54 protein-coding genes (1 of these 54 running past the window's edge) are annotated in these 55,294 nt (G+C 68.6%); 28 read left to right on the forward strand and 26 right to left on the reverse strand.

Annotated features, from left to right (window positions below; translation table 11 throughout):
- On the forward strand, positions 1-309 hold the 3' portion of the coding sequence (locus WG902_RS18900; protein ID WP_340061750.1) for a DUF924 family protein. Its footprint begins 240 nt before the window's first position; 309 of the gene's 549 nt are visible here — the last part of the coding sequence; its start codon lies off the left edge, out of view; its stop codon occupies positions 307-309.
- A 23-nt stretch (positions 310-332) separates the two neighbouring features.
- Here the strand turns inward: WG902_RS18900 and WG902_RS18905 are convergent, their stop codons facing one another.
- The 3 genes from WG902_RS18905 to WG902_RS18915 form a co-directional block, all read right to left on the reverse strand.
- Positions 333-800 carry a hypothetical protein gene (locus tag WG902_RS18905; RefSeq protein WP_340061751.1) on the reverse strand — a complete coding sequence of 156 codons (468 nt, stop codon included), beginning with the start codon at positions 798-800 and terminating at the stop codon, positions 333-335.
- 160 nt (positions 801-960) lie between these two features.
- On the reverse strand, positions 961-1,473 hold the full coding sequence (ssb, locus tag WG902_RS18910; protein ID WP_340061752.1) for a single-stranded DNA-binding protein: 513 nt from the start codon (positions 1,471-1,473) through the stop codon (positions 961-963).
- A 23-nt stretch (positions 1,474-1,496) separates the two neighbouring features.
- Entirely contained in the window at positions 1,497-2,702 is a 1,206-nt protein-coding gene (locus WG902_RS18915; protein ID WP_340061753.1) for an MFS transporter, read from the reverse strand.
- A 128-nt stretch (positions 2,703-2,830) separates the two neighbouring features.
- Between WG902_RS18915 and uvrA the strand changes: the two genes are divergently transcribed.
- From uvrA to WG902_RS18930, 3 genes are all read left to right on the forward strand, one after another.
- The gene (uvrA, locus tag WG902_RS18920) at positions 2,831-5,752 is read left to right on the forward strand and encodes an excinuclease ABC subunit UvrA (RefSeq protein WP_340061754.1); all 2,922 of its coding nucleotides are present in this window, start codon (positions 2,831-2,833) and stop codon (positions 5,750-5,752) included.
- Between the two features lie 38 nt (positions 5,753-5,790).
- Positions 5,791-7,785, forward strand: coding sequence for a hybrid sensor histidine kinase/response regulator (locus WG902_RS18925; RefSeq protein ID WP_340061755.1), 1,995 nt, complete (start codon positions 5,791-5,793; stop codon positions 7,783-7,785).
- 110 nt (positions 7,786-7,895) lie between these two features.
- On the forward strand, positions 7,896-8,153 hold the full coding sequence (locus WG902_RS18930; RefSeq protein ID WP_340061756.1) for a GlsB/YeaQ/YmgE family stress response membrane protein: 258 nt from the start codon (positions 7,896-7,898) through the stop codon (positions 8,151-8,153).
- Here WG902_RS18930 and pyrF read toward each other — a convergent pair.
- Entirely contained in the window at positions 8,150-8,989 is an 840-nt protein-coding gene (pyrF, locus tag WG902_RS18935; protein WP_340061757.1) for an orotidine-5'-phosphate decarboxylase, read from the reverse strand. The two genes, WG902_RS18930 and pyrF, sit on opposite strands and share 4 nt — an antisense overlap.
- Before the next feature lie 34 nt (positions 8,990-9,023).
- Here pyrF and WG902_RS18940 point away from each other — a divergent pair, with 34 nt between their 5' ends.
- On the forward strand, positions 9,024-9,920 hold the full coding sequence (locus WG902_RS18940; RefSeq protein ID WP_340061758.1) for a DMT family transporter: 897 nt from the start codon (positions 9,024-9,026) through the stop codon (positions 9,918-9,920).
- A 125-nt stretch (positions 9,921-10,045) separates the two neighbouring features.
- The gene (locus WG902_RS18945) at positions 10,046-11,959 is read left to right on the forward strand and encodes a PAS domain-containing hybrid sensor histidine kinase/response regulator (RefSeq protein ID WP_340061759.1); all 1,914 of its coding nucleotides are present in this window, start codon (positions 10,046-10,048) and stop codon (positions 11,957-11,959) included.
- A 13-nt stretch (positions 11,960-11,972) separates the two neighbouring features.
- Here the strand turns inward: WG902_RS18945 and WG902_RS18950 are convergent, their stop codons facing one another.
- Complete coding sequence (locus tag WG902_RS18950; RefSeq protein WP_340061760.1) at positions 11,973-12,806, reverse strand: M48 family metallopeptidase; 834 nt, start codon at positions 12,804-12,806, stop codon at positions 11,973-11,975.
- Between the two features lie 32 nt (positions 12,807-12,838).
- Here WG902_RS18950 and WG902_RS18955 point away from each other — a divergent pair, with 32 nt between their 5' ends.
- Positions 12,839-14,449, forward strand: coding sequence for an AmpG family muropeptide MFS transporter (locus WG902_RS18955; protein WP_340061761.1), 1,611 nt, complete (start codon positions 12,839-12,841; stop codon positions 14,447-14,449).
- 87 nt (positions 14,450-14,536) lie between these two features.
- Here WG902_RS18955 and WG902_RS18960 read toward each other — a convergent pair whose 3' ends face one another.
- Positions 14,537-15,997 (reverse strand): class I adenylate-forming enzyme family protein, encoded by a 1,461-nt coding sequence (locus WG902_RS18960; protein ID WP_340061762.1) that lies wholly within the window; start codon positions 15,995-15,997, stop codon positions 14,537-14,539.
- A gap of 100 nt (positions 15,998-16,097) precedes the next feature.
- Between WG902_RS18960 and WG902_RS18965 the strand changes: the two genes are divergently transcribed.
- Both WG902_RS18965 and WG902_RS18970 read left to right on the forward strand, forming a co-directional pair.
- Positions 16,098-16,811 (forward strand): response regulator transcription factor, encoded by a 714-nt coding sequence (locus tag WG902_RS18965; RefSeq protein WP_340061763.1) that lies wholly within the window; start codon positions 16,098-16,100, stop codon positions 16,809-16,811.
- A gap of 16 nt (positions 16,812-16,827) precedes the next feature.
- Entirely contained in the window at positions 16,828-18,021 is a 1,194-nt protein-coding gene (locus WG902_RS18970) for a sensor histidine kinase (protein ID WP_340061764.1), read from the forward strand.
- 349 nt (positions 18,022-18,370) lie between these two features.
- Here the strand turns inward: WG902_RS18970 and WG902_RS18975 are convergent, their stop codons facing one another.
- Both WG902_RS18975 and WG902_RS18980 read right to left on the reverse strand, forming a co-directional pair.
- On the reverse strand, positions 18,371-18,976 hold the full coding sequence (locus WG902_RS18975; protein WP_340061765.1) for a carboxymuconolactone decarboxylase family protein: 606 nt from the start codon (positions 18,974-18,976) through the stop codon (positions 18,371-18,373).
- Positions 18,969-20,168: a YbfB/YjiJ family MFS transporter gene (locus WG902_RS18980; RefSeq protein ID WP_340061766.1), complete on the reverse strand. Its 1,200-nt coding sequence runs from the start codon at positions 20,166-20,168 to the stop codon at positions 18,969-18,971. The genes WG902_RS18975 and WG902_RS18980 overlap by 8 nt, the downstream gene beginning before the upstream one ends.
- Before the next feature lie 66 nt (positions 20,169-20,234).
- Between WG902_RS18980 and WG902_RS18985 the strand changes: the two genes are divergently transcribed.
- Positions 20,235-21,092, forward strand: a complete 858-nt coding sequence (locus WG902_RS18985) for a LysR family transcriptional regulator (protein ID WP_340061767.1) — start codon at positions 20,235-20,237, stop codon at positions 21,090-21,092.
- A 216-nt stretch (positions 21,093-21,308) separates the two neighbouring features.
- Here WG902_RS18985 and waaF read toward each other — a convergent pair whose 3' ends face one another.
- From waaF to radA, 5 genes are read right to left on the reverse strand one after another with little or no spacing between them, the layout of a single operon-like run.
- Complete coding sequence (gene waaF, locus WG902_RS18990; RefSeq protein ID WP_340061768.1) at positions 21,309-22,313, reverse strand: lipopolysaccharide heptosyltransferase II; 1,005 nt, start codon at positions 22,311-22,313, stop codon at positions 21,309-21,311.
- Positions 22,288-22,509: a zinc-finger domain-containing protein gene (locus WG902_RS18995; protein ID WP_340061769.1), complete on the reverse strand. Its 222-nt coding sequence runs from the start codon at positions 22,507-22,509 to the stop codon at positions 22,288-22,290. The genes waaF and WG902_RS18995 overlap by 26 nt, the downstream gene beginning before the upstream one ends.
- Positions 22,510-22,511: 2 nt before the next feature.
- Entirely contained in the window at positions 22,512-23,450 is a 939-nt protein-coding gene (locus WG902_RS19000) for a branched-chain amino acid transaminase (protein ID WP_340061770.1), read from the reverse strand.
- 41 nt (positions 23,451-23,491) lie between these two features.
- Entirely contained in the window at positions 23,492-23,914 is a 423-nt protein-coding gene (locus WG902_RS19005) for a glycerate kinase (RefSeq protein ID WP_340061771.1), read from the reverse strand.
- 21 nt (positions 23,915-23,935) lie between these two features.
- The gene (radA, locus tag WG902_RS19010; protein ID WP_340061772.1) at positions 23,936-25,324 is read right to left on the reverse strand and encodes a DNA repair protein RadA; all 1,389 of its coding nucleotides are present in this window, start codon (positions 25,322-25,324) and stop codon (positions 23,936-23,938) included.
- 33 nt (positions 25,325-25,357) lie between these two features.
- Between radA and WG902_RS19015 the strand changes: the two genes are divergently transcribed.
- The 10 genes from WG902_RS19015 to WG902_RS19060 are packed head-to-tail and all read left to right on the forward strand — an operon-like array spanning position 25,358 to position 33,415.
- A complete protein-coding gene (locus WG902_RS19015) occupies positions 25,358-25,642 on the forward strand; it encodes a cupin domain-containing protein (RefSeq protein ID WP_340061773.1) in 285 nt (94 codons plus the stop codon).
- Between the two features lie 52 nt (positions 25,643-25,694).
- Positions 25,695-26,318, forward strand: a complete 624-nt coding sequence (locus WG902_RS19020; protein ID WP_340061774.1) for a fumarylacetoacetate hydrolase family protein — start codon at positions 25,695-25,697, stop codon at positions 26,316-26,318.
- The gene (locus WG902_RS19025) at positions 26,315-27,064 is read left to right on the forward strand and encodes a fumarylacetoacetate hydrolase family protein (protein WP_340061775.1); all 750 of its coding nucleotides are present in this window, start codon (positions 26,315-26,317) and stop codon (positions 27,062-27,064) included. Before WG902_RS19020 ends, WG902_RS19025 begins: the two co-directional genes overlap by 4 nt.
- A gap of 1 nt (position 27,065) precedes the next feature.
- Complete coding sequence (hpaE, locus tag WG902_RS19030; protein ID WP_340061776.1) at positions 27,066-28,523, forward strand: 5-carboxymethyl-2-hydroxymuconate semialdehyde dehydrogenase; 1,458 nt, start codon at positions 27,066-27,068, stop codon at positions 28,521-28,523.
- 2 nt (positions 28,524-28,525) lie between these two features.
- Entirely contained in the window at positions 28,526-29,452 is a 927-nt protein-coding gene (gene hpaD / locus WG902_RS19035) for a 3,4-dihydroxyphenylacetate 2,3-dioxygenase (protein WP_340061777.1), read from the forward strand.
- Positions 29,453-29,483: 31 nt separating this feature from the next.
- Positions 29,484-29,891, forward strand: coding sequence for a 5-carboxymethyl-2-hydroxymuconate isomerase (locus WG902_RS19040; RefSeq protein ID WP_340061778.1), 408 nt, complete (start codon positions 29,484-29,486; stop codon positions 29,889-29,891).
- A gap of 22 nt (positions 29,892-29,913) precedes the next feature.
- The gene (locus WG902_RS19045) at positions 29,914-30,726 is read left to right on the forward strand and encodes an HpcH/HpaI aldolase family protein (RefSeq protein ID WP_340061779.1); all 813 of its coding nucleotides are present in this window, start codon (positions 29,914-29,916) and stop codon (positions 30,724-30,726) included.
- A gap of 10 nt (positions 30,727-30,736) precedes the next feature.
- Entirely contained in the window at positions 30,737-31,519 is a 783-nt protein-coding gene (locus tag WG902_RS19050; protein WP_340061780.1) for a class II aldolase/adducin family protein, read from the forward strand.
- Between the two features lie 7 nt (positions 31,520-31,526).
- Entirely contained in the window at positions 31,527-32,501 is a 975-nt protein-coding gene (locus tag WG902_RS19055) for a 2-dehydropantoate 2-reductase (protein WP_340061781.1), read from the forward strand.
- Positions 32,501-33,415: a DMT family transporter gene (locus tag WG902_RS19060; RefSeq protein WP_340061782.1), complete on the forward strand. Its 915-nt coding sequence runs from the start codon at positions 32,501-32,503 to the stop codon at positions 33,413-33,415. The genes WG902_RS19055 and WG902_RS19060 overlap by 1 nt, the downstream gene beginning before the upstream one ends.
- A gap of 92 nt (positions 33,416-33,507) precedes the next feature.
- On the opposite strand, the gene alr is transcribed toward WG902_RS19060, so the two are convergent.
- Positions 33,508-34,605, reverse strand: coding sequence for an alanine racemase (gene alr, locus WG902_RS19065; protein ID WP_340061783.1), 1,098 nt, complete (start codon positions 34,603-34,605; stop codon positions 33,508-33,510).
- A gap of 119 nt (positions 34,606-34,724) precedes the next feature.
- On the opposite strand from alr, the gene lplT reads away from it, so the two are divergent.
- From lplT to WG902_RS19080, 3 genes are read left to right on the forward strand one after another with little or no spacing between them, the layout of a single operon-like run.
- A complete protein-coding gene (lplT, locus tag WG902_RS19070; protein WP_340061784.1) occupies positions 34,725-36,008 on the forward strand; it encodes a lysophospholipid transporter LplT in 1,284 nt (427 codons plus the stop codon).
- Positions 36,001-36,909, forward strand: a complete 909-nt coding sequence (locus tag WG902_RS19075; RefSeq protein WP_340061785.1) for a DMT family transporter — start codon at positions 36,001-36,003, stop codon at positions 36,907-36,909. The genes lplT and WG902_RS19075 overlap by 8 nt, the downstream gene beginning before the upstream one ends.
- Complete coding sequence (locus WG902_RS19080; protein WP_340061786.1) at positions 36,906-37,391, forward strand: glutathione peroxidase; 486 nt, start codon at positions 36,906-36,908, stop codon at positions 37,389-37,391. The genes WG902_RS19075 and WG902_RS19080 overlap by 4 nt, the downstream gene beginning before the upstream one ends.
- Before the next feature lie 17 nt (positions 37,392-37,408).
- Here WG902_RS19080 and glcF read toward each other — a convergent pair whose 3' ends face one another.
- The 4 genes from glcF to WG902_RS19100 form a co-directional block, all read right to left on the reverse strand.
- Entirely contained in the window at positions 37,409-38,638 is a 1,230-nt protein-coding gene (glcF, locus tag WG902_RS19085) for a glycolate oxidase subunit GlcF (protein ID WP_340061787.1), read from the reverse strand.
- Positions 38,638-39,717: a glycolate oxidase subunit GlcE gene (gene glcE, locus WG902_RS19090; protein ID WP_340061788.1), complete on the reverse strand. Its 1,080-nt coding sequence runs from the start codon at positions 39,715-39,717 to the stop codon at positions 38,638-38,640. Before glcE ends, glcF begins: the two co-directional genes overlap by 1 nt.
- Positions 39,714-40,568 (reverse strand): aldose 1-epimerase, encoded by an 855-nt coding sequence (locus tag WG902_RS19095; RefSeq protein WP_340061789.1) that lies wholly within the window; start codon positions 40,566-40,568, stop codon positions 39,714-39,716. Before WG902_RS19095 ends, glcE begins: the two co-directional genes overlap by 4 nt.
- A gap of 67 nt (positions 40,569-40,635) precedes the next feature.
- The gene (locus WG902_RS19100) at positions 40,636-41,118 is read right to left on the reverse strand and encodes a hypothetical protein (RefSeq protein ID WP_340061790.1); all 483 of its coding nucleotides are present in this window, start codon (positions 41,116-41,118) and stop codon (positions 40,636-40,638) included.
- 226 nt (positions 41,119-41,344) lie between these two features.
- Here WG902_RS19100 and WG902_RS19105 point away from each other — a divergent pair, with 226 nt between their 5' ends.
- The 4 genes from WG902_RS19105 to WG902_RS19120 all read left to right on the forward strand — a co-directional run bounded on the left by WG902_RS19105 (position 41,345) and on the right by WG902_RS19120 (position 48,033).
- Entirely contained in the window at positions 41,345-42,184 is an 840-nt protein-coding gene (locus tag WG902_RS19105) for a PA4780 family RIO1-like protein kinase (protein WP_340061791.1), read from the forward strand.
- Positions 42,185-42,278: 94 nt separating this feature from the next.
- Positions 42,279-44,087, forward strand: a complete 1,809-nt coding sequence (locus WG902_RS19110; RefSeq protein WP_340061792.1) for an adenylate/guanylate cyclase domain-containing protein — start codon at positions 42,279-42,281, stop codon at positions 44,085-44,087.
- A gap of 251 nt (positions 44,088-44,338) precedes the next feature.
- A complete protein-coding gene (locus WG902_RS19115) occupies positions 44,339-45,394 on the forward strand; it encodes a phosphatase PAP2 family protein (RefSeq protein WP_340061793.1) in 1,056 nt (351 codons plus the stop codon).
- A 14-nt stretch (positions 45,395-45,408) separates the two neighbouring features.
- Positions 45,409-48,033, forward strand: a complete 2,625-nt coding sequence (locus WG902_RS19120) for a hypothetical protein (protein WP_340061794.1) — start codon at positions 45,409-45,411, stop codon at positions 48,031-48,033.
- Positions 48,034-48,040: 7 nt separating this feature from the next.
- Here the strand turns inward: WG902_RS19120 and WG902_RS19125 are convergent, their stop codons facing one another.
- Both WG902_RS19125 and WG902_RS19130 read right to left on the reverse strand, forming a co-directional pair.
- Positions 48,041-48,274, reverse strand: a complete 234-nt coding sequence (locus tag WG902_RS19125; protein ID WP_340061795.1) for an HNH endonuclease — start codon at positions 48,272-48,274, stop codon at positions 48,041-48,043.
- 59 nt (positions 48,275-48,333) lie between these two features.
- Complete coding sequence (locus WG902_RS19130; protein ID WP_340061796.1) at positions 48,334-49,293, reverse strand: Bug family tripartite tricarboxylate transporter substrate binding protein; 960 nt, start codon at positions 49,291-49,293, stop codon at positions 48,334-48,336.
- Between the two features lie 94 nt (positions 49,294-49,387).
- On the opposite strand from WG902_RS19130, the gene WG902_RS19135 reads away from it, so the two are divergent.
- Entirely contained in the window at positions 49,388-49,678 is a 291-nt protein-coding gene (locus WG902_RS19135; RefSeq protein WP_340061797.1) for a hypothetical protein, read from the forward strand.
- Between the two features lie 32 nt (positions 49,679-49,710).
- Here WG902_RS19135 and WG902_RS19140 read toward each other — a convergent pair whose 3' ends face one another.
- The 6 genes from WG902_RS19140 to WG902_RS19165 form a co-directional block, all read right to left on the reverse strand.
- Positions 49,711-50,106, reverse strand: coding sequence for a hypothetical protein (locus WG902_RS19140; RefSeq protein WP_340061798.1), 396 nt, complete (start codon positions 50,104-50,106; stop codon positions 49,711-49,713).
- 74 nt (positions 50,107-50,180) lie between these two features.
- Positions 50,181-51,377: a pyridoxal phosphate-dependent aminotransferase gene (locus tag WG902_RS19145; protein ID WP_340061799.1), complete on the reverse strand. Its 1,197-nt coding sequence runs from the start codon at positions 51,375-51,377 to the stop codon at positions 50,181-50,183.
- Positions 51,378-51,422: 45 nt separating this feature from the next.
- Positions 51,423-52,397, reverse strand: a complete 975-nt coding sequence (locus WG902_RS19150; protein WP_340061800.1) for a Bug family tripartite tricarboxylate transporter substrate binding protein — start codon at positions 52,395-52,397, stop codon at positions 51,423-51,425.
- Positions 52,398-52,638: 241 nt separating this feature from the next.
- A complete protein-coding gene (locus WG902_RS19155; protein ID WP_445263709.1) occupies positions 52,639-54,147 on the reverse strand; it encodes an ammonium transporter in 1,509 nt (502 codons plus the stop codon).
- Between the two features lie 32 nt (positions 54,148-54,179).
- On the reverse strand, positions 54,180-54,518 hold the full coding sequence (gene glnK, locus WG902_RS19160) for a P-II family nitrogen regulator (protein ID WP_340061801.1): 339 nt from the start codon (positions 54,516-54,518) through the stop codon (positions 54,180-54,182).
- A gap of 18 nt (positions 54,519-54,536) precedes the next feature.
- The gene (locus WG902_RS19165) at positions 54,537-55,274 is read right to left on the reverse strand and encodes a TorF family putative porin (protein ID WP_340061802.1); all 738 of its coding nucleotides are present in this window, start codon (positions 55,272-55,274) and stop codon (positions 54,537-54,539) included.
- Positions 55,275-55,294 lie beyond the last annotated feature (20 nt).

A 55,294-nucleotide genomic window follows, 5' to 3' on the forward strand; every position in this document is an offset into this window, starting at 1 on the left:
ATGTTCGCCACGGACGCCAAGGCGCGGGAGGTCGCGCGCAGCGCGCTGGGCAGCCAGTTCGACCAGCAGGTCGATGGCGAACTCCGGCAGTTCTTCATCATGCCGGCCATGCATTCGGAGGACCGCGCCGACCAGGAGCTCTGCGTCAGCCTGGCGAGCGCGCTCCCCACCGATACGCTGCGCTGGGCGGTGCTGCACCAGGACATCATCGAGCGCTTCGGACGGTTTCCGCACCGCAATGGGCTGCTCGGGCGGGCGAGCACGGAGGAAGAGCGGCGCTTCCTGGACGAGGGCGGGTTCAGCGGGTAGGGGGCAGCGGGCAGCGCCCCGGCTCAACTGCCTCGACCGAGCCTGCGATAGATGCGCACGACCAGTTCCTCGGCCGCCAGCATCACGATGATCACCACGATCAGCGTGATCACGCCGTGCCAGATGCCGTGGAACTGCACGTTGTCCCCGAAAGCGAAGCTGAGCGCCTCGAGGATCAGGAACTTCGACCCGAACAGCACGAGCCAGGCGCAGAAGTACTTGAGGAACTTCATCATCGCGCCCGGCTTCGTACTGAAATAAGCCATGACGCGGTGCTCGAACGCTATCGTCAGCTGCAGCAGCAGTTGCAGCAGCACCGCCGCCAGCAACGAGGTGGTGAACGTGTCGACGACGACCTTCTCCGAGTATTCGGCGAAGAGGTTCAGCACCACCAGGTCGATCAGGAAGCCGACGAAGTAGCGGACGAACAGGCGTTGCCGGTCGAGTGGTGCTTCGACAATGGCCGGTGCAAACGCTTCTTCCTTCGACATCGAGGCCTCCTGAGGCCGCCTACTTTGCGGCAAGAAGGCTCCGCCGCGGATGGGACCAAGGTCCAATGGTCGCGCTCCAGGCAGCACCGGCTTTTGCGCGACCTGTGCGCGCAGCAGCGGCCACCACCGCTGAAGCCGGGGGGGCCTGCCGCGGTTCTATCTAGAACGGAATATCGTCGTCCATGTCGTCGAAGCCGCTCGCCGGCTTGTTCGCGGCCGGGCGCTGCCCCGCCGGGGCGCCAGCAGGCGGGCGGCTCGGCGGCGCGGAGCGACGCGGTGCACCACCGCCCCCGCCCATGTCTTCGTCACCGCCGCCGCCGGCCGGAGCACCCATGCCCTGGCGGCTGCCAAGCAGCTGCATCTCGGAGGCGACGATGTCGGTGGCGTTCTGTTCCACGCCCTCCTTGTTGGTGAACTTGCGGTAGACGATGCGGCCCTCGACGTAGATCGGGCTGCCCTTCTTGACGTACTCGCCGACGATCTCGGCCAGCCGGTCGAAGAAGGAGACGCGGTGCCACTGCGTTTCCTCGACCATCTCGCCGCTGGTCTTGTCCTTGCGTTTGCTCGTGGTGGCAACGCTCACGTTGGCGACGGCCTGGCCGGACGGCAGGTAGCGCACTTCCGGGTCGCGCCCGCAGTTGCCGACCAGAATGACTTTGTTGACGGATGCCATGTTTCCTCCGGATTGGGTGGCAATTATGTCGCCTGGGCTTCGTCGGCCAGCACTTCTTCGGCGGACTGGCGCGCGGGCGGCGCACGCATGGGCCACGCGACGGCCAGCCACACCAGCATCAACGTGGCGCAGGCACCGAACAGCCCTTGCCAACCAACGTTCTTGGCCAGCCAGCCGCCGACCGCTCCCCCCACGAAGAAGCCCAGCGATTGGAGGGTGTTGTACACGCCCAGGGCGGCGCCGCGCGACTGCGGCGGGGCCAGCCGCGAGGCCAGGCTGGGCTGCGTGGCCTCCAGGATGTTGAAGCCGCAGAAGAACAGGAACAGCAATCCCGCGAGCAGCGCCAGGCCGGGGCTCGCCGCGGCCACGGCCAATCCGACCTGCACCAGCAGCACCACCGCGATGGCAGCCAGGAACACGGCGCGCAGGTAGCCGCGCCGCTCCAGCGGGAACAGGGCGCCCATCACGAGGAACGACGCCACCACGGCGGGCAGGTAGACCTGCCAGTGCGCCTCCTTGGCGAGGCCGGCTTCGACCAGCAGGGCCGGGATGGCCACCCACATGGCCAGTTGCACCGCATGCAGGATGAACACGCCGACGTCCAGGCGCAGCAGCGCCGGGAGCGTGATCACATCGGCCAGCCGCCCCCGCGGAACGCTGGCGTGCTCGCGCGGAGCCGGCGGCGTCCACCAGAGGACCACCGCGATGCAGCCCAGCGCCAGCAAGCCGGTGATCACGAACAGGCCATGCAGGCCGATCCGCGCGGCGAGCAGCGGGGCGGCCACCAGCGACAACGCGAACATCAGGCCGATGCTCGCGCCGACCATCGCCATGGCCTTGGTCCGCACGATGTCGCGCGTCTGGTCGGCCAGCAGCGCCGTCACCGCGGCGGACACGGCGCCCGCCCCCTGCAGCGACCGCCCGGCAATCAGCCAGCCCAGGGTGGGTGCGGCGGCGGCGACGAAGCTGCCGATGCCGAAGACCAGCAGCCCGAGCACGATCACCCGCTTGCGGCCGAACCGGTCGGACGCCAGGCCGAAGGGGATCTGCAGCAGTCCCTGCGTCAGGCCATAGATGCCCATCGCCAGCCCTACGAGCGCGGGATCGTCGCCGCCGGGATAGCGGGCCGCCTCCAGCGCGAACACGGGCAGCACGAGGAACAGCCCCAGCATGCGGGCGGCAAAGATGGTGGCCAGCGAGCCGCTGGCGCGGCGCTCGGCCGGCGTCATGCGGGCGGAAAGGTCGGAAGGGGAGGCGGTCACGAAGGCAAAAAGCGGCGCAAAAAGCGCGCCAAACCCCGCATTCTGGGACATATCGCCAACCGCCCGGCTTGGGCGGGATGCGCCGGCACCCTATCATGTCGGGTTCCCCTCAGCGCGCCAGCACCTTGAACCACAGCACCGACGGCAAGTACCTGCACGCCGCCCTCGGCCAGCGGATCAGCATCCGCGGCGCGCGCACGCACAACCTCAAGAACATCGACCTCGACCTGCCGCGCTACCAGCTGGTCGTGATCACCGGGCTGTCTGGTTCCGGCAAGTCGTCGCTCGCCTTCGACACCCTCTATGCCGAGGGGCAGCGCCGCTACGTCGAAAGCCTGTCGGCATACGCCCGGCAATTCCTGCAGCTGATGGACAAGCCGGACGTCGACGTGATCGAGGGCCTGTCGCCCGCGATCGCGATCGAGCAGAAGGCCACCAGCCACAATCCGCGCTCCACGGTGGGCACGGTCACCGAGATCCACGACTACCTGCGGCTGCTGTTCGCCCGCGCGGGCACGCCCTACTGCCCGATCCACGAGGTCCCGCTGCAGTCGCAGACCGTCTCGCAGATGGTCGATGCCGTGCTGGCGCTGCCCGAGGACACGCGGCTGATGATCCTGGCGCCGGTGGCGCGCGAGCGCAAGGGCGAGTTCGCCGACCTGTTCGCCGAGATGCAGGGCCAGGGCTACGTCCGTTTTCGGGTCGGCGGCGAGGTGTACGAGTACGACGCCCTTCCCAAGCTGAAGAAGGTGGAGAAGCACGACATCGACGTGGTGGTGGACCGCCTGAAGGTGCGCGCGGACATGCAGCAGCGCCTGGCGGAAAGCTTCGAGGCGTCGCTGCGGCTGGCCGACGGCCGCGCGATCGCCATGGAGATGGAGGGCGGCAAGGAGCACCTGTTCAACGCCAAGTTCGCGTGCCCGGTGTGCCACTACTCGATCGCCGAACTCGAGCCGCGCCTGTTCTCCTTCAATTCGCCGGTGGGCGCCTGTCCCAGCTGCGACGGCATCGGCACGCGGGAGTTCTTCGACCCGTCGCGCGTGGTCGCCTTCCCGGAGCTCTCGCTGGCCGGCGGCGCCATCAAGGGCTGGGATCGCCGCAACGCGTACTACTTCGCGATGATCGACAGCCTCGCGCGGCACTACAAGTTCGACGTCGACGTGCCGTTCCAGGACCTGCCGGCGCACATCCGCAAGGTGCTGCTGCAAGGCTCGGGCGAGGACGAGATCCGCTTTTCCTACTCCATGGAGTCGGGCGCCTCGGCCGGCCGCAAGGTGACCAGGAAGCACGCCTTCGAAGGCATCCTGCCCAACATGGAGCGGCGCTACCGCGAGACCGATTCGCCCGCGGTGCGCGAAGAGCTGGCGCGCTACCGCAGCCTGCAGCCCTGCCCGGAATGCGACGGCACCCGGCTGCGCAGCGAGGCGCGCCACGTGCGGCTGGGGGAAGGCGCGCAGGGCCAGGCGATCTTCGAGATCGGCCACATGACGCTGCGCGAAAGCCATGCCTACTTCGAGCACCTGAAGCTGCAGGGGGCCAAGGCCGAGATCGCCGACAAGGTGGTGCGCGAGATCGGCAACCGGCTGAAATTCCTGAACGATGTCGGCCTCGGTTACCTCAGCCTCGACCGCAGCGCCGAAACGCTGTCGGGGGGCGAAGCGCAGCGCATCCGGCTGGCGTCGCAGATCGGCAGCGGCCTCACCGGCGTGATGTACGTGCTCGACGAGCCGAGCATCGGCCTGCACCAGCGCGACAACGACCGCCTCATCGGCACGCTGCAGCACCTGCGCGATCTCGGCAACTCGGTTCTCGTGGTCGAGCACGACGAGGACATGATCCGCGCCGCCGACTACGTGGTGGACATGGGCCCGGGCGCCGGCATCCACGGCGGACGCGTGGTGGCGCAGGGCACGCCCGACGAAGTGCTGGCCAACCCGGCGTCGCTGACCGGCCGCTACATGGTCGGCACCATGAAGATCCCCGTGCCCGCCAGGCGGCATCGCCTGGGCGAGCAGCCCGACCCGCAGGTGATCCGCATCGAGGGCGCCAGCGGCAACAACCTCAAGGGCGTGACCGTGGACATCCCGGTCGGCCTGTTCACCTGCGTGACCGGCGTGTCGGGCTCGGGCAAGTCCACGCTGGTCAACGACACGCTCTACACCGCGGTCGCGCGCGAGCTCTATCGCGCCCACGACGAGCCCGCGCCGCATGACGCCATCGAGGGCATCGAGCACTTCGACAAGGTGATCAACGTCGACCAGTCGCCGATCGGCCGCACGCCGCGCAGCAATCCGGCCACGTACACAGGCCTGTTCACGCCGATCCGCGACCTGATGGCGGAAACCGCCACGGCCAAGGAGCGCGGCTACGGCCCCGGACGCTTTTCCTTCAACGTGGCCGGCGGCCGCTGCGAGGCCTGCCAGGGCGACGGCGTGGTGAAGGTGGAGATGCACTTCCTGCCCGACGTGTACGTGCCGTGCGACGTCTGCCGCGGCCAGCGCTACAACCGCGAGACGCTGGAAGTGCAATGGAAGGGCCGCAACATCGCGCAGATCCTCGACATGACGGTCGAGGACGCGCACGATTTCCTGAAGCCGGTGCCGGCCATCGCGCGCAAGCTGCAGACGCTGCTGGACGTCGGCCTCTCGTACATCAAGCTGGGGCAGGCCGCCACCACGTTGTCGGGCGGCGAGGCGCAACGCGTGAAGCTGGCGCTGGAGCTGTCCAAGCGCGACACCGGCCGCACGCTCTACATCCTGGACGAGCCCACGACCGGGCTGCACTTCGCCGACATCGACCTGTTGCTCAAGGTGCTGCACCAGCTGCGCGACGCCGGCAACACCATCGTCGTGATCGAGCACAACCTGGACGTCATCAAGACCGCCGACTGGGTGATCGACATGGGCCCGGAAGGCGGCGATGGCGGCGGCACCGTGGTGATGTCGGGCACGCCGGAGGAAGTGGCAGCCCATCCGCAGAGCCATACCGGTCATTACCTCAGCCGTTTGCTGGGTTGACTTGCATCGGGCATGCGCGGCTTTAGACTGCGTTGGCGATGCACCTCGATCCCCGTTTAAGTTTTCTCTCCGGCCCTTCAGTGATGGCGCAGCTGATGCGCGACAAGGACTGGTCCGATTCAGCGGTGGGCCCGCCGCAGGAATGGCCGCAGGCACTGCGCTCGGTGGTGAACCTGCTGCTGGGATCGGCGTTCCCGATGTTCGTGGCCTGGGGCCCGCAGCTCGCCCAGCTCTACAACGACGCCTACCTGGAAATCATGGGCGCCAAGCACCCGGGCGGGCTGGGCCGGCCGCTGCTGGAGAACTGGGCCGAGATCCGGCAGGACGTCGGCCCGCTGGCGGAGCAGGCCATGCAGGGGCACTCGCGCTATCTCGAGAACCTGCCGCTGCGCATGCGCCGCGGCCGCGGCGAAGGCGAAGAGGACACCTGGTTCACCTTCTCCTACTCGCCGGTGCAGGACGAGAGCGGCGCGGTGGCCGGAATGTTCTGTGCCTGCATAGAGACCACCCGTACCGTGTTGGCCGAGCGTGACCTGCGCGCGCGCAGCGAGTGGCTGCAGACACTGTTCGACCAGGCGCCGGGGTTTGCGGCGGTGCTGCGCGGACCGGAGCACGTGTTCGCCCAGGTCAACGAGGCCTATCGCAACCTGGTGGGTGGACGCGACTTGATCGGACGCTCGGTCGCCGACGCACTGCCGGAGGTCGTCAACCAGGGATTCGTGGGATGGCTGGACGCCGTGTACCGGACTGGCGAGCCCTTCATCGGGCGCGCGGTGCCGGCGGTGATCAGCCGCAGCACGGGCGAGCCGCCCTACGAAGCCTTCATCGACTTCATGTACCAGCCCCTGCGCGACGCCGCCGGGCGCGTCGACGGTATCTTCGTGCAGGGCCATGACGTCACCGAGCAGCACCGTTCCCGCGAGGCGCTGCGCCAGGCCGACCGGCAGAAGGACGAGTTCCTGGCGACGCTGGCGCACGAACTGCGCAACCCCCTGGCGCCGATCCGCAGCGCGACCTACCTGCTGCGGTCGCCGGCCGCTCCGGCGGAAGCGCGCAACCGCGCCACCGAGATCCTGGCGCGCCAGGTCGACCACATGGCACGCCTGCTCGATGACCTGATGGACATCTCGCGCATCACGCAACGGCGGCTGGTGCTCAAGCGCGAGCGCCTCACCGTGGCTGCCGCCGTCGAGTCCGCACTGGAAGCGGGCCGGCCGCTGCTCGAAGCCAAGCGGCATCGCCTGCAGACCAACGTGGTCGACCCGGACGCCTGCCTCGATGCCGACCCGCTGCGCCTGACCCAGGTGCTGTCCAACCTCCTGAACAACGCGTCCAAGTACACGGACCCCGGTGGCCGGATCGCCGTGGACGCCCGGCAGTCCGGCGACTCCATCGTGTTCACGGTGAGCGACACGGGCATCGGGCTGAGCGAATCGGCCATCCGCACCATGTTCACGATGTTTGCCCAGGAGCAGACGGCGCTGGAGCGCTCGGAAGGCGGCCTTGGCATCGGGCTGGCGCTGGCCAAGGGCCTGGTCGAGTTGCACGGCGGTCGCATTTCAGCCTCCAGCGAAGGCCCGGGCCTTGGCAGCCGCTTCGTGGTCGAACTGCCCGCCGCCCCGGCACCGGTGGCGGCGACGGCAGCCTCGCCGGCCGCCGCGAGCGCCGCTGCGCGCCCCCGAACTGTCTTGCTCGCCGACGACAACAGCGACGCGGCGGAAGCGTTGGCCGAGTTGTTGCGGCTGGAGGGTCACGTGGTCCACACCGCCGCCCACGGCCTGCAGGCGGCCGAGATGGCGGTGGCGCTGCGCCCCGACGTCATCGTGCTCGACATCGGCATGCCGGGCCTGAACGGCTACGAGGTCGCGCAGCGCATCCGCGCGCAGGCCTGGGGCGCCAAGCCACTGCTCGTGGCGGCCACCGGCTGGGGCCAGGAAGGCGACCGGCAGAAGGCGACCGCCGCAGGCTTCGATCGGCACCTCACCAAGCCCTTCGATCCGCAGCGCCTGGTCGACCTGGTGGGGGAAAGCTGACCCCGCCGCGTTCGCATTGTCGGACCCTTCCATGACGATTCCGCCTACAGGGCCCATGCGGGCGGCCTCCTAACATCCCTGCATCAACAACGGGAAATCGGGAGCCAGGAATGGAAATCATCGGAACGATCGTCGTCGGCTTCATCGTGGGCCTGATCGCGCGCGCCATCAAGCCGGGCAACGACCGGATGGGCATCATCATGACCACGCTGGTCGGTATCGCCGGCGCCTTCCTGGCCCGCTATGCCGGCCAGGCGATGAACCTCTACACGGCCAACGAGCCGGCTGGCTGGATCGCCTCCGTGATCGGCGCCGTGGTGCTGCTGTTCATCGTGGCGATGGTGCGCGGCCGCTCGCGCGTGCGCTAGACCGGTTCGGCCAGCGGCTTCGCCGCTTCGAGCAGGTCCCGCGTCCTCGCCGCCTCGCGCCGCGCCGCCTCCGCGAAATCGGCGCCCTGCGAGGCGTAGAGGATCGCCCGCGAGGAATTCACCACGATCGGCGCGTCGCTGCGCCAGCCGGCGCGCACGGTGGCGACGGGGTCGCCGCCCTGCGCGCCGACGCCCGGGATCAGCAGCGGCAGGGTCGGCGCGATGCTGCGCACCTGTTCGATCTCGGCCGGATAAGTCGCCCCCACCACCAGCCCCAGCTGGCCATTCAGGTTCCAGGGCCCCTGTGCGAGCCGGGCCACGTGCTCGTACAGCAAGGGCTGGCCTGCCACCGAGGCCAGTCGCTGGTTCTGCAGGTCGTCGCCTCCCGGGTTCGAGGTGCGGCAGAGCAGGAAGGCGCCCCGTTCCGGGCCCTTCAGGTAAGGCTGCACCGAGTCGAAGCCCATGAACGGCGATAGCGTCACCGCATCGGCGCCGTAGCGCTCGAAAGCTTCGCGCGCGTACTGCTCGGCGGTCGAGCCGATGTCACCGCGCTTGGCATCCAGGATCACCGGCACGTACGGGAAGCTGGCGCGCAAGTGCCGCATCAGCCGCTCCAGCTGGTCCTCCGCACGGTGCGCGGCGAAGTAGGCGATCTGCGGCTTGAACGCGATGGCCAGGTCTCCGGTGGCGTCGACGATCCGGGCGCAGAAGTCGAAGATGCGCCCGGCGTCGTTGGCCAGGCCGGCGGGAAAGCGCGTCGGCTCCGGGTCCAGTCCCACGCACAGCATGGAGCCGTTGCGCTGCTGGGCGCCCTGCAGCTTCTCGATGAAGGTCATGGGCGAATTTTAGGTGCAGCGACAATGCGGGCCGATGCCAGCCCTCTCCCGCACGCAACTCGCCCTGGTGGTGATCCTCACCCTGGCCTGGGGCTTGAACTGGCCGGTCATGAAACTGGGCGTCACCGAGTTCCCGCCCCTGACCTTTCGCGCGCTGTCGATGTGGCTCGGGCTGCCCGTGCTGGGCGCGGCGCTCCTGCTGATGAAAGTGCCATTCCGCATTCCGCGCAAGGACTGGCGCGAGCTGCTCTGGCTGGCCGCCACCAACATGTTCGTCTGGCACGTGTGCATCATCCTGGCCATCCGCACGCTCTCCAGCGGGCGCGCCGCCATCCTGGGCTACACCATGCCGATCTTCTCGGCGCTGATCGGCGCGCTGTTCTTCGCGACGCCGCTCGCCCGGCGCGGCTGGCTGGGCGTCGGCGCCGCCTCTGTCGGCGTGGTGCTGCTGCTCTGGCACGAGCTCACCCACCTGGCGGGCCGTCCCTGGGGCGTCGGGCTGGCGCTCGTGGCCGCGGCCTTCTGGGCGCTGGGCACGCAGAACCTGCGGCGCACCCGGCTCGCCGCCCCGGCGCTGGCGCTGTCGTTCTGGATGACGGTGATGACGGCCGTCCTGATGGCCGTGCTGGCCTTCATCTTTGAGGCGGAGCAGTGGCGGCTGCCGGAAAGCACCGTCACCTGGGCGATCCTCTACAACGCGGTCCTGATCTTCGGTTTCGCCCACGCGGCCTGGACGGTGCTGGCCAAGGGCCTGCCGCCGGTGGCTTCGAGCCTCAGCGTGATGATGATCCCGGTGCTGGGTGTGTTCAGCGGCGCGGTCTGGCTGCGGGAGCCGGTGCACTGGCAGGACTGGACGGCCGTGGTGCTGATGATGGTGGCCATCGGGTCCGTGTTGTGGCCGGCGCGCCCGCTACGCGACACATCCATGTAGCATGGACAAAGCAATCCGGGTTAGAACGAAATGCAGACAAGGGTTAGCCGGGCTGTAGGACACCGCCGCGTTCCTCCGCAGCCTGCGGCAGCGTCAAGCACGCATCTGCTGATAATCGGCTGCCAATGCCCAAGCTGAACGACCCCGCGACCGACCAGCGCCTGCACTTGCTGGTGGAGGCCGTCGTCGATTACGGCATCTTCCTGCTGGATCCGGACGGGCGCATCGTTTCGTGGAACACCGGTGCCGAAAAGCTCAAGGGCTGGCGGCCCGACGAAATCATCGGCCAGCATTTCTCCGTCTTCTACCCCCGCGCGGCGGTCGAGACCGGCTGGCCGGAGGAGGAACTGCGGCTGGCCAAGGCCCGCGGGCGGTTCGAAGACGAAGGCTGGCGCATCCGCAAGGACGGCAGCCGCTTCTGGGCCAACGTGATCATCACGGCGCTGTACGCCCCCGACGGCGAGCTGACCGGCTTTGCGAAGATCACGCGTGACCTCACGGAGCGCCGCCAGCATGAAGAGGACTTGCGCGCCAGCGAGGAGCGCTTCCGCCTGCTGGTGGACAGCGTGCGCGACTATGCGATCTTCATGCTCGACACGGTGGGCATCGTGCGCAGCTGGAACGCCGGCGCCCGTGCCATCAAGGGCTACACCGCCAGCGAAATCATCGGCCAGCATTTCAGCCGGTTCTACACGCCCGAGGGCAAGGCCGCCGGCAAGCCGGAGCAGGAGCTGGCGGCGGCGCGCGAGCACGGCCGGATCGAGGACGAAGGCTGGCGCGTGCGCAAGGATGGCACGCTGTTCTGGGCCAACGTGGTCGTCACGGCCATCAAGGGGCCCGGCGGCGAGCTGCGCGGCTTTGCCAAGATCACGCGCGACATGAGCGACCGCCGCCGGCTGGAAGAGCTGGAGAGCTCCAGCCGTCGCATGAACGAATTCCTGGCGATGCTGGCGCACGAGCTGCGCAACCCGCTGGCGCCGATCCGCAATGCGGTCACCATCATGCAGCTCGAAACGCTGGCCAGCCCTGTGCTGCGCAACTGCCGCGACGTGATCGACCGGCAGTTGACGCACGTGACGCGGCTGGTGGACGACCTGCTGGACGTGGGGCGGCTGACCACCGGCAAGATCAAGCTGCGCAAGGAACTGCTGCGGCTGTCCGACGTGGTCGCGCGCAGCGTCGAGACGGCCCGTCCGCTGATCGCCGGGCATAAACACACGCTGCAGGTGGACCAGCCCGCCGAGCCCCTGTACGTGAATGGCGACTCCACGCGCCTGTCGCAAGTGCTGCAGAACCTGCTGGTGAACGCAGCCAAGTACACGCCGGAAGGCGGACGCATCCACCTGGACGTCAATGCGTCGGCCGACTTCGTGAACATCCATGTGCAGGACAACGGCCGCGGCATCGCCCCCGAGAACCTGGACACCATCTTCCAGCTGTTCATGCAGGCCGATACCGGCACCTCCGTGGCCGCCGAGAGCGGACTGGGCATCGGCCTGACACTCGCGCGTTCGCTGGTCGAAATGCACGGCGGCACGGTCGAAGCGCGCAGCCCCGGGCTCGGGCAAGGCAGCACTTTCACCGTACGCCTGCCGCGGTCCGCGCAGGCCGCCGTGGCGGTGGACGCGCAGGAACGCGAGGAGACCGGCGGCGGCCTGCGGGTGATGGTGATCGACGACAACCGCGATTCCGCCGACAGCGCGTCCGACGTGCTGCGCTTGCTGGGCCACCGGGTGGAATGCGCCTACGACGGCGCCTCGGGCGTGGCGGCCGCCGCGCGATTCAAGCCGCACATGATCCTGCTGGACCTGGCGATGCCGGGCATGGACGGCTACGAGACGCGGCGCCAGTTGCGGGCCCAGCCTTCGGCGACTCCCGCGTTCCTCGTCGCGATGACCGGCTTCGGCAACGAGGACGACAAGAAGCGCACCCGCGAGGCCGGCTTCGACGCGCACCTGACCAAGCCGGTCGAACTCGACGCCCTGATGTCGCTGCTGAGCGCGGTGCGTGGCCGCGAAGGCATGAACCCGGCCCTGTGACGGCCGGCGCGTCTCAGCGCCGCGCCACGGCCTGCTGGTAGAGCCCCTCGACGCGCGGGATGTTGGCCTGCAACCGCTTGATGCGGTCGGGGCCGCTCGGGTGGGTGGACAGGAAAGCCGGCCCCCCCTTGCCGCCCGCCGCCTTGGCCATCTTCTGCCAGAGCGTGACCGACGACTTCGGGTCGAACCCGGTACGGGCGCCGAGGTCCAGGCCGATCAGGTCGGCTTCGATCTCGTCGTCGCGCCCGAACTTCAAGGTCAGCAGCTGGGTGCCTACGCTTGCCGCGGCATGCCCGAGTTCGCCCAGGCCGAACAGCGACGCGCCGAGGGACAACAAGGCGCCCGTGCCCTGGCTCTTGGCAATGCGCTCGCGGGCGTGTTCGCGCAGTGCGTGGGCCATCTCGTGCCCGAGCACCATCGCCACCTCGTCGTCGCTGAGCTTGAGCTTTTCCAGGATGCCGGCGAACACCGCGATCTTGCCGCCCGGCATGCAGAAGGCGTTGATGGAAGGGGTGTTGATGAGGTTGAACTCCCACTTCCACTGGCGGGCGCGGTCGTTCCAGCGCCCCGCATCGGCAATGAGGCGCGCCGAGATGGCCCGCAGCCGCTGGACCTGGGCGTGGCTCTCCGGCACCAGTGCGTCCTTGGCCTTGGCCTGCTCGATCAATTGCGCATACTGCGCCGTCGCCATCTGCTCCAGCTTTTCCGCCGGAACCAGGGTGCGCAGGCGCGACGCTTCCCCCACCTGGACCTGGCCGAGGACCGAACCGGCCGCGAGGGCTCCGCCGGCAAGAAGGAAGGCGCGGCGCCCGGACCAGGGCGACTTGGCGGCACAGAGTTCACACATGCGCAAATAATGCAGCAAGCTCCAGCACTGCCATGTCAGACCCCACCGCTACCACTGCCCAGACCCCACCGCCCAAACCCACCTGGGGCGAAACGCTCAAGGTGTACACCGAGCCCGCCACGCTGCGCATGCTGTTCCTCGGGTTCTCGGCGGGGCTGCCCTTGCTGCTGGTGCTGGGGACCTTGAGCTTTCGCTTGCGCGAAGCGGGCATCGACCGCACCACCATCGGCTTCCTGTCCTGGGTCGGCCTGGCCTACGGCGTCAAGTGGATCTGGGCGCCGCTGGTGGACCGCGTGCGGCTGCCGTTGCTGACACGCTGGCTCGGGCAGCGGCGCAGCTGGCTGCTGATGGCGCAGCTGGCGATCATGGCCGGCCTGTGCGGCATGGCCATGGTGGACCCGAAGGCGTCGCTGGAACCGATCGTCTGGTGCGCGGTGGTGGTTGCCTTCGCGTCGGCGACCCAGGACATCGCGCTGGACGCCTTTCGCATCGAGTCCTCCGGCACCGAACGCCAGGGCGCCCTCGCGGCGGCCTACCAGACGGGCTACCGGCTGGCGATGATCTGGGCCGGCGCCGGCGTACTGTGGATCGCGGCGCGCGCCGAGATCTCCTCCGCCGACCTGTACGAACACGCCGCCTGGCGCACCGCTTATTTCGTCATGGCGGCGTCGATGCTGGTCGGCGTGGCCACCGTCCTGCTCTCGCGGGAGCCGAGACCGCGCGACGCGCAGGCGGACCGCAACGACCGCGCCGCGGTGGCAGCCGCGTTCGCGCGCGACGGGCTGCGCTTCGCCTGGCCGCAGGCGCTGCTGTTCTTCGTGCTGATCGCGCTGCTGGCCGCGATGGTGCGCGCGTCGTTCGGCGCCATGGGCTTGCCGGAGCTGGGCCTGTACCTGGCGCTGGGCGCCCTGGCCATCACGGGGCTGCGCAACGGCTGGGGCGAGGCGCGGCCGCTGCACATGCCGGTGGCTCCCGCCGCCGCGCCCGCCGTCGCCTGGCTGGACGTGGTGATCGTCGAACCTTTCGCCGACTTCTTTCGCCGCTACCACTGGCACGCCGCACTGATCCTCTGCCTGATCGCCGTGTACCGGATCAGCGACGTGGTGATGGGCATCATGGCCAACCCCTTCTACGTGGACATGGGTTTCACCAAGGACGAAGTGGCCGCCGTGAGCAAGGTGTTCGGCGTGATCATGACGCTGGTGGGCGCCTTCCTCGGCGGCGTGCTGACGCTGCGCATCGGCGTGATGCGCACGCTGATGCTCGGTGCGGTGCTGAGCGCGGCGAGCAACCTGCTGTTCGCGTGGCTGGCCGGCATCGGCCACAACGTGCAGTTCCTGGTGTTCGTCGTGTCGGCCGACAACCTGTCCAGCGGCATCGCGTCCGCGGCCTTCGTCGCCTACCTGTCGAGCCTGACCAACCTGCAGTACTCCGCCACGCAGTACGCCTTGTTCAGCTCACTGATGCTGCTGCTGCCGAAGTGGCTGGCCGGCTTCTCCGGCAAGTTCGTGGACGCCTACGGCTACGGCAACTTCTTCGTGGGCACCGCCATCCTGGGCCTGCCGGTGCTGGTGCTGGTGTGGCTGGCCACGCGCAATGTCCGTACGCAGCCGGGCGAGCGACCGGCTGTTCCGGTCGACTGAGCCTTCCTCCCTCGCTCCCTGACTGGGCGCCGTGCCCTCCTCCCTCTCCCCCTGGGAGAGGGCCGGGGTGAGGGCCCGCGCGGCACTTCACACGTCCTGCGCCAGCAGCCCCCGCTGCACCTTCCCCAGCGCCGTCTTCGGCAAGCCCTGGCGAAACACCCAGCGCCGCGGCACCTTGAAGCGCGCCACGCGCTGCTGCAGGTGTTCCGCCAGTTCCTGCGCCGTCGCGCTCGCGCCGGCCTGCAACACCACTGCCATGGCCACCACCTCTCCCCACCGCGCGTCCGGCAATGCGAAGGCCGCGCACTCGGCCACGGCCGGGTGGTCTGCCAGGGCCAGCTCGATTTCCGCCGGATGGATGTTTTCGCCCCCGGAGATGATCAGGTCGCGCGCCCGGCCGACGATGCGCCAGCTGCCGTCCTTCGCTTGCTCGCCCAGGTCACCGGTGGCAAACCAGCCTTGCGCATCGCAGGCCGGCAGGTCGGGCCAATAGCGGCTCACCACGTTCGGGCCCCGCACCAACAGCTCCGCGGCGTCACCGTGCGCCGTGCCAGCGCGCACCTCGACGCGCGGCGCCGGCCAGCCGCAGGAGCCGACATGGTCCATCGCCTGCGCCGGCGGCAGCGCGATCGAGAACGGGCCGGTTTCGGTCGCGCCATACACGTTGCACACCGGCACGCCACGCGCGTGGAAGCGATCGATCAGCGCGGCCGGCAGCAGGCTGGAGCCCGCCCACACCGCGCGCAGCGACGACAGGTCGGTCGCCGCCCATTGCGGGTGGTCGACCAGCGCCTTCATCGTGGCCGGCACCTGTAGCGTCAGCGTGGGCCGCTCCGCTGCGATGCAGGCGAGCGTGTCGCCAGGATGGAAGCGCCCGTGCAGGATCACTTTCGCTCCCGCCCACAAGGCCGGCAGCGTCTGGATGCACAGGCCGCCGACGTGGAACAGCGGCAGCACCGTGAGCACCGTGTCGCCCGGGCCCATTTCCTGCACGCCGGCGGCGATGGCCATGTTGGCCAGCAGGTTGCGCTGCGTGTGCACGGCCGCTTTCGGCCCGCCGGTGGTTCCGGAGGTGCAAACGAGCAGCACAGCAGCATCCGGCGCCGCGTGGTCCGGCGCGCCGGGCAGTCCAGGCTGTGACAGCGCCTCCAGCGGGTGTACGGCGATGCCGCCCCCTCCCGCAATCTTCACCGCAGTGTCCGCCCACTCCGCGTCATGCACCAACAGCCGCGGCGCGCAGTCCGCCAGGACCCGCTGCAACTCCGCCGGCGCCAGCCGGAAGTTGAGCGGCAGCAGCATGGCGCCGATGCCTGCCAGCCCGAACAGCAAGGCCAGTTGCGCCGGATGGTTGGCGCCGAGCCAGGCCACGCGATCGCCGGGGCGCACGCCCCAGGCGAGCCAGGCGACGGCAGCCGCGGTGCCGGCTGCCGCCTGCAGGTCGGCGAAGCTGACCCCTCGGCCGTTAAAGACCAATGCAGTGCTCGCGCCGGGTGGACGATGAAGCACTTGCGGCAATAAGGCAGCTTCTTGCGGTTTGGAGACGGCCATTTACCTAACTTTACGGGTCCTTCAAGACCCCGCGTTGGCCGCACCGGACCATCTCGACAACCTGGCCCCGCTTTGGTGGCCCCAACAGTACTATCCCTCAATGCAGCAACTCCTGATGATCGAAGACGACGCCCGCCTGGCACAGATGGTGGGCGAGTACCTGGAGCGCTCCGGCTTCGGCGTGACCCATGCCCTCGACGCCAAGGCCGGCCTGCACTTGCTGGAAGAGCCGCCAACCGGCACCGGGCCCGACCTGGTGGTGCTCGACCTCATGCTGCCCGACATCGACGGGCTCGAGGTCTGCCGCCGCGTGCGCGCCCTGCCCGGCGAGACCGGCAAGGTCCCGGTGTTGATGCTCACCGCCAAGGGCGACCCCATGGACCGCATCGTCGGCCTGGAACTCGGCGCCGACGACTACCTGCCCAAGCCCTTCGAGCCGCGTGAACTGCTGGCGCGCATCCGCGCCATCCTGCGCCGCCGCACCGACGGCGCCCCGGCGCCCGTCAAGACCATGCGGTTCGGATCGATGGAGATCGACCGCGACGCCCGCACCGTGACCGTGGGCGGCAAGGCGTGCGAATTGACGTCCTACCAGTTCGACCTGCTGGTGGTGCTGGCAGAACGCGCGGGCCGGGTGCTGACCCGGGACCAGATCATGGAAGCCGTGCGGGGCCGCGAGCTGGAAGCCTTCGACCGCTCCATCGACGTCCACATGGGCCGCATCCGCGCCGCCATCGAGGCCGACCCCAAGGTGCCCAAGCGCATCCTCACGGTGCGCGGCGTGGGCTACGTGTTCGCGAAGCAGCAGGACTGAGCTTGGCGGTTTCGGCATGACGGCCTGGAACGCGCGCTTGCGCTTTCCCCTCTACCTGCGCATCTGGATCGCCGTGATCCTGGCGGTCGGGCTCCTGACGGTGGCATTCGGGTGGTTGTGGCGCGTCAATACCGAACAGGCGCCCACGCGCGAAATCATCTTGCGCGACGACAGCGGCAAGGTGATCGGCCAAAGCCGGGTGCGGGTCGTTCGCAGCCCCGGGCAAGGGCTCGAGTTCCCGGTGACGATGGCCGATGGCCGGGAGATCACCGTGCAATTGCCGCCGCGGCAGCGGACCGTCGGCGAAGGTCCCGCCGGGGCCCGCCCGTGGCTGCCGCGGGGTCCCACCGGCTTCCTCTGGCTGCTCGGCATCGTCGCGCTCGCAGTGGCGATCGGCAGCTATCCCATCGTCCGGCGGCTCACGCAGCGCCTGGAAGACCTGCGCGGCGGGGTCGAGCGCTGGGGCGAGGGCGACCTGAGCGTGCGCATGCCCGAGGAAGGCAACGATGAGGTCGCCTTCCTGGCGCGCCGCTTCAACCATGCGGCCGAACGGGTGGAAGTGCTGGTGAAGTCGCACAAGTCGCTGCTGGCGAATGCGTCGCACGAGCTGCGCTCGCCGCTGGCACGCATCCGCATGGGGCTGGAGCTGATGGTGCCGGAACCGTCGCCGCGCGCCCGTGACGAAATCACCCGCAACATCGCCGAGCTGGACCAGCTGATCGACGAGATCCTGCTGGCCAGCCGGCTGGACTCGCGCGACTCGGACATGGGCACCGTCGAATCCGTCGACCTGACCGGCCTGGCCGCCGAAGAGAGCTCCCGGGCCGGCGCCGAACTGGACCCGGGGGATGCGAGCCAGACGGTGATGGTGCTCGGCGTCGCCAAGCTGCTGCGCCGGGCCTTGCGCAACCTGCTGGAGAACGCCCGCCGCTACAGCGACGGGCCGGTGCTGGTGACCATCGGGTGCGACGGCAAGCAGGCGACGGTGCGTGTCAGCGACCGCGGCCCGGGCGTGCCGCCGGCCGAACGGGAGCGCATCTTCGAGCCGTTCTACCGGCTGCGCGGCGCCAGCGAACGCGAGGGCGGGGTCGGGTTGGGCCTGGCACTGGTCCGGTCGATCGCCGAGCGGCACCAGGGCAGTGCGTACTGCGAGGACAATCCCGGCGGCGGCGCCCGCTTCGTCCTGACACTGCCCCGTGAGCAAATGTAAAGCGGCGTAAAAAACGGCGACGGTGCTCGCCAACGCCGGAAGAAATCACGAAGATATTTTTGTCCCGCCCGACTCGCTGTCCCAGGTATCCCCCGAAAGGTGGATGGACGATGCGGCAGGGCTGGCTAGAGTGGAACCCACTGTCACGCATCGCGGACGAACCAGCTTCAAGTCTCCCAACGACGTCCTTCCAAGGACTTGATACAGCCACCGCAAGGTGGCTGTTTTTTTTGGGGGGCGCTCAGAAATCGCTGAAGCGATTTCTGAGTGGTTGATCAGTGTGGAAAGGCCGGCGGAGCCGGACCTTTCCACAAGGGGGAGCGGACTGCGCGTTGCTCCGCTCGCTCCTCTAGGCCGGGAACGGATCCAATCCCTCGACTGATGTTGCCTGCGTCGGCGTGCGAGCGACGTTCATGAGCCAGGAGACCATGGCGAAGTAGCCGACCAGGGTTGCCAGTTCGACCACGCCCTGCTCGCCGAACGCCGCCAGTGCAGCGGCATAGGTGGGGTCGCTGGTGCCATGGGTACGCAGCAGCTCGTGGGTGAAGTCCAGCGCGGCTTCCTCGTCCGGCTTCATCGACTTGGGACGCGCGCCCAGGCGCAAAGCCTCGATGGCTTCGGCGGCGACGCCGGCTTTCACGGCCAGCGGCGCGTGCATCGTCCATTCGAACTGGTTGCCGACATGGCGGGCGACGGCGCAGGTCGCGAGCTCACGAACGCGGGCATCCAGCACGCTTTCGAACCGCAGATACTCGCCGGTCTTCGCTATGCGATCGAGCAGCACGGGGCTGCGCAGCAAGGGCAGGAACGGGCCGTACACGCCCTTGCGGGGACCGTCGATCAAGGCCTGCGCGGCCTCGCGCTGGGCGGGCGTCATCGCGCCTTGTGCGGGCAGTGGCAGCCGCTCCGCGCCTTCGCGCGCGTGGCCTTGCGGCAGGGGTTTGGCATCAGGCATGGACAGTTTCCTCGCTGGGATGTGGATGGAAGGCACGGCGCCAGAGCCAGGCGCCGCTGGCCAGCAGCCCCAACGCACCGAGCTGCAAGGCGATGGGCAAGCCGCGCTCCCGCAGCGCCGGCCATTGAAGCAGGAGCGCCGACACGACCGGCCCGGCGATCTGGCCCAGCGCGAAGGCCGCGGTGATGCGCGCCACCAGGCCGGCGGCCGCCGCCGGTGCGCGCGCCCGCATCTCCTGCACGCCTGCCAGCGTGATCACCATGAAGGTGCCACCCACCAGCAGCGCCGAGAGGGCGATCGTTGCGCCGTGCAGCCAGAGGCTCGGCAGCAGCACGCCGACGCCCATCAGCAACTGGCTCACCGCCCAGACCTGCAGGCGGCTGGCCCGCCGCAGCAACCAGCCGGCGAGCACGGTGGACAGCGCCGCCGTGGCGCCGAACACCGGCCACGCCAGGCCGAACAGGCGCGGGTCATCGACGACCGAGCGTGCGAGGGCCGGCAGGAAAGTGGCAGGCAGGATGTAGCCGAACCCCATCAGGCCGTAACTCACGATCAGGCCCCGGCTGCCGGTTCCGCGTGCGCGCCCAACCGCAGCAGCCGCAACCGGGGCTGTTGCCGGCGCCCGCGGAACGCGTGTCGCAACCCACGCCACCGGGACCATCAGCAGCGCGGCCAGCGCGCCCAGGTGCACCCAGAGCCGGTCCGCGGGCAACCCCGCGACGCCGGCACCGAGGCAATAAAGACCGGTGAGCGCGATTCCGATGCCGACCCCCGCATAGACCCAGCCGCCGGCGTCCGCGCGGCCGGCCTGCGCCAGTGCGCCGAGGCACCACACGCTGGTGGCGACGAACACCCACGCGGACGCCACGCCGGCGGCGAAGCGAAGCAGGAGCCACAGCGCGGGCGCGTGCACCGCCATCGCCGCCGTCAGCATCGCCGTCGCGGCCAACGCGAGCAGCGCCGTTGCCTGCGCGCGCAGCGGCAGCCGCGCCGCCGTCAGCGCGCCGGCCAGGTAACCCGCGTAGTTGGCAGCGGCGACCCAGCCGGCGAATGCCAGGTCGAGTCCGTTCTCGCGCACCATCAGCGGCAGCAGCGGCGTGAAGGCGAAGCGACCGATCCCCATGGCCGCCGCCAGCGAGAGCAGCCCCGCCAGGACGATGGCGACGGTGCCGGGAGCTTGCGTGTTTGTCATCGCCGCCGATTACATCCAGAATGCCCGCTCGGCGCAAATGAATAATTCTGGAGCATCGTTCTCGCCATGAGAAGCATCGACCTGGACAGCCTGGACATCTTCCGCACCGTCGTGCAGGAGGGCGGGGTGCTGCGCGCGGCCACCAAGCTGAACCGCGTGCAGTCCAATGTCACCACGCGCATCAAGCAACTGGAGCAGCGGCTGGGCCGGCCGCTGTTCCGCAAGCAGGGCCGCGGGCTCGTGCTGCTGCCCGAGGGCGAGTTGCTGCTGTCGTATGCGCAGCGGCTGTTCCGCCTGGCCGACGAAGCCGAGAGCGAGGTGAAGAGCGGACGGGCGATTGGCGTGTTCCGCATCGGGTCGCTGGAAAGCACGGCGGGCAGCCGGCTGGCGCCGATCCTGTCCCGCTTCCATCGCCTGCATCCCGGCGTAGTGGTCGAACTGGTGACGGGCACGACCGGCGCGCTGATCCAGCGCGTGGCGAACTTCGAGATCGAGGCGGCCTTCGTGTCGGAACCCTTCACGCCCGGGGCGCTGGCGTCGCGCAAGGTCTTCGACGAAGAACTGGTGCTGATCACGGGCAAGGACGTCGAGTCGATTCGGCGCGCCGGCGACCTGGGCGGGATGACGCTGATCGCTTTTGCCAGCGGCTGCTCGTACCGCAAACGGGTGGAGGACTGGCTGGGCGGGTCGGCCGTGCTGCCGGCGCGCACCCTCGAATTCGCGTCCTACCAGGCGATGATCGCCTGCGTCGCCGCGGGCACCGGTTTCGCCGTGGTGCCGCGGTCCCTGCTCTCCACGCTGAAGGCCGCGCAGGACGTGCGGCAGCACGAGTTGCCGGCGCGGGTGCGCAAGAACCGCACGCACCTGGTGTGGAACGGGGCGGCGTCGGGAAGTTTGCAGCGGTTGATGGAGTTGCTTGCGTAATGCGTGTCGGGGTGGCTTCGCCAACCCGACCTACAGGGAGACAGGCTCCGCAGGTCGGGTTCGCGCAGCGACCCCGATGATCACAGCAACGGACGGTGGACACAACGCACCGGGTTCGTAGGTCGGGTTCGCGCAGCGACACCGACGTTCACAGCAACGGACGGCGGGCACAACGCACCAGGCTCGTAGGTGGGGTTCGCGCAGCGACCCCGACGTTCACAGCAACGCGTTCACCCGCTCCGGAGTCACATCGTTCAAGCACCGGAAATGCCCCAGCGGACACTCCCGCGCGAAGCACGGCGAGCAATCCAGCGGCGGCACATAAGCCGGATCCTGCTTCAGCCACACGACCTGCGCCCGCGCATTCAGCGGCGGCGTGTGCAGCGGACTCGACGAACCGAACAGCGCCACCTGCGGCACGCCGAATGCGGCGGCGACGTGCATCAACCCCGAATCGTTGCTCACCACGTGACCCGCACCGGCGATCAGGGCGAACGCGTCCAGCAAAGAAGTCTTGCCGGCCAGGTTGCGGCACTGCGCGGGCGCCTGCGCGGCGATCTGCCCGCATAGCTCCGCCTCCTTGCCGGAACCGAGCAGCAGCACCGGTCGATCCAGCAAGCGCGCCAGTTCACCGAAGTGCGGCCAGCGTTTGGCCGGTCCGTATTCCGCGCCCGGCGCCATGACCACGTAGCCGCCGCGTTCCAGGCCATGCTCGCGCAGCACGGCGTCGACCTGCTCCGCAGGCAAGGACAAACGCGGCTGGTCCTGCGCGATGCCGGGCTCGCCGCTCAGGGCGGAATAGAACGCCACCATCGGCGGCCGGTCACCCTTTGGATTCTTCAGGCGATGCGTCAGCAGGCCGACCCGCGCTTCGCCGAGGTAGCCGACGCGGCGCGGGATGCTGGCGAGAAACGGCAGCAAGGCGCTCTTGAGCGAGTTCGGCAGCACGTACGCCGCGTCGAACTGCCCGTGCAGCTGCTTGCCCAGTGCGCGGCGCGCGCGCAATTGCAGGCCGCCGTGGCGGAACGGGAACTCGATGACCGCGTCCACCTGCGGCATGGCGCGGTAGACCGGCGCCACCCAGGGCAGCGCCCCCACCGTCAGCCGCTCGCCGCGCGCCCGCAGGCGGCGCAGCAGCGGCTCGGTCATCACCGCGTCACCGATCCATTGCGGCGCGATGACGAGGGAACGGCTGTCAGTGGTGGCCGCCGAAATGCTCACCCTCGCGCAGCTTGTAGACGGTGCCGCAGTACGGGCACTTGGCGGCGCCGCTCTGCGCGATGTCCAGGTACACCCGCGGGTGGTTGTTCCACAGCTTCATGTCGGCCTTGGCGCTGGGGCAGAAGATGCCGCCGTTGGCGTTGAGGTCCTTCGCCACCAGTTCGATGACGGTTTCCTTGCGGGGCTGGGTCGCCATGGTCAGACGCGGGTGAGCCAGTGGGCGTACTTGGGGTTGCGGCCGTTGACGATGTCGAAGAAGGCCGACTGGATCTTCTCGGTCAGCGGGCCGCGCTTGCCGGCACCGATCTCCACGCGGTCGAGTTCGCGGATGGGCGTCACTTCCGCGGCGGTGCCGGTGAAGAAGGCCTCGTCGGCGATGTAGATCTCGTCGCGGGTGATGCGCTTTTGCACGACCTCGATGCCGAGGTCCTTGCAGATGTGCATGGTGGTGTTGCGGGTGATGCCGTTCAATGCGCCGGCCGACAGGTCGGGGGTGTAGACCACGCCGTCCTTGATGACGAAGATGTTCTCGCCCGCGCCTTCCGAGACGAAGCCGGAGGCGTCCAGCAGCAGCGCCTCGTCGTAGCCGTCGTCCACGGCTTCCATGTTGGCCAGGATCGAGTTGCTGTAGTTGCTGACGGCCTTGGCCTGCGTCATCGTGATGTTGACGTGGTGGCGGGTGTAGCTGGAGGTCTTGACGCGGATGCCGCGCTGCATGCCCTCCTCGCCCAGGTAAGCGCCCCAGGCCCAGGCGGCGACCATCGCATGGATGGTGTTGCCCCGCGGGCTGACGCCCAGCTTCTGCGAGCCGATCCAGACCAGCGGCCGGATATAGCAGGAGTCCAGCTTGTTGGCCTTCACCACCTGCTTTTGCGCCTCGTTGAACTGCTCTTTGGAGAAAGGCAGCTGCATGCGCAGGATCTTGGCGCTGTTGAACAGGCGATCGGTGTGGTCCTGCAGGCGGAAGATGGCGGTGCCGTTGACCGTGTTGTACGCACGGACGCCCTCGAACGCGCCGCAGCCGTAGTGCAGCGTGTGGGTGAGCACGTGGATCTTGGCGTCACGCCATTCGACCAGCTCCCCGTCCATCCATATCTTGCCGTCACGGTCGGCCATCGAGGGTGCTACCGGGCTCATCAGGGTGTCCTTATCGGGTGGGATTCGCGGAACCGGCCATTTTACGGCGTGGGCTGTGGGGACTCTGCGGCAGCGGGCTGCGGGCGGACCAGCTCCCACTTCACCAGCTTGCCTTGCATGAAAGTGCAGGTGACGTGCGAGGCGCTGCCGTCGGTCCAGCGATAGATCTCGGGCTGTTCGTCCTTCGGGCTCAGCAGTTCACCCAGCGCCCGCGTCATGGCCACCACGTGCAGCAGGTTCACCTTGGGCCGCAGCTTGGCATTGAGCATCACCGCACTGTCGCAGTAACCCACGGGCCGGTTCGAGGCGCGCTGCAGCACCTTCATCATGCGGGTGAAGTGCAGCAGCATCCACATCACGATGCCGCCGCCGGCCATCGCCACGCCGGGCCAGCCGGCCGATTGCCAGGCCGCGACGACCACGACGGCGCCCAGGACGGGCAGGAAGATTCTCTGCAGGTTCATGCGCCCGATTGTCCCAGACACTCAGGCGAGGCCGCGCACCACTTCCAGCGCTTCCTCGATGCGCTCCACGGCGTGGATGGTGAGGCCCTCCAGGTCGCGCGCCACGCCGCGGCCACCGCTCTTGGGCGCATTGGCCTTGGGCACGATGGCGATCGAAAAGCCCAGCTTGGCGGCCTCGCGCAATCGCTCCTGTCCACGCGGCGCTGGCCGCACCTCGCCGGCCAGTCCGACCTCGCCGAAGGCGATGAAGCCCTTGGGCAACGCGCGGCCCCGCAGCGACGAGGTGATGGCCAGCATCACCGCCAGGTCCGCCGCCGGTTCGCTGATGCGCACGCCGCCCACGGCGTTGACGAAGACGTCCTGGTCCATGCATGCGACGCCGGCGTGTCGGTGCAGCACGGCCAGCAGCATCGCCAGGCGGTCGCGGTCCAGGCCGACCGACAACCGCCGGGGACTCGGCCCGCCGCTGTCCACCAGCGCCTGGATTTCCACCAGCATCGGCCGCGTGCCTTCCAGCGTCACCAGCACGCAGCTGCCAGGCACCGGCTCGCTGTGCTGCGACAGGAAGATGGCGCTGGGGTTGGCAACCCCCTTGAGGCCTTTCTCCGTCATCGCGAAGACGCCGATCTCGTTGACGGCGCCGAAGCGGTTCTTGATCGCCCGCACCAGCCGGAAGGCGGAATGCGTGTCGCCTTCGAAGTAAAGGACCGTGTCGACCATGTGTTCCAGCACGCGCGGCCCGGCCAGCGCGCCCTCCTTCGTGACGTGGCCGACCAGCACGATGGTGGTGCCGCTCGCCTTGGCCAGCCGCGTGAGGTGGGCCGCGCATTCCCGCACCTGCGCCACCGAGCCGGGCGCGGAGGTGAGCTGGTCCGAATACACCGTCTGGATCGAATCGATCACGGCCACGGCCGGCTGCTGCGCCTGGATGGTCGCCTGGATCTTTTCCAGCTGGATCTCGGCCAGCACCTTCACCTGCGATGCGTCGAGCCCGAGGCGGCGCGAGCGCAGCGCCACCTGGGCACCGCTTTCCTCGCCGGTCACGTACAGCGTGGGCACGCCGCCGCGCTGCAGGCCGTCGAGCGCCTGCAGCAGCAGGGTGGACTTGCCGATGCCGGGGTCGCCGCCGATCAGGATCACGCCGCCCGCGACGATGCCGCCGCCCAGCACGCGGTCGAGCTCATCGATACCGGTCGGGGTGCGCGGGACTTCGGCCGCCTCGATGTCGGCCAGCACGGCAACCTCCGAGGCGGGCGCCAGCGACGCGAAGCGGTGGCGCTGGCTGCCGGCCGCATCGGCCACGCCTTCGATCAGGGTATTCCATGCATCGCAGTTCGGGCACTTGCCCTGCCATTTGGGCGTGCTCCCCCCGCACTCCGTGCAGGTGTAGATCGTCTTGTCTTTCGCCATGCAGCAAGTGTAGAGGGCCGCTATCATGTGCCGATGGACACACTCTTGCGATTCGAGGAGTTCGAGGCGGCGGAGCGCTCCGTCGGTTGCAGCGAGGTGCTGGCACGTTCCTGGGAACCGAATGTCGAGATCGCGGAGCACTCGCACCCGTTCCGCGCCCGCGCGCTGGTCGTGCAGGGGGAGATGTGGCTGATCGTCGACGGCGAGTCGCGCCACCTTGGCCCTGGAGACCGCTTCGACTTGCCGCCCGGCAAGCTCCATGCGGAACGCTACGGCCCGCAAGGCGCCGTCTATTGGGTGGCGCGCACCAACCCCTGAGCCGCGCGCCGCTTTCCGAGGTGCCGGACTCACTGATCAGACTGGAACAGCCATGAGCCTGGTGAAGCGCGGCACGGTCTACGGCACGCGGATGAACTTCCGCGGCGAACTCGAGGCCCTTGGTGCGCAAATGAACGAGTCCCCGTACAAGGCGCCGCCACTTGCGCCGGTGCTCTACGTGAAACCGGCGAACACGTGGACGGAAAACGGCGGCACCATCGCCATCCCTTCGAACGTGGCGGAAGTGGAGATCGGTGCGACGGTGGCGATGGTGATGCGCTCGCCGCGCGAGATCGAGGGTTTCGTGTTGATGAGCGACGTCTCGATCCCGCACGACAGCTTTTATCGGCCGCCCGTGAAGTACAACGCCCTCGATGGCTTCCTCGGCATCGGCGACCGCATCCGCGCGCGCAATGAAGCGGGCGATCCGGCGGTGTTCAAGCTGGAAGTGCGCGTCAACGGCGAGCTCAAGCAGACGGTGCGCTTCTCGCAACTGGTGCGGCCTGCCGACAAGCTGCTGGCCGACGTCAGCGAATTCATGACCCTGGGCCCCGGCGACATGCTGATGCTGGGCACCGACGCCGGCCGGCCGCGCGTGCGCGTGGGCGATCGGGTGGAGATCAAGATGCCTGCGCTGGGCACGCTGACCAACCTGTTCGTGGCGGAGGCGGCATGAAGCGCGCACGCGTCGTCCACAACGGCATCGTCCACAGCGCGACCGACCGGGACGGACAGCTCCTGCTGGAGGACGGCACCCGCGTCTGGCCCGACCAGGTGACCTGGCTGCCGCCGCTGATGCCGGTGGACCGGCCGCGAACCATCCTGGCGCTGGGCCTGAACTATGCCGACCATGCCAAGGAACTGGCGTTCAAGCCGCCGGAGGAGCCGCTGGTGTTCCTGAAGGGCGAGCACACGCTGGCGGGCCACCGCCAGGTGACGCGGCGCCCGGCGGGCGTGAAATTCATGCATTACGAATGCGAGCTGGCGGTGGTGATCGGGCGCAAGGCCAGGAAGGTCCAGCGCGGCGACGCGCTGGACTTCGTGGGCGGCTACACGGTGGCCAACGACTACGTGGTGCGGGACTACCTGGAGAACTGGTACCGGCCGAACCTGCGCGCCAAGAACCGCGACGGCGCCACGCCGCTCGGTCCGTGGTTCGTGGAGGCCGCCGATGTGCCCGACCCGCAGGCCCTGGCGCTCAAGACGACCGTCAACGACAAGGTCACGCAGCAGGGCAACACGAAAGACATGGTGTTCGACATCCCGTTCCTCATCGAGTACTTCTCCGCCTTCATGACGCTGAGCCCCGGCGACCTGATCCTCACCGGCACGCCGGACGGGGTGGTGGATTGCCAGCCCGGCGACGTGGTGGTGACGGAGATCCAGGGCATCGGCGCGCTCATGAACACCATCGGCTCCTGAGATGCGCATTGACCATCTCATCGACGGCAAGGCGGTGGCGGGTCGCGAGTATTTCGAGACGGTGAATCCCGCCACGCAGGAGGTGCTGGCGGAGGTGGCCTCCGGCGGCGAAGTTGAAGTGAACGCCGCGGTCGCGGCAGCCAAGGCAGCATTTCCGAAGTGGTCGGCGCTGGCGGCAACCGAGCGGGCGAAGCTGGTGCGCAAGCTCGGCGACCTGATCGCAAAGAACGTGCCGGAGATCGCCCGGACGGAGACCGACGACACCGGCCAGGTGATCGCGCAGACCGGCAAGCAGCTGGTGCCGCGCGCCGCCGACAACTTCTACTACTTCGCGGAAATGTGCACCCGCGTCGACGGCCACACGTACCCGACGCCGACGCACCTGAACTACACGTTGTTCCACCCGGTCGGCGTGTGCGCGCTGGTGTCGCCGTGGAACGTGCCCTTCATGACGGCGACGTGGAAGGTGGCGCCCTGCATCGCCTTCGGCAACACCGCGGTGCTGAAGATGAGCGAGCTGTCGCCCCTCACTGCCTCTCGGCTTGGGCAGCTCGCGCTGGAAGCGGGCATCCCGCCCGGCGTGCTGAACATCGTGCACGGCTTCGGCAAGGAGGCCGGCGAGCCGCTGGTGCGGCATCCGGACGTGCGGGCGATCTCTTTCACCGGCTCCACCGCCACCGGCAACCGCATCGTCAAGGAAGCGGGACTGAAGAAGTTCAGCATGGAGCTGGGCGGCAAGTCCCCCTTCGTCGTCTTCGACGACGCGGACCTGGACCGCGCGCTGGACGCCGCCGTGTTCATGATCTTCTCCAACAACGGCGAGCGCTGCACGGCGGGCAGCCGCATCCTGGTGCAGAAGTCGATCTACGCCACCTTCGTCGACCGCTTCGTGGAGCGCGCCCGGCGCATCACGGTCGGCGATCCCCTGGACGAAAAGACGATCGTCGGGCCGATGATCTCGCCGGGCCACCTGGCCAAGGTGCGCGGCTACATCGAGCTCGGGTCCCGGGAAGGCGCCACGCTGCTGTGCGGCGGTCTCGACGCGCCGGCGCTGCCGAACCGGGTGAAGCAGGGCAACTACGTCATGCCGACGGTGTTCGCCTACGTCGACAACAACATGAAGATCGCGCAGGACGAGATCTTCGGGCCGGTGGCGTGCCTGATCCCGTTCAAGGACGAGGCCGACGCGATCCGCATCGCCAACGACATTCCCTACGGCCTTTCGAGCTACGTGTTCACGGAGAATATCGGCCGCGCGCACCGGGTCGCGGCTTCGATCGAAGCCGGCATGTGCTTCGTCAACAGCCAGAACGTGCGCGACCTGCGGCAGCCGTTCGGCGGCACCAAGGCGTCCGGCACCGGCCGCGAAGGCGGGACGTGGAGCTACGAGGTGTTCCTGGAGCCGAAGAACGTGGCGGTGTCGCTCGGTTCGCACCACATCCCGCATTGGGGAGCGTGACCATGGGCAAGCTCGCGCTGGCGGCAAAGATCACGCACGTACCGTCGATGTACCTGAGCGAGCTGCCGGGGGACCGGCACGGCTCCCGGCAGGACGCGATCGACGGACACATCGAAATCGGCCGGCGCTGCCGCGCGCTGGGCGTGGACACGATCGTGGTGTTCGACACGCACTGGCTGGTCAACGCCAATTACCACGTCAACGCCGGATCGCACTTCAAGGGGCTGTACACCAGCAACGAACTGCCGCACTTCATCAGCAACATGGCGTACGAATTTCCGGGCAATCCGGGGCTCGGCAAGCTGCTTGCGGAGGTCTGCAACGACTACGGCGTGGAGACGCTGGCGCACGAGCGCACGACGCTGGCCCCGGAGTACGGCACGCTGGTGCCCATGCGCTACATGAACGCCGACCAGCACTTCAAGGTGGTGTCGGTGTCGGCGCTGTGCCAGGCGCACTACCTGAACGACAGCGCCCGCCTCGGCTGGGCGATGCGCTGCGCGGTGGAAGACCACTACGACGGCACGGCGGCGTTCTTCGCCAGCGGCTCGCTGTCGCATCGCTTCGCGCAGAACGGGCTGGCGCCGGAATACGCGTTCAAGATCTGGAGCCCCTTCCTCGAGGCACTGGACCACGAGGTGGTGCGCATGTGGGAGCGTGGCGAGTGGAAGCAGTTCTGCGGCATGCTGCCGGAGTACGCGGCCAAGGGACATGGCGAAGGCTTCATGCACGACACGGCGATGCTGCTGGGTGCGTTGGGCTGGTCGGAATACGACGGCTGCGCGGAAGTCATCACGCCGTATTTCGGCGCGTCGGGCACCGGGCAGATCAATGCCGTGTTCCCGGTGACCGCGGTGGATGGCGATGCGATCCCGAAGGCACAGGCGTCGTCGGCCGGGGGGTACACCCACATCGGCCAGCGGCTTTGACGATTTAATTGGAATCTGACCCCAATTTGTAATGCCCCACTGCGTCATCCTCTACACCGGCAACGTCGAAACCAAGACGAACATGGGTGCGCTGTGCCGCAAGCTGGCGGACCGCATGATCGGCATCCTGGATGAAGAGGGCAAGCAGGTGTTCCCCACCGGCGGCACGCGCGTGCTGGCGTATCCTGCGGCCTACTACGCCGTGGCTGACAACGACGACGAGGACTACGCCTTCGTCTACATCAACGTGCGGATGGGCGCGGGGCGCAGCGCCGAGGTGAAGCAGCGCGCAGGCGACAGCCTGCTGGAAGTGGTCAAGGACCACTTCGCGCACGTGTTCGCCACCGAGCTCATCGGCATCACGCTGCAGATCGACGAAAGCCCCGGCCAGGTGTACGACGCCAAGCACAGCACGCTGCACCCGCTGTTCAACAAATGAACCTGCCAGAGGAGACAAGGACATGAAGACACCGATCAACGCCTTCAAGAAGGCCATCGCCGAGAAGCGCACGCAGTACGGCCTGTGGGTCAGCCTGATGGGGCCGCTGAACACGGAGATCTGCGCGGCGGCCGGCTTCGACTGGCTGCTGCTCGACGCCGAGCACACGCCCAACGATCCGTCCAACGTGCTGCAGCAGGCGCAGGTGATCGCCGCCTACCCCGGCGTGAGCACGGTCGCGCGCATCCCCATGGGACACGGCTATATCGGCCAGGCGCTGATCAAGCAGTACCTCGACACCGGCGTGCAGTCCCTGCTGGTGCCGATGGTGGATACGCCGGAGCAGGCGCGCGAGCTGGTGCGCTGCATGCGCTACCCGCCGGACGGCATCCGCGGCATGGCGGCCACGCGTGCTTCCGGCTGGGGCCGCAATGCGAGTTACGCCAGGGAGGCCAACGACCAGGTGTGCCTGCTGGTGCAGGCCGAAACGCGCGAGGCCATCAGGAACCTCGACAAGATCGCGGCCACCGAGGGCGTCGACGGCGTGTTCATCGGGCCTTCCGACTTGTCGGCCGCCTTCGGCCACGTCGGCGACCCGTGGCATCCGGAAATGCAGGACATCATCGCCGACGCCTTCCGCCGCATCCAGGCCGCGGGCAAGGCGATCGGCATCCTGACGCTGGACGAAACGCTGGCGCGCAAGCACGTGGAGATGGGCGCCACCTTCATCGCGGTGGGCACCGACAGCAACCTGATGCTGAAGTCCAGCACCGCGCTGGCCGCCAAGTTCAAGGGCGCGGCACAACCGCAAGCCGCCGCCAAGGGCAACTACTGAGGAGCGCGCGATGAACGCCGTCCTGCAACCGCGCGCGCCCGACATGCACCCCGAGGAGTGGCAGGCGCGCGTGCAACTGGCCGCCGCCTACCGCATCTTCGACATGCTCGGCTGGGTGGAGATGATCTACAACCACATCACCGTGCGGCTGCCGGACAGCGTGGCGCGCGGCGAAAAGCAGTTCCTGATCAACCCCTTCGGCCTGCACTATTCCGAGGTGACGGCCAGCAACCTGCTGAAGATCGACGTGCACGGCAACAAGCTGGATGCGCACAACCCATGGCCGGTCAACCCGGCGGGCTTCACGATCCATGCGGCGATCCACGAGGCGGTGCCCGAAGCGCACTGCGTGATGCACACGCACACCACCAACGGCCTGGCGGTGGCCTGCACCGAAGGCGGCCTGGCGCAGAACAATTTCTATTCGGCGCAGCTGCACGGCATGGTGGCGTACCACGACTTCGAGGGCATCACCGTGCATGCCGAGGAGGCGCCGCGGCTGCTGGCCAGCATGGGCCGCCGGCCGCTGCTGATCCTGCGCAACCACGGCCTGCTCGCCGCGGCCGCCACGCTGCCGCTGGCCTTCGTGCACCTGTGGACGCTGCAGCGCGCTTGCGACGTGCAGGTCACGCAGGCGGCCCTCGGCCGGGCCATCCCGATCTCCGAAGCGGTGGCGCGCAAGACCACGCACGACTCCTTCCAGTTCGACCAGCGCTTCGGCGCCGGCCAGGACGTGTTCGATGCGATGACGCGCCTGATGGAAAAACGCTACGGCACCGACTACAGGAACTGAAGGCAGCATGAACGTTTGCATCTACGGCGCCGGCGCCATCGGCGGCTGGATCGGCGCGAAGCTCGCGTGGGCGGGCTGCCGGGTCAGCGTCGTTGCGCGCGGCGCCACGCTGCAGGCATTGCAGGAGCACGGCATCCGGCTGCAGGAAGGCAGCGAGACCCTCGTGGCGCCGGTCCAGGCCGGCGCGTCGCCGGCGCAGCTGGGCGTGCAGGACCTCGTCGTCGTTGCCGTCAAGGCGCCGGCCATGGCCGAGGTCGCGAAGGCCATCGGCCCGCTGCTGGGACCGCAGACCATCGTGCTCACCGCCATGAACGGCGTGCCATGGTGGTTCTTCCAGGGCTTCGGCCACCGATATGCCGGCGCGCGGCTGAAGGCGGTGGATCCGGACGGGACGATCGCCGAGGCCATCCCGGCGCCGCACATCGTCGGTTGCGTGGTGCACGCCAGCTGCGCGCTGCGCGAGCCCGGCTTCGTGCAGCACCACTTCGGCAACAAGCTGATCATCGGCGAGCCTTCCGGCGAGCAGACCCCGCGCGTGAAGCAACTCGCCGCGCTGCTGGAGAAGGCGGGCTTCGAGGCGGTGCTGTCCGAGCAGATCCAGAAGGACGCCTGGTACAAGCTGTGGGGCAACATGACGGTCAACCCGATCAGCGCCATGACTGGCGCCACCACCGACCTGATCCTCAACGACGACCTCGTGCGCGGCTTCGTCTCCGCCGTGATGCTGGAGGCGCGCGAGATCGGCGCGCGCGTCGGCATCCCGATCGCGCAGCAGCCGGAAGACCGGCACCAGGTGACGCGCAAGCTCGGCGCGTTCAAGACGTCGATGCTGCAGGACGTCGAGGCCGGCAAGCCGGTGGAGATCGATGCGCTGGTCACGGTGGTCAAGGAGATGGGGGCGATGACGGGCGTGCCGACGCCGTTCACCGACGCGCTGCTGGGCCTGTCCCGCCTGCACGCCCGCGTGCACGGGCTGTATTGATGGCGGCCATTCCCGCGCCGGCGCGCGCGATCACCGGCGCCGCCTTCGCCACCCTGCTGCTGATCGCGCTGATGATGGGCGCCAACCACGTGGCCGCGCGGGTCGCGTTCAACCATGGGCTGGACGTCGCCACGGCCGTGGTGTTCCGCAGCACGGTGACGGCGATCGTCATCGCGGTGATCCTCATCGTGCAGGGCGTGAAGCTGAAGTTCACCGCGCGCCACAAGCAGATGCTGCCCGCCATCGGGCTGCTGATCGGCGTCCAGAGCCTGTGCCTCTATTCGTCCGTGGCACGCCTGCCGGTCGCACTGGCCCTGCTGGCCTTCAACACCTATCCGATCTGGACGGCGCTGTGGTCCGCCCTCCTCTATCGCAAGCGGCCGGAGAAGGCCATGCTGGTGGCGATGCCGGTCATCCTGGTCGGCCTGGCGCTGGCGCTCGACGTGTTCGGCGCTGCGTCCGGCCTCGGCGCTTCGGGCCAATGGGCACGCATCGGCGCCGGCGTGGCGTTCGCGCTGGCCGCGGCGGGCACGTTCGGACTGGCGCTGGTGCTGACGCAGCACGAGGCCGGGGATGTGGACGGCCGCGTCCGCACCCTGACCACCATGACGATCGCCGGCATCGTCGCACTGGCCACCGTGGGGCTGCAGGGCGGCTTCCACCTGCCAACGGCGCCGGCGGGCTGGGGCGGCCTGGCCGCCCTCACCTTCCTTTATGGCACCGCCTTCACCATCATGTTCACCGTGCTGCCGCGCCTGGGCGTGGTGGGCAACTCCGCGATCATGAACGTGGAGCCGGTGTTCGCGCTGGTACTGGCGTGGATGATCCTCGGGCAGTCGATCGCGCCGGTGCAGGTGGCCGGCGCGTTGTTGGTCGTGGGCGCGGTAATGGCGTTGGGGTTGCGGAAGAAGTAAGGTCGATGGCGGGGTCGCTTCGCGAACCCGCCCTACGCCGTCGCCGCCATCGTAGGTCGGGTTGCCGAAGGCACCCCGACATCACCTCGCAATCACCCCTCGACCACCACCGGCACCCGCGGCGCCAACGCGCACATCAACTCATAACTGAGGGTGCCGCCGGCCGCCGCAACCTCGTCGATCGGCAGCACGGTGCCGTCGCCCGCCCGGCCCCATAGGGTGACGGCGCTGCCGAAACCGGCCTGCGGCACCGGCGTCAGGTCCACTGCGACCATGTCCATGCTGACGCGGCCCACCAGGCGGGTGCGCACGCCGTCCACCAGCACCGGCGTGCCGGTCGTGCAATGCCGGGGATATCCGTCGGCGTAGCCGCACGCCACCACGCCGATGCGCAGGGGCGCGTCGGCCGTGAAGCTGGAGCCATAGCCGACGGTGTCGCCCGGCTGCAATTGCTGCACTGCGAGAACCCGGCTCGACAAGGTCATGGTGGGCTGCAGGTCCCAGTGGCGGATGTCGTGCTCCGGGAAGTCCGGTGCGCTGCCGTAGACCGCGATGCCCGGCCGGATCCAGTCGCCGCGCACCTGTGCGTCGGCCGCATGGCGCAACGCTGCCGCGCTGTTGGACAGCGAGCGTTCGCCCGGCAGGTCGCGGGTCGTCTCGGCGAACGCCCGCACCTGGTGGGCGATGCCGCGCGGGGCGTCGGCGTCGCTGAAATGCGTCATGAGGGAAATCTCTTCCACCTGCGGCAGGGCATCCAGGCGCGCCCAGGCGGAGCGAAAGCGCTGCGGCGAAAACCCCAGGCGATTCATGCCGGAGTTCATCTTCAGGAACACGCGGTGCGGCACCTGCGTCTTGTGCGCGGCCAGCCAGTCGATCTGCTCGTCGCAGTGGACCGCGTGCCACAGGCCCAGGCGCGAACACAGCTCCAGGTCCCGTGGCTCGAACACGCCTTCCAGCAGCAGGATCGGCCCGCGCCAGCCGAGGGCCCGCACCCGCTCGGCCTCCAGCAGGTCGAGCAGGGCGAAGCCATCGGCCCCGCGCAGGGCGTCGAACACCCGCTCGATGCCGTGGCCATACGCGTTGGCCTTGACGATGGCCCAGATCCTGGCGTCGGGCGTGGCCGCCCGCAGGCGGGCCAGGTTGTGGCGCAGCGCCTCAGGATGGATCGTGGCGAGGATGGGACGTGGCATGGCAGGCGCTCTCCGACGGCGATTCTGTCATTACCCACCGTGATATAACCCGCTGTCGCTTGGAGACATCAGAAATTTGAAGGGCCAGTGCTGCCTGGCTCCGCCCCTAACACGCACGGATGAAGCGCGGTTTCTACACCATCATGGCGGCGCAGTTCTTCTCGTCGCTCGCCGACAACGCGCTGTTCATTGCCGCGGTCGAACTGTTGAAGTCCGAACGGGCCCCGACATGGCAGGCTGCCGCCTTGGTGCCCATGTTCGCGCTGTTCTACGTCGTGCTCGCCCCGTTCGTGGGCGCATTTGCCGACGCCTTGCCCAAGGGCAAGGTCATGTTCGTCAGCAACGCCATCAAGGTCGTCGGGTGCGTGATGATGCTGTTCGGCGTGCATCCGCTCATTGCCTACGCGATCGTCGGCCTTGGCGCCGCAGCTTACTCGCCGGCCAAGTACGGCATCCTCACCGAGCTGCTGCCGGCGTCGCAGCTGGTCAAGGCCAACGGCTGGATCGAAGGCCTCACCATCGCCTCGATCATCCTGGGCATCCTGCTCGGTGGCCAGCTGGTGGGCAACGCGATCGCCTCCCGGATGCTGGCGATGGACTTCCCGATCCTGGACAGCGGCATCGACACTCCGCCCGAAGCCGCGATCTTCGTGCTGATCTTCATCTACGCGATCGCGGCCTGGTTCAACACGCGAATTCCCCACACGGGGGTGGAGATGCGGGCGATCCCCCGCAATGCGCTGGAACTGGTGCCCGATTTCTGGAGCTGCAACTCGCGGCTGTGGCGCGACAAGCTGGGGCAGATCTCGCTGGCCTCCACCACGCTGATCTGGGGCGTGAGTGGCAACCTGCGCTACATCATCCTGGCGTGGAGCGCGGCGGCGCTGGGCTACTCCACGACGCAGGCTTCCTCGCTTTCGGGGGTGGTGGCGCTGGGCACGGCCATCGGCGCGGTCGTCGCGTCGATGTACACCCGGCTGGACAAGGCCACCGGCGTCATCCCCATGGGCATCGTGCTCGGGGTGCTGGTGATCGCGATGAACTTCATCGACAACGTGTGGGTGGCCGCACCCTTCCTGGTGGTGCTGGGCGCCCTGGCCGGCTACATGGTGGTGCCGATGAACGCGCTGCTGCAGCACCGCGGCCACAACCTGATGGGCGCCGGGCGCTCCATCGCGGTGCAGAACTTCAATGAACAGGCCTGCATCCTGGGCCTGGGCGCGTTCTACAGCCTGTCGGCGGGCATGGGCATGTCGGCCTTCGGCGCCATCACCGCGTTCGGCATCGTGGTGGCCGGGGTGATGTGGATCATCATGCGCTGGCACGCCCGCAACACCGTCGTCCACAAGGACGAAGTCGACCACCTGCTGGAAATCGCGCGGCACGACAACGTGCATGGTTGACGCGCGGATGCAGGCCGGGGCCGTCGCGGCCCTGGTGGTCAACGCCTTCGTGTGGGGCATCTCCTGGTGGCCGTTCCGTGCCCTGCACGACCAGGGCATGCACCCGCTGTGGTCCACCGCGCTGGTCTACCTGGCCGCCTTCACCGGCTTCCTGCTGCTGCGGCCGCGCGCCCTGCCCGAGCTGCTGCGAACGCCGGCGCTGTGGCTGCTGGCCGTGGCCGCCGGCATGACCAACGTCGGCTTCAATTGGGCGGTGACCATCGGCGACGTCGTGCGCGTGGTGCTGCTGTTCTACCTGATGCCGGCCTGGTCGCTGCTGATCGCCTGGCCGGTGCTGGGCGAGCGGCCCACTTCCGGCGGGCTGCTGCGGCTGCTGCTGGCGCTGGCCGGCGTGGCGATCGTGCTGGACCCTGCCGGCAGCGGGTTGCCGTGGCCGCGCACGCTGGCGGAGTGGCTGGCGCTGGCCGGCGGCTTCAGCTTCGCCTTGACCAACGTACTGCTGCGGCGGCTGGACACCGTGACGTCGGGTTCACGCGTGCTGGCCATGTTCGGCGGCGGCATGCTGATGGCCGGCGCCGTGGCGGCGGTGGGGGGCCTCTACGGCACGGTGCCTCGCGCACCGATGCTCGGGGCGGGCGGCGCCATGCTCGCGCTGGTGCTGGCGGCAGGCTTCCTGGCGGCCAACCTGGCGCTGCAATACGGCGCGTCGCGCCTGCCGGCCCACGTCACCGCGCTGGTCATGCTGTCGGAAGTGCTGTTCGCCAGCCTCTCGTCGGTGGCGCTGGGCGCGGCGGAGCTGGGCGGACGCACGCTGGCCGGCGGCGCGCTCATCGTTGCCGCTGCCGCCTGGTCGGCGTGGCCCCGCAAGGCCGACCGAAGCGCGGCACAATCCGGCGCATGAGCAGTGTCTACGACTTCGAAGCCCAACAGATCGACGGCAGCACCGTCCCGCTCGACAAGTACCGCGGCAAGCTCCTGCTGATCGTCAACACGGCCAGCGCCTGCGGCTTCACGCCGCAGTTCGGCGGGCTGGAGCAACTGCACAAGGCCTATGGGGCGCGCGGCCTCGTGGTGCTGGGCTTTCCGTGCAACCAGTTCGGCGCGCAGGACCCGGGCAGCAACGACGAGATCAATAGCTTTTGCCAGCTGAATTACGGCGTGAGCTTCCCGATGATGGCCAAGATCGACGTCAACGGGTCGCAGGCGCATCCGCTGTACCAGTGGCTGGTGAAGGAGGCGCCGGGGCTGCTCGGCACCAAGGCGATCAAGTGGAACTTCACCAAGTTCCTGGTCGGCCGCGACGGCCAGGTGCTCAAGCGCTATCCCCCGCAGGAGTCACCGGGGAAGCTGGCGCGGGACATCGAGGACGCGCTGGATTCGTAGGCGTTTGCGGGCGCACCCTACCCCGCCACCAGCGCCTCGTCCAGCACCTCCACCCAATGCCGCACCGGCGTGCGCGTCCCGCCTTGCAGGTGCTGGATGCAGCCGATGTTGGCCGAAAGAATGGCCTTCGGCTCCAGCGCCTTCAGGTGGCCGAGCTTGCGGTCGCGCAGCGTGTGCGCCATCTCGGGATGCAACACGGAATAGGTGCCGGCCGAGCCGCAGCACAGGTGCGACTCGTTCATGGACACGCGCACCTCGAATCCCAGCGCTGCCATCGTCTGCTCGACGCCGCCGCGCAGCTTCTGGCCGTGCTGCAAGGTGCAGGGCGGATGGAACGCGAACAGGCCGGCGCGCGGGCGCACCTTGCCTTGCAGCCGCGGCACGAGCCCGGCGACGATCTCGCTCAGGTCGCGCGTGAGCTCGCCGATCCGCCGGGCCTTCTCGGCGTACTGCGCATCGTGCTGCAGGAAGTGCCCGTACTCGCGCACCGTCACGCCGCAGCCGGAAGCGTTCATGACGATCGCCTCGACTTCGCCGCGCTCGACATACGGCCACCACGCGTCGATGTTGGCGCGCATGTGGTCGCGGCCGCCTTCCTGGTCGTTCAGGTGGAATTTCACGGCGCCGCAGCACCCCGCTTCGCTGGCGACGACGGTCTGGATGCCGGCGGCATCGAGCACGCGCGCCGTGGCGCTGTTGATGTTGGGCATCATCGAGGGCTGCACGCAGCCGGCCAGCATCAACACCTTGCGCGGGTGCGTGGCGGTCGGCCACGCACCCGCGTCCTGGCGCGCCGGCACCTTCTCGCGCAACCGCTGCGGCAAGACTGCGCGCACGGCCTGCCCCACCTTCATCGCCGGCCCGAACAGCGGCGACGTCAGCCCTTCCTTCAGCGCCCACCGCAGCGCCTTGGAGCCGGTGCCGCGGGGCACCTTGCGCTCGACGATGGCGCGGCCGATGTCGACCAGCCGCCCATAGTCGACGCCGCTCGGGCACGTCGTTTCGCAGTTGCGGCAGGTGAGGCACCGGTCCAGGTGCAACTGCGTCTTGCGCGTGGGCTCCTCGCCCTCCAGCACCAGCTTCATCAGGTAGATGCGCCCGCGCGGGCCATCGAGCTCGTCGCCCAGGATCTGGTAGGTGGGGCACGTGGCAGTGCAAAAGCCGCAATGCACGCACTTGCGCAGGATGGCTTCGGCCTCCGCGCCTTCGGACGTGCCCTGGAATTCCGGGGAAAGGTGGGTCTGCATCAGGGGTGCGCGTAAAGGCGGCCGCGGTTGAAGATGGCGGCCGGGTCGAACTGCTGCTTCAGCCGCTCGTGGATGGAGGCGATGGCCGGGGCCAGCGGTGTCATGCGGCCGGTGGCATCCGTGCGCGCGGTTCGAAACAAGGTGGCATGTCCGCCCGCGGCCAGCGCGGTGTCGCGCACCCGCGCCGCGTCGGCCGGTGCGACGCGCACCCAGCGCTGCCCGCCGTGCCACTCGACGAAAGGGACGTCGGGAAGGTCCAGCACCGGCGCGGTCTGCGGCACGGACAAGCGCCACAGGTCGCGATCGGCCCGGGCCACGAACCAGGGCAGCTGCTGCTCGCGGCAGGCGATCCATTCCTGCGCCGCCTGCGCGTCGTCGATGCGCTGGCCGCCGAGCGACCGGCAAGCCGCCTGCACGGCCGCGGCGGCGCCGCGCAGCCGCAGGAACAGCGTGCCGGTGCCCGCATCGTTGTGCCAACGGCTGGCGTTCAGCGGCAGCGGCTGGCCGCCCCATGCATGGAGCTGTTGCAGCGCACGCGCCTGCGGCAACTCGAAGCGCAATGTCGCCTCCGCCGGCGCGACGGGCAGCACCTTCAGGCTGACCTCGGTGATCAGGCCCAGCGTGCCCATGGCGCCGACCATCAGGCGCGAGACGTCGTAACCCGCGACGTTCTTCATCACCTGGCCGCCGAACACCAGCTCCTCGCCGCGACCGTTGACGAGATTCAAGCCCAGCACGTAGTCGCGCGCGGAGCCGACGCTGGCGCGCGCCGGACCGGACAGTCCCGCCGCGACCATGCCGCCGACGGTGGCGCCCGCGCCGAAATGCGGTGGCTCGAACGGCAGGCCCTGCCCGCTTTGCATCAGGGCGCTTTCCAGCTCGGCCAGCGGCGTGCCGGCGCGCACCGTCACCACCAGCTCGCTCGGCTCGTAGTTGACGATGCCGCGCAGGCTGCCGGTTTCCAGCAACTCGCCCTCGGTGCGCTCGCCGTAGAAATCCTTGGTGCCGCCGCCGCGGATGCGCAGCGCCGTGCCCTGCGCAGCGGCGTTGCGGACACGGTCGACCAGGGCTTCGATCACCGCACGGCCTCCACCTCGATCGACATCTGCGCCATCATCGTCTCGCCCGGTTGCAGGGTCGCCAGGCCCAGGTCGGCGGCGGCCGAACCCGATGCGACCAGCTGCACGGCGTTGTTGACATGGCTGACCGGCTCGACGGCGACGAACTCGCGCGACGGGTTGGTGAACACCACCAGCCGCGTGAGCCCCGACCGCACGTTCACATGCAACACGTCGTCGCGCAGCCGCACGATGCCGTCCCAGCCGTCGTAGCAATGGTCCACGTCCACACCAGCGCAGTCGGCATCGATGCCCTGCGAGGCCGAGCGGCCGACCGGCAGCTTGTCGGCCCCCATCTCCCAGCGGCCGGTCGCATGGAAGGCGATGTGGCTGCCGGGCCGCTTGACGAAGAAGGGATGCCAGCCCAGGCCGGCCGGCGCGGGCTGGTGGGACTGGTTGGTGAGGGCCAGCGTCAACTCCAGGGCGCCGGGCTGGAGCCGCAAGGTGTGCGAGCAATCGAACGCGAAAGGCCACGACGCATCGGCGCGATGCTCATAGGCCAGCATCACGGACGCGGCGTCTTCGTCGAGCACCGACCAGGGCCGCTGCCAGCCGACGCCGTGGATGGCATGCGGCTCGTCGCCGTTGTTGCGCACCAGCGGATGCTGGGTGCCCTGCCACACCAGGCTGGCGTGTCCGATGCGATTGGAAAACGGCACCAGCGCGTAGCACGCGGACAGGCGCGCGGTGGTCAGCTGCGCTGTCGGCGTGGCCCGCAGCACCGGCTCGTCGCCCAGCCACAGCCCCGTGATGCAGCCGCCGAGCTCCGGCTCCACTGCGCAGCGCAAACCGCCCGCCTGCAATTCGATCATCGCGCGTGTCTCCTTGGCCTTTCGGACATTCTGCCCGACGGCCCGGAGAGCCTGCCTGGAACGCCTCTCAGGCTTGCGCGGCGACCAGGCGGGGAAGTCCGCCGGCGGTCACCAGGCCTTGCAGCACCCGCTCGCACGCAGCGACCAGGGCTGGGTACTTGTCCTGGTCGGGATACGTGCACTCATGGACCACCAGGTTGCGATACCGGTGAGCGAGTTCGAACAACTGCCAGGTTTCCTGGCCGAACAGATCGACTGCGGGGTCCGCCCCGTACAGCCGCAGCGCACCTTCGACCAGGTCCAGCGGCGCCTGCATGCAAACCTGCTCGTACCGGAAATGCGAACTCGAAGCCGGCCGACCGGGAGCGTGGACGACGAGGGACCGCGCCAGTGCCTCCACCGCCGACACCACCGTCACCAGGCGGGTGGGTCCGAACTCGGCCTGCGCCCGTGCCAGCCGCTGCCGGATGACACCGAGCCGCGCCGCCGGCCGGGAGGTCGCGTAGGTCAGCCGCAGCTGTTCCAGTTCCTCTTGAAGCTCATCAACCATGCACGCAGTGTAGGAGCCGGACCGTCGGTTGTGATGTCCCTTGGCGTGCAGGTGCGCATCCGTGTCGTTCATCGGAGACATGGGTCGCGTTCGTCGGCTCTACGATGCCGCATGCGCCCATATCTTGCGACGGCGCGGCCAGCGGTGCGCGCTGGTTTTGCACGTGCTGGGAGAGCCTTGAGCGTGGCGCCGTCGGTGCCGCGCGCGTTGCCCTGACAATCGGGGGGTGAAGACACCTCCCCGCCTGCAGACTCTCCTGGCCGAAGGCCTCATCGACAGCGTCGTCCGCCAGCTCAAGAGCGGCAAGGAAGCGGACGTGTACGTCGTGCGCTGCGGCGACGAAACCTGCGCGGCCAAGATCTACAAGGAAGCGCACAAGCGCAGCTTTCGCCAGGCCGTCGACTACACGGAGAACCGCACCGTCCGCAACAGCCGCCAGGCGCGTGCCATGTCCAAGCGCACCACCTATGGCCGCAAGCAGCTGGAAGCCGCGTGGCAGAGCGCGGAGGTCGATGCGTTGTACCGGCTGGCCGCAGCCGGGGTGCGCGTGCCGAGGCCCATCAACTTCCATGACGGCGTGCTGCTGATGGAACTGGTGGCCGACGCGCACGGGGACGCCGCGCCCCGGCTGAACGACCTCGGCTTCACCGAGGCCGAAGCGCTGCAGCACCATGCGACGCTGATCGGCGAAGTGGTGCGCATGCTGTGCGCCGGCGTGATCCATGGCGACCTGTCGGAGTTCAACGTGCTGCTGGCGGGCGATGGACCGGTGATCATCGACCTGCCGCAGGCGGTGGATGCGGCGGGCAACAACCACGCCCCGCGCATGCTGCTGCGCGACGTCGACAACCTGCGCGCCTTCTTCGGCCAGTATGCGCCCGCCCTGCTGGCCACGCGGTACGGTCCCGAGATCTGGTCGCTCTACGCCGCCGGCCTGCTGGTGCCGGACATGTCCCTGACGGGCCGCTACGAGCGCGCGCCCGGCGCCGTGGACCTGACCGCGGTGCTGCGCGAGATCGAGGATGCGCGCATGGAAGAAGCGGCACGCCTGGTTCGCATGGGCTGAGATCGGGCCAGGGCGCCACCAGCCCTTGTGCGCCACACGGTCAGTGACCATACTGTCGGAAAGCGTCGCGCCCTTGCTCGACAGCATTCGCACAATGAACGACACGGCCGCCAACCCTGCAGACGCCGCCGAGGTGACGCCGTCGATCCGGCGCCGTCTCGCCGCGGTGGCCTTCGCGGACGTCGCCGGCTATTCGCGCCTCATTGCCGTGAACGACGCCGAGACGGTGCGGCGCTGGAAGAACCTGCGCACGCAGGTGATGGAACCCTTGATCCTGCAACACGGGGGCCGCGTTGCCGAGATCGCGGGTGACGCGGTGCTGATCGAATTCGGCAGCGCCGTGAACGCGGTGCAGTGGGCCACGCAGATCCAGCGGGTGCAGCACGCGCTGCAGGACAAGGCGGACCCGTTCGCGCTGCACCTGCGGGTGGGCATCAACGTCGACGACCTGATCGACGACGACGGCATCCTCCAGGGCGACGGCGTCAACATCGCGGCGCGCATCCACCAGGCCGGCGCGCCCGGGCAGATCGTCATCACCGCGAGCGTGCGCGAGTTCGTCACCAACCGCCTGCCGCTGAAGTTCCGCGACCTGGGCACGCCGCCCATGAAGAACATCGCCAAGCCGGTGCGGGTGTTCGAGATCCAGTGGCTCGACAGCGGCGTGGTGCAACTGATGCCGCAGCCGCACCTGCAGTGGACGTCGCGGCCGACGCTGGCCGTGCTGCCGTTTCGCAACGGCAGCGGCGACCTCGGCGACGCGTACTTCGGCGAGGGCATCACCGACCAGATCATCACGGGGCTGTCCTGCAGCCGGTCGATGTACGTCATCGCCCGCAACTCCACGCTGCGCTATGCCACCCGGGCGAACGACACCGACCTGCGCCAGATCGCCGCGGAACTGGACGTGCGCTTCGTGCTGGACGGCAGCGTCTGGCGCCACCAGGACCACCTTCGCATCAAGGTCGATCTGCTGGACATGACCGAGAACCGCTCGCTGTGGTCGCAACGGTTCGACGGCAGCGGCGGGGACGTCTTCGACTTCCAGGACCGCATCGCGGCCAGCGTCATCGGCGCGCTGGAGCCGCGGCTGCGCGCGGTGGAAGCGGCGCGCGCCGGCGAGCGGCCCACGGAGAGCCTGGACGCCTTCGACTCCGTGCTCAAGGCGATGTCGCGGCTGTATCGCTTCACCGACGACAGCTTCCGTGAGACCGAGGAACTGCTCGAACGCGCGATCGCGCTGGACCCGGGCTACGCCCAGGCCCACGCGTACATGGCCTGGCGCCTGATCTTCGTCTTCGGGGAAAACCGCTCCACGGATCCGGCGCGCGACCGCGCACGCGCATTCGCCGCGGCCGAGCGAGCGCTCGAACTCGACCCGGAAGATCCGTTCGTCCTCTGCGTCGCGGCCCATGTGCAGGCCTTCGTCGGCGGCAACCTGGAGCTGGCCAACGACCTGTACGACCGCGCCTTGTCGCTGAACGAGAATTCGGCGTTCGCCTGGGGCATGAGCGCACTGACGCGCGCCTACCTGGGCGAAACCGACGATGCGGTCTCCCGCCTGCAGAACGTCTGGCGCCTCAATCCTTACGATCCGATGAACTTCTACTTCTGGATCGTCGCCGGCATCGCCGAATTCGGCGCGGGCCGCTATGGTGAATGCATCGCGTGGTGCCGCAAGTCGCACCGGGCCAACCCTCGCTTCCTGCCTGCCATGCGCACTCTGGCCGCCGCGTTGGCGCTGTCCGGCGACGAGGAAGGCGCGAGGGCGGTGGGCCGGCAGTTGCTGGCGACCGAGCCCCACTTTCGCGTGAGCACATTCGTTCAGTGGTACCCGCTGCGTCGCCCGGACGACCTCGCCCGATTAGGGGAGGGGTTGCGCGCCGCCGGATTGCCCGACTGATCGCTGAGCTGTACACAGGATTTCTGCAGAAAGACTGGAGGGTTGCCATGGCTCAAGGTGCAGGAGCGGGTGCGGGGGCCGGCGCGGGCGCCGGCGCGGGAGCAGGGGCCGGTGCGGGCGCAGGAGCGGGTGCAGGCGCCGGTGCTGGCGCAGGTGCTGGCGCGGGTGCCGGTGCCGGTGCGGGAGCCGGTGCTGGCGCTGGTGCAGGCGCAGGAGCTGGCGCAGGCGCAGGCGCCGGTGCCGGTGCCGCCGTGGGGTATCCGCGCAGTTACTACGCCACGCCGGGCGAACTCCGTTACCGACCCTGGGCACTGGACATCACGCCCGACGACGCCGGGAATCCGCCCTTCCTGTTCGATGTCTTCATCGACCCCTATGCGGGCCCCGCAGCCATGGAGTGGCAAACGGGCGACTGGGACCCGGCGCTGCGCTTCTGGAGCCTGAACAATTTCGATCCGCAGCTGGGCGAGTGGCTGAAGGGGATGGACACGTCACGGCCTTCCATCATGGCCGCACGCGAGATGGCAGTGCAGTCCCAGCGCTGGGGAGCGGACAGCACGACCTTCCTGGAGACGAAGGCGGCGGCGCCGTCCATGTACTGGATCGAACCCGGAGACCTGGCCTGGCGTCCGGCCACGGCCGCGGGCACTGCCGCGATCAAGGCGGAGATCGTGCAGCTGCAGCAGTTGATGACGGACGACCGGGAGCGCTACCTCGCGGAGATCGAGGCGCAGGCCGACGGCCTTGCCGACTACATGACCGCCTTCATCGGCGCGGACGGCGTGCGTCATCCCTGGACCATCGAGTTGATCAACTGCGGCCTCGCGATGACCAACGTTGCCTACATGCGGTGGAAGAGCCTCTACAAGCGCGTGCGCCCCTCCGTGCTTTGCCCGGCGCTGGCGCTGCCGTTCGGCCCGCCGGCGCATCCCGCTTTCCCCAGCGGCCATTCCACTGCGGGGCATTTCATCGCGCTCTTGCTGCTGGAGATTCCGGGCTTGCTCAAACGGTTCGGAAAGTCCGTGACCGATCCGGTAACGCTGCAGACCCAGACGGGGATGGCGGTGGTCAGGAAAGACCTGGACGGCACCCAGCCGATCAACGCGCCTCTGCTGTGGCTTGCAGCGCGCCTGGCCAAGAACCGCGAGCGCCTGGGCGCTCACTACGCGTCCGACTCCTTTGCAGGGCGGCACCTGGCCGCGACACTGTGGCATACGCTCCTTCACGAAACACGCGCCAACAAGAAGATCGACTGCCCGAGCCTGGATGCCGTGATTGTCCGTGCCCAGGCCGAGTGGCCGGTCTGAGCGGGAGCGCCACCATGGCCTGGCGACCCTTACGCGATGCCACGCACATCGAAGTGGTGGAGTCCGAAGCGAGTGCGCGATCGGTGCTGGTCGAGCACTTCAACGATCCCTTCGAAGTCATGGTCGCCGATGACACCGACACCGAGCTGCGCCAGGCGGCCCACGCCTACGTGGAAGCGCTGTGTGCGCAGTCGTTCATCGCGGACGAGCTGCAGCTGCCACCGCATTGGCGGGAAGCGATGGACCCGGCAAGCGGCGCGCATCCCCTCTTCGGCTGGTTGCCGTTCGACGATCCGGCGACGCACCAGTCCGCGAGTGGTCCCCGGGGATCGCTCCGCTCCACGCCTGCCTGGGACCAGGTCGCCGTGCTCTTCGCCTGCGACCGGTTCGGCAAGGACAACTATCTTGGATCCGGTTTCGGCCTCGCGCTGGCAACGCGTCTGCGCCAGGACGGCAACAAGCGCAAAGCCAGCTTCCTCGGTGTGTCCGCGGCGCTGCCTTACGGCGTCTGGAAGTCGGTCCCTTCCGGGCCCCGCCTGGCTGTCCTGAACAGCATGTTCGACGTCGACAGCCTGTTCCGGAATCCCGCTTCGCTCGCCACCATCGCACGCGCAGCCACGCTGGACGACGTAGCGATCCGGGGCGTGCGCTTCGCTGCGTCACCGGACCAGTGGTGGATCGAAAGGCGTGGCATCGGCCTGCGCCGCATCGACGGCCTGGAGGTGCCGCACGCGGTGACGATGCTGACTTCGGGCGGCACCGCCTTGCCGACGACGGAAAGCATCACCCATGTCGCAGCCCTGGTCGCCGACGCCGTGGGCGACACGCAGGTCTTCGACGCCGACCCGAGCTCCGCCACCGGGCAGCTGGTGAGGCCGACCCGCAACGACCTCGCCACGCGCCGCACCCCCGAACCGATCCTGCCGGGCGTCCCCCAGGGACCGCTGGAATACCGCCATCCACCCGGGGCCGCCAAGCCGCTGGTGCAGGTCCTGTGCTGCCCTCGCTTCGTGAAGGCCGACGGGAAGGTGCAGAACCCGCCCCTGGTGAGGAAGGTCTCCCTGAACGCGGGAGCGCCGGCCGTCATCAGCGACGATGCATCGGCGATCCAGGCGTTCCGTCATACCCGCGAACTGGTGCGACGCCTGCAGGCCTATGGCTGGTCGCCGGCCAACTACTTTCGCCTCACCGCGCCGGAGATCAGGATCTTCTACCGATCGGGCATCTCGCCCGGGCCGGGCAAGGACGGTCGAACGGTGAACGCGCGGGTGATCCCGGACGGCTGGCCGGCCGACGCCATCCGCTGGAACAACCCTGGTCCGGCCATCAACATCCACCTCGCCGGGGGCGACCTGCGGGTTCGGAACCGGGCACGCTGGGCTGCCGGAGGTCCGGCGAGCCCGGCCATACCCATGGGCATCGGCATCGACAAGCGCTGGATGTGGCACGAGTTCGGCCACGTGCTGCTGGTGGCGAGCACCGGCGAGCTCGAGTTCCGCTTCGCCCACAGTCCCGGCGATGCGATGGCGGCGATTGCCAGCGATCCCGACTCGCTGTTGCAGGACGCGCGGCGTGGCCTGACTTTCCCCTTCGTGTTCATTCCTCGCCTGCACAACCGCTGCGCGGCGCACGGCTGGAGTTGGTCCGGCACGATGCACCAGGCGCTGGCGGCTGTCCCGGATGCCTCGCACCCGCGGCGCAAGGGCTACGCGAGCGAGCAGATCCTGTCGTCCTCCCTCTTTCGCCTGTATCGCTGCATCGGCGGCGACGCCGTCCATCGCGCACCGCCGGGCAGCCTCGACGACCGCCGCCGCGCATCGCACTACACGCTGTACCTGATCATGCAGGCCATGCAGCTGATGGGGGACGCGCGGATCCAGGCCACCTCCACGCCTGCGAAGTTCGTGCACTGGCTGCGGCAGGCGCAGCGGCACTCCGGCCTCTGGAACATCACCTGGAAGAAAGAGAACTACACGCGCGTGGGCGGCACCCTGGGCAAGGTCATTCGCTGGGCCTTCGAGGCGCAAGGGCTCTATGGCGCGGGCAACGGCCCCGGCTCCCCCGAGAACGTCGACATCTACATCCAGAGCAGCCGGCCCACGATCGATGCGGGCATGGGTGACGCCACGGATTTCGGACCTGGCAGTTATGTCCCGGTGCCGCTGCACTGGCAGGCCGCGGGCGCCGCGCCGCCCCGATGGCAGGCCGACCCTCGTGCCGGAATCAAGTACCCCACCGCAAACGGGCGTGTCGAAGTGCGGGTGGGCAACCGGGGCCCGGCCATGGCGAACAATGTGCAGGTCCGCCTGTGGGTCGCAGCGTGGCCGGCGAATGCGAATCCGCCGGACTGGTCCCCAGGCACATGGGCGCCATGCACGGCGGTTGGCGCGGCGGGACCGAACACGATCCCCGGGAAAACCCAACCGCTCGGGCAGGCCTTCACTTTCGACCTTCCTCCGAATCCGCCCACGGCACCCGGGCGCTACATCCTGCTGGCGGAGGCAAGCTGCGACGAGGACCGGCCGCATACCGACACGTCCCTGCTGCTCTCCTGTTCCACCCAGCCCACCCCGCTGGTGGACCTGGTCGCGAACGACAACAACCTCGGGCTGCTCGTCGTGACCATCCCTTCGGCTTGAATGTTCGTCAGTCCCCCGCCGGGCGCGGCGCCTTGGCGTGCCGGGCATGGTTGCAGGCCGCATGGCTGATCGCCAGGTTTTCGATGTGGCTGCTGCCGCCCTCGGACAGGGGCTTGATGTGTTCCAGCGTGGCGTCCTGCGCCTCCACCTGCTGGCCGCAGAGCCAGCACGGAACGGAGCCATGCAGTTGGCGGGCGACGGTGCGGTAGATCCTGGTTCGGATCAGGGACAGGCGGCTCATGCTGCGCGGATTCTGCCAGCCGTTGCCGGCCGCCAGATGCGGCGCCGGTCTCGGCGTCTCTACTCTGCCTTGATGTTGAGGGTCTTCACCAGCTTGCCCCACTTGGTGACTTCCGATTCGACATAGCCTCGCAGCTGCGCACGGTCCATGGGCCCGGCTTCGAGCGCCAAAGTGGCAAAGCGCTCCTGCACGGACCGGGTCGCGACCGCCTTGTTGATCTCGGCGTTGAGGAGATCGAGCACGGCCGGCGGCGTCCTGGCCGGCGCGAAAACGGCGACCCACGTGTTGGCCTCGAAATCCTTGTATCCCAACTCGGCGACCGTCGGCACGTCCGGCAATGCGGGACTGCGCTTGAGGGAGGTGACGGCCAGCGCACGGACCTTGCCGGATTTGACGAAGGGCACTGCCGGCGGCATCGAGGTCGATGCAATAGGCACCTGGCCGCTCACCACCGCATTGGTGGCCGTCGCGGGCTGGAACGGCACGTGCGTGATGTCCACCTTGGCCAGTTCCCTGAACAGCAGTTCGGCCCCGAGCTGGGTAGTGGTGCCGTGGCCGGAGGACGCGTACGCCATCTTGCTGCCGCGCGCGAGCGTCAGCAATTCGGCCAGGGTGTTCGCCTTCACGTCCGGATGCACGTACAGGAGGTTGGGCGTGAATGCGGCCATCGCGACGGGCTGCAGGTCGTTCAGCGGGTGGTAGCCCGCGTTGGCGAACATGCTCGGATTGACGCTGTAGGCAACACTGTGGATCAGGACCGTGTAGCCATCGGCAGCGGCGTTCATGACCGCGGTGGTGGCGATGTTTCCGCCTGCGCCCGGCCGGTTCTCGACGACGACGGGTTGCCCCAGGGCGGCGGACACCTGTTCTCCGACCAGGCGGGCAACGATGTCGGTCGAACTGCCGGGAGGGAACGCCACCACGAACCGTATCGGCTTTTCGGGAAATGCGGCATGCGCCGGCACTGCCACAGCCAATGTTGCGAGCAACGCGATGGTTGCGCCGGCGAAGCGGAACATGGCAAGTCCCCCGATTGCAAGTGAAGCCCGGAGCCTACACCGCGGTCCGGCTGCACGCCATAGGGTCTGGCAACACCTTCGAGCAGCGACCATCATGCAACCAACCGCCACCCACAACCCTTCCACCGCCATCCCGGTGCCTCACATCGACAGCGACGAGCCGGTCGCCGTGATTCCCGCCGCCAGCGTGGCGCCGCTGGACGGCGCACCCGATGGCGAGCGCATCAACACGTTCATCGTGGCGCGCAAGAACAGCACGTCGAGGCTGGGGAATTCCGGCGCCGAGGCGCTTGGCGTCCTGCGCGCCGGCGCGCTGCGCAAGCCGCTGACTTCCATGGCCGCCGCATTTTCAATCGGGTACCTCATCGCCCGGATGCTGCGCTGACAGGGCGTCGGACGAGCGCGCGGGCGAACGCCTCAGGGCTGCAATTTCCAGATGACGGCGGCCTCGAGCCGGGTGCTCCCCGGTCCCGGCACGGCGAAGTCGACCTCCACCTCGTCACCCGGCTTCAGGGAGTCGAGGTCCATCATGCGCTCGCTGACGTACACGTCGGCGGTGCGGCCCGCTTCGTCGCGCAGTCGCAGCGTGTTGGCGTTCGAGTCCACGGCGACCACGACATACACACCGGGGAGCGCGCCGGACGCCACGCCGGAGTCCGGGCCGAAACGGCCGCGCACGATCGCTCCTGCCGCCCGCACGCCCGGTGGCCGCGCGATCGGATGCGCCGGGCGCTGCGCCCGCGCGGGGCCGGCGGTCCAGAGGAACGCCGCCGCACTGCCGAGTCCGGATACGAATGTGCGTCGCTGCAGCATGTCGAGCCTTCCGTGTTCACCCGCTGGGCATTGTGCTCCGCGCCGTGGAAAACCGCCACTGCGCGGACGCTGCGTCAAGCGAGCTTGCGTGCCGCTGCATCCATCCGCCGGCACGCCTCTTCCAGCTTGTCCAGTGAAGTGGCGAACGACACCCTGAAGTAGGGAGACAGGCCGTACCCGGTGCCCTCGGGCACGGCGACGCCCGACTCGAGCAGGTACGCGCCGACATCCACATCGGTCGCGAGTTCCTGCCCTGCGGGCGTGCGCCTTCCGATCCAGTCCGCGCAGGAGATGTAGATGTAGAACGCGCCATCCGGCCGCGTGCACGACAAACCGGGGATGGCCTCGAGCAGCGGCATCACCTTGTCGCGGCGCACCTGGAATTCCGCGCAGCGCTGCACGACGATGTCCTGGGGACCATTGAGCGCGGCGACCACCGCGGCCTGGCTGATCGACGAAGGGTTCAGCGAGGACTGCGCCTGCATCCGCGCCATCGCACGAATCAGCGTCGCGGGGCCGGCCCCGTAGCCCAGGCGCCATCCCGTCATCGCATAGGTCTTCGACGCGCCGTTCACGACCAGCGTGCGGTCCGACAGCTGCGGCGAAGCCTCGGAGAACGAGACGAAGCGGCGGCCGTCGAACACGATGTGCTCGTACATGTCGTCCGCCATGATCCACACGTGCGGATGGCGCTCCAGCACGGCGGCGAGCCCGCGCAATTCCTCCGGCGAATACACCGCGCCGGAGGGGTTGGAAGGCGAGTTCAACATCAGCCACTTGGTGCGCGGCGTGATGGCAGCTTCGAGTTGGGCGGGCGTGATCTTGAAACCGTTGCCGGGCCCGGTGCGCACCCACACAGGCACGCCCTCCGCGAACTCCGTGATGATGGCGTAGGCCACCCACGAGGGCGCCGGGATGACGACTTCGTCCCCCGGATCCAGCGTCGCCATCAGCGCGTTGTAGAGGATCTGCTTGCCGCCGGCGGCGGCGGAGATGTTCTCCGGCTTGAACGCCAGGCGGTTCTCGCGCCGGAACTTGGCGACGATCGCCTCCTTCAGCTCCGGCGTGCCATCCACCGGCGTGTAGCGGGTCTGGCCTTCGCGCATCGCGCGGTAGGCCGCCTCGATCACGTGGTCGGGGGTCGCGAAATCAGGTTCGCCTTGCGACAGGCCGATGATGTCGACGCCGGCGGCACGCAATTCTCGCGTGCGCTGGGCCGACGCTGCGGAAGCGGAGATCCGGGCGCGGTCGACGCGCTTCGAAAGAAACATTTGGATGGGTGGGGTCAGGGCTGAAGACCCGACCCGCAAAGTTATTCAGTTCACGACGATGGCGGCATCCCGCACGACCTTGGACCACTTCTGCCGCTCGCGGGCGATGTGCGCGCTGAACGCTTCCGGCGTGCCGCCCACCGCCTCGGCGCCCTGCTCCGCCAGCTTCTGCTTCATGTCGGGGCCGGCCAGGATGGCGTTGATTTCACGATTCAACCGGGCGACCACTTCGGGCGGCGTCGCGGCCGGCACGGCGATGCCGCTCCAGGACAGCGACTCGTAGCCGGGCACTCCCGATTCCGCAACCGTCCGCACGTCGGGCAGTGCCGGCGTGCGCTGCGCGCCGGTGACCGCGAGCACCCTCACGGTGCCGGCCTTGATCTGGCCGACGGCGCCCGGCATGTTCTCGAACATCATGGAAACGCGGCCGGAGATCACGTCGGGCATCGCCTGGCCGCTGCCCTTGTACGGGATGTGGAGCAACTCGGTGCCCGTCATCAGGCGGAACAATTCGGCGGACATGTGCGTCGACGAGCCGGAGCCCGACGAAGCGAACGACACCTTGCCGGGCCCCGCCTTCGCCGCGGCGGTGACGTCGGCGACGCTCCTGAAGGGCGAGTCCGCCGGCACGATCAGCACGTTGGTGATCGACGCGATGTAGATCACCGGCTTGAGGTCCTTCTCGGCTTCGTAGCTGAGGTTCTTGTACATGGCGTTGTTGATCGCCATGACCCCGGTCGTGGCCATCAGCAGCGTGTAGCCATCGGGGGGCGCCTTGGCGACCGCGTCGGCGCCGATGTTGCCGCCTGCGCCGGGGCGGTTGTCGATGACGACGGGCTGGCCGAGCGCCGTTGCCAGGCGGTCGCCGACCAGGCGCGCGAAGATGTCCGTCGATCCGCCCGGGGCGAACGGAACCACGATCCGCAGGCCGCGCGACGGCCAGGCTTGCGCATGCGCGGCGGGGACCGCCAGGGCGAAAAGCGCGATGCCGGTGAGCGCCGCGAGAAGTCTTGCACGCATGCGGGATGTCTCCTGTTGTGATTGTCGGGGCCGCGAGGGTCGGCCGAAGGGGGGGAGTATCACACCGGTCACGAAGCCTCGGACAGAGGGTTGGCCCGGGCTCCAGGCCGCGGGATGGTCCCAACGGTGACGACGGATAGCGCCACGCAAAAAAAAGGGGCCCGCCGAAGCGGGCCCAACATCCAAAGGAGACCTTGCGTCCACATGGGCCGCGGCGTGCCACCGCGGCCGGGGACGAACCTCAGCGGTTGTAGGCGGTTTCGCCGTGGCTGGAAATGTCCAGGCCCTCGCGCTCTTCCTCTTCGGTGACGCGCAGGCCGATCAGCAGGTCGACGATCTTGTAGGCGATGAAGGCGACGACACCGGACCAGACGATCGTGGTCAGCACGCCCTGGAACTGGATCCAGACCTGGCCGCCGATCGAGTACTCCGGGTTGGTCTTGTTCGCAACGTAGTCGTAGATGCCCGTGCCGCCGAGCGAGGGCGCGGCGAACACGCCGGTCAGCAGCGCACCCAGGATGCCGCCCACGCCGTGGACGCCGAACACGTCCAGCGAGTCGTCGGCGCCCAGCAGGCGCTTGAGGCCGTTGACACCCCACAGGCAGATCAGGCCGGCCAGCAGGCCGATGACGATGGCGCCCATCGGGCCGACGAAGCCGCACGCCGGGGTGATGGCCACGAGGCCGGCAACGGCGCCGGACGCAGCGCCCAGCATCGAGGCCTTGCCCTTGGAGAGCGCCTCACCGGCCATCCACGACAGCGTCGCGGCGGCGGTGGCCACCAGCGTGTTGACGAAGGCCAGGGCCGTGACGCCGTTGGCTTCCAGGTTGGAGCCGGCGTTGAAGCCGAACCAGCCCACCCACAGCAGCGAGGCGCCGACCATCGTCAGGGTCAGGCTGTGCGGCGTGAGGGATTCCTTGCCGTAGCCGATGCGCTTGCCCACCAGGTAGGCGCCCACCAGGCCGGCGACACCGGCGTTGATGTGCACCACCGTGCCGCCCGCGAAGTCCAGCGCGCCCTTGGCCCACAACCAGCCGGCCGCACCGGTCACGGTCTCGAGGGTCTTGGCGTCGGTGATCGCATCCGGGCCGTCCCAGTACCACACCATGTGGGCGATCGGCAGGTAGGCGAACGTGAACCAGATCGCGCAGAACAGCAGCACCGCGGAGAACTTGATGCGTTCGGCGAAGGCGCCGACGATCAGCGCGCAGGTGATGGCGGCGAAGGTTGCCTGGAAGGCGACGAACGTCAGTTCCGGGATCACCACGCCCTTGCTGAAGGTGGCGGCGACGGAGTCCGGCGTGATCCCCGACAGGAAGATCTTGCTGAAGTTGCCCATGAACGGGTTGCTGGACGTGAACGCCACGCTGTACCCGTAGATGACCCACAGCACGAAGATCATGCAGCTGACGGCGAACACCTGCATCAGCACCGACAGCATGTTCTTGCTGCGGACCAGGCCGCCGTAGAACAGCGCCAGCCCGGGCAGGATCATCAGCAGCACCAGCACGGTGGAGATCGTCATCCAGGCGGTGTCCCCCTTGTTCGGCGTCGGAGCGGGAGCGGCGGCAGTTGCAGCAGCCGGCGCCGCCGTTGCTGCGGCGGGCGCCGCGGCCGCGGCAGCAGGTGCTGATTCGGCAGGCGCGGCAGCGGCAGGAGCGGCCGCTGGCGCGGCCGTCTGCGCGACAGCGGCGACGCTGCCGATCATCAGGCCCAGGCCAATGGCCAGGGATGCGAGAAATTTCCTCATGACGTGTCTCTCTTGCGTGTGTGAATGGGTTTTCAGAGGGCTTCCTTGCCGGTCTCACCGGTCCGGATGCGCACGACTTGCTCCAGGTCGTACACGAAGATCTTTCCGTCACCGATCTTGCCGGTGCGGGCCGCGCCTTCGACGGCCTCGATGACGCGCTCCACCAGGTCGTCGGCCACCGCCGCCTCGATCTTCACCTTGGGCAGGAAGTCGACGACGTATTCCGCGCCGCGATACAGCTCGGTGTGGCCCTTCTGGCGGCCGAAGCCCTTGACCTCGGTGACGGTGATGCCCTGCACGCCGATGGCGGAGAGCGACTCGCGCACTTCGTCGAGCTTGAAGGGTTTGATGATGGCGGTGACGAGTTTCATGCTGGCTCCTTCTGAACTTCAGAACGCGTACTTGATCCCGAGCACAAAGGTGGCCTTGCCCAGGTTCTTGTTTTCCGCGCCGCGATAGCTGTTGGTGTCGGTGTCGACATAGGCGGCGGTGGCGGTCAGGCCATTGCCGAAGTCCTTGCCCAGGGTGATGGCCCAGTCGGTATAGGAAGCAGCGGAATTGTTGTGCACGTGCTGGTAGCCGATGTGCGGCGTGACCGTCAGGCCCCAGAACCCCGTGTCGATGGTGGCGGACAGGTCGACGTAGTTGCTGTTCTGGCTGTCGGCGAAACCGAACAGGTTGGTGACGGCATGCGAATACTTCAGCGTGGCGGGACCCCAGGTGCCGGCCAGGTAGATCTCGGTGGTGTCGGGGTTCGGGGTGAGGCCCGAACTCGGGTAGAGATAGCGCAGCGCGCCGAGGTCGAAGGCGAAGGCGCCCAACGCGTACTTGTAGCCGCCATACACGTCGACTTCGACGTTCGCGTCGCCGCCCGCATCCTTGATCCACCGGATGCTGGAAGCCCACGTGCCGATATAGAAGCCGCTCGAATGCGCGAAGTCCACGCCGCCCTGGATCGCCGGGCTCAGGCGGGTCTGCGAGATGCCGCGATAGCGGTAGTCGGTGACGGCGCCCACGTTGAAGGACAGCGTGTAATCGGGCGCCGGCGCTGCTGCGGGCTGGGCCTGCGCCACGACCGCGCCGGACGCGGCGAGGGTGGACAACAGCACGGCAAGTTTGGCTTTCATGTAGGAATCTCTCCGTTCGT

It is taken from the genome of Ramlibacter sp. PS3R-8 (genome assembly GCF_037572435.1).
GTDB lineage: Bacteria > Pseudomonadota > Gammaproteobacteria > Burkholderiales > Burkholderiaceae_C > Ramlibacter.

What these genes read in the sequence shown, in the direction of transcription:
- WG902_RS18905 (WP_340061751.1), bottom strand. Translation starts at nt 800, where the DNA reads ATGTCGAAGGAAGAAGCGTTTGCACCGGCCATTGTCGAAGCACCACTC.
- ssb (WP_340061752.1), bottom strand. Translation starts at nt 1,473, where the DNA reads ATGGCATCCGTCAACAAAGTCATTCTGGTCGGCAACTGCGGGCGCGAC.
- WG902_RS18915 (WP_340061753.1), bottom strand. Translation starts at nt 2,702, where the DNA reads ATGACGCCGGCCGAGCGCCGCGCCAGCGGCTCGCTGGCCACCATCTTT.
- uvrA (WP_340061754.1), top strand. Translation starts at nt 2,831, where the DNA reads ATGTCGGGTTCCCCTCAGCGCGCCAGCACCTTGAACCACAGCACCGAC.
- WG902_RS18925 (WP_340061755.1), top strand. Translation starts at nt 5,791, where the DNA reads ATGCACCTCGATCCCCGTTTAAGTTTTCTCTCCGGCCCTTCAGTGATG.
- WG902_RS18930 (WP_340061756.1), top strand. Translation starts at nt 7,896, where the DNA reads ATGGAAATCATCGGAACGATCGTCGTCGGCTTCATCGTGGGCCTGATC.
- pyrF (WP_340061757.1), bottom strand. Translation starts at nt 8,989, where the DNA reads ATGACCTTCATCGAGAAGCTGCAGGGCGCCCAGCAGCGCAACGGCTCC.
- WG902_RS18940 (WP_340061758.1), top strand. Translation starts at nt 9,024, where the DNA reads ATGCCAGCCCTCTCCCGCACGCAACTCGCCCTGGTGGTGATCCTCACC.
- WG902_RS18945 (WP_340061759.1), top strand. Translation starts at nt 10,046, where the DNA reads ATGCCCAAGCTGAACGACCCCGCGACCGACCAGCGCCTGCACTTGCTG.
- WG902_RS18950 (WP_340061760.1), bottom strand. Translation starts at nt 12,806, where the DNA reads ATGTGTGAACTCTGTGCCGCCAAGTCGCCCTGGTCCGGGCGCCGCGCC.
- WG902_RS18955 (WP_340061761.1), top strand. Translation starts at nt 12,839, where the DNA reads ATGTCAGACCCCACCGCTACCACTGCCCAGACCCCACCGCCCAAACCC.
- WG902_RS18960 (WP_340061762.1), bottom strand. Translation starts at nt 15,997, where the DNA reads ATGGCCGTCTCCAAACCGCAAGAAGCTGCCTTATTGCCGCAAGTGCTT.
- WG902_RS18965 (WP_340061763.1), top strand. Translation starts at nt 16,098, where the DNA reads ATGCAGCAACTCCTGATGATCGAAGACGACGCCCGCCTGGCACAGATG.
- WG902_RS18970 (WP_340061764.1), top strand. Translation starts at nt 16,828, where the DNA reads ATGACGGCCTGGAACGCGCGCTTGCGCTTTCCCCTCTACCTGCGCATC.
- WG902_RS18975 (WP_340061765.1), bottom strand. Translation starts at nt 18,976, where the DNA reads ATGCCTGATGCCAAACCCCTGCCGCAAGGCCACGCGCGCGAAGGCGCG.
- WG902_RS18980 (WP_340061766.1), bottom strand. Translation starts at nt 20,168, where the DNA reads ATGACAAACACGCAAGCTCCCGGCACCGTCGCCATCGTCCTGGCGGGG.
- WG902_RS18985 (WP_340061767.1), top strand. Translation starts at nt 20,235, where the DNA reads ATGAGAAGCATCGACCTGGACAGCCTGGACATCTTCCGCACCGTCGTG.
- WG902_RS18995 (WP_340061769.1), bottom strand. Translation starts at nt 22,509, where the DNA reads ATGGCGACCCAGCCCCGCAAGGAAACCGTCATCGAACTGGTGGCGAAG.
- WG902_RS19000 (WP_340061770.1), bottom strand. Translation starts at nt 23,450, where the DNA reads ATGAGCCCGGTAGCACCCTCGATGGCCGACCGTGACGGCAAGATATGG.
- WG902_RS19005 (WP_340061771.1), bottom strand. Translation starts at nt 23,914, where the DNA reads ATGAACCTGCAGAGAATCTTCCTGCCCGTCCTGGGCGCCGTCGTGGTC.
- radA (WP_340061772.1), bottom strand. Translation starts at nt 25,324, where the DNA reads ATGGCGAAAGACAAGACGATCTACACCTGCACGGAGTGCGGGGGGAGC.
- WG902_RS19015 (WP_340061773.1), top strand. Translation starts at nt 25,358, where the DNA reads ATGGACACACTCTTGCGATTCGAGGAGTTCGAGGCGGCGGAGCGCTCC.
- WG902_RS19020 (WP_340061774.1), top strand. Translation starts at nt 25,695, where the DNA reads ATGAGCCTGGTGAAGCGCGGCACGGTCTACGGCACGCGGATGAACTTC.
- WG902_RS19025 (WP_340061775.1), top strand. Translation starts at nt 26,315, where the DNA reads ATGAAGCGCGCACGCGTCGTCCACAACGGCATCGTCCACAGCGCGACC.
- hpaE (WP_340061776.1), top strand. Translation starts at nt 27,066, where the DNA reads ATGCGCATTGACCATCTCATCGACGGCAAGGCGGTGGCGGGTCGCGAG.
- hpaD (WP_340061777.1), top strand. Translation starts at nt 28,526, where the DNA reads ATGGGCAAGCTCGCGCTGGCGGCAAAGATCACGCACGTACCGTCGATG.
- WG902_RS19040 (WP_340061778.1), top strand. Translation starts at nt 29,484, where the DNA reads ATGCCCCACTGCGTCATCCTCTACACCGGCAACGTCGAAACCAAGACG.
- WG902_RS19045 (WP_340061779.1), top strand. Translation starts at nt 29,914, where the DNA reads ATGAAGACACCGATCAACGCCTTCAAGAAGGCCATCGCCGAGAAGCGC.
- WG902_RS19050 (WP_340061780.1), top strand. Translation starts at nt 30,737, where the DNA reads ATGAACGCCGTCCTGCAACCGCGCGCGCCCGACATGCACCCCGAGGAG.
- WG902_RS19055 (WP_340061781.1), top strand. Translation starts at nt 31,527, where the DNA reads ATGAACGTTTGCATCTACGGCGCCGGCGCCATCGGCGGCTGGATCGGC.
- WG902_RS19060 (WP_340061782.1), top strand. Translation starts at nt 32,501, where the DNA reads ATGGCGGCCATTCCCGCGCCGGCGCGCGCGATCACCGGCGCCGCCTTC.
- alr (WP_340061783.1), bottom strand. Translation starts at nt 34,605, where the DNA reads ATGCCACGTCCCATCCTCGCCACGATCCATCCTGAGGCGCTGCGCCAC.
- lplT (WP_340061784.1), top strand. Translation starts at nt 34,725, where the DNA reads ATGAAGCGCGGTTTCTACACCATCATGGCGGCGCAGTTCTTCTCGTCG.
- WG902_RS19075 (WP_340061785.1), top strand. Translation starts at nt 36,001, where the DNA reads ATGGTTGACGCGCGGATGCAGGCCGGGGCCGTCGCGGCCCTGGTGGTC.
- WG902_RS19080 (WP_340061786.1), top strand. Translation starts at nt 36,906, where the DNA reads ATGAGCAGTGTCTACGACTTCGAAGCCCAACAGATCGACGGCAGCACC.
- glcF (WP_340061787.1), bottom strand. Translation starts at nt 38,638, where the DNA reads ATGCAGACCCACCTTTCCCCGGAATTCCAGGGCACGTCCGAAGGCGCG.
- WG902_RS19095 (WP_340061789.1), bottom strand. Translation starts at nt 40,568, where the DNA reads ATGATCGAATTGCAGGCGGGCGGTTTGCGCTGCGCAGTGGAGCCGGAG.
- WG902_RS19100 (WP_340061790.1), bottom strand. Translation starts at nt 41,118, where the DNA reads ATGGTTGATGAGCTTCAAGAGGAACTGGAACAGCTGCGGCTGACCTAC.
- WG902_RS19110 (WP_340061792.1), top strand. Translation starts at nt 42,279, where the DNA reads ATGAACGACACGGCCGCCAACCCTGCAGACGCCGCCGAGGTGACGCCG.
- WG902_RS19120 (WP_340061794.1), top strand. Translation starts at nt 45,409, where the DNA reads ATGGCCTGGCGACCCTTACGCGATGCCACGCACATCGAAGTGGTGGAG.
- WG902_RS19125 (WP_340061795.1), bottom strand. Translation starts at nt 48,274, where the DNA reads ATGAGCCGCCTGTCCCTGATCCGAACCAGGATCTACCGCACCGTCGCC.
- WG902_RS19130 (WP_340061796.1), bottom strand. Translation starts at nt 49,293, where the DNA reads ATGTTCCGCTTCGCCGGCGCAACCATCGCGTTGCTCGCAACATTGGCT.
- WG902_RS19135 (WP_340061797.1), top strand. Translation starts at nt 49,388, where the DNA reads ATGCAACCAACCGCCACCCACAACCCTTCCACCGCCATCCCGGTGCCT.
- WG902_RS19140 (WP_340061798.1), bottom strand. Translation starts at nt 50,106, where the DNA reads ATGCTGCAGCGACGCACATTCGTATCCGGACTCGGCAGTGCGGCGGCG.
- WG902_RS19145 (WP_340061799.1), bottom strand. Translation starts at nt 51,377, where the DNA reads ATGTTTCTTTCGAAGCGCGTCGACCGCGCCCGGATCTCCGCTTCCGCA.
- WG902_RS19150 (WP_340061800.1), bottom strand. Translation starts at nt 52,397, where the DNA reads ATGCGTGCAAGACTTCTCGCGGCGCTCACCGGCATCGCGCTTTTCGCC.
- WG902_RS19155 (WP_445263709.1), bottom strand. Translation starts at nt 54,147, where the DNA reads ATGAGGAAATTTCTCGCATCCCTGGCCATTGGCCTGGGCCTGATGATC.
- glnK (WP_340061801.1), bottom strand. Translation starts at nt 54,518, where the DNA reads ATGAAACTCGTCACCGCCATCATCAAACCCTTCAAGCTCGACGAAGTG.
- WG902_RS19165 (WP_340061802.1), bottom strand. Translation starts at nt 55,274, where the DNA reads ATGAAAGCCAAACTTGCCGTGCTGTTGTCCACCCTCGCCGCGTCCGGC.